The sequence below is a fragment of the Epibacterium ulvae genome, assembly GCF_900102795.1.
Lineage (GTDB): Bacteria > Pseudomonadota > Alphaproteobacteria > Rhodobacterales > Rhodobacteraceae > Epibacterium > Epibacterium ulvae.
The window spans coordinates 1-46,318 of sequence record NZ_FMWG01000019.1 but is presented as its reverse complement, the minus strand read 5'-3'; the positions used below and the strand labels follow the sequence as shown (position 1 = coordinate 46,318).

Here is a 46,318-nt window from a genome sequence, read left to right as displayed (position 1 = left end):
GGTCCAGGGTTTGAGCTTTCTTGCCAAAAAATCGTTGGCGACGGCCAACTCCCCAATCTTGGCGTGCAGGTCTTTCACCTGCTCCTCATCAACCTCCAGCGCTTTCCGGCCTCCGCGTTCGAAGACGCCAGACGCCACTTCCAGCAGCGCACGCTTCCATTGATAGATCATTGTCGGACGCACGCCGAACCGACTGGCCAACTCGCTGACCGTCTCCTCGCCTTTCAAGGCTTCTAGCGCGACCTTGGCCTTAAACTCTGGATAATGTTGCTTCCGTTTCGACATCTTCGATCTCCTTCGTCGTGAAGATCAGCAGACAACAAATCGTAACTTACGTCAGTGTCCGGTTTTCCCGGGGTAGCTCATCCACCTCGGTGGGCGGTTTCAGAGAGGTGAGTATTAACCAGTCTACCACCGGCCCCGCCTTAATTCATGTCGCAATGCAGAAAATGTCAGCTAAGAGCCCAAATTTCCAGTTTTCCGCGCGGTAGCGAAAAGCTGCTTTCGAGAACTGACAGGATTGCTCACAAGGTGATCGAGAGGAGCATCGCGCATTCCAATTCGCGCGACAGGAATTTAGGGCTGCTTGGCCAAGAAAGTAGAAACCAGTTTCAATCCGTCTTTCAATATCTCGGGATTGTTCGCATAGCCAATCCGAACGTAACCTTCCATGTTCAGGGCAGACCCGGGCGTAAACATGACGCCTGTTTCTTTCAACAAAGCCACACAGAAATCCCGTGATGACATCGGCAGGTCAAGTTTCAGCAAGGCTGTTGTCCCTGATTTTGGTTTAACCCAAGTTATCTTTGGTTCTTGTGCCACCCATGCGCCTAGGATCGCGAGATTGCCACGTGTGATTGTTTGACTGCGCGCCAACACCTTATCGCTGTTTTCCAGCGCAAGCGTCGCGAAGTAGTCGTTGATCATACCAACAGAAATGGTGTCGTAATCGCGGTGGATGGCAACCGCTTCGATAACGTCCTGAGGGGCTGCGATCCATCCAAGGCGCAGACCAGAAAGGGAGAACGCTTTGGATGTGCTTGCGGTGCTGATCCCCTTTTCATAGACATCTGCGATTGAAACCGTTGCCCCAAAACCAGTTTGATCTGTGCCGCGATAAACCTCGTCACAGAGCACCCAAGCGCCCACTTCGCGGGCGATAGCAGCGATGGCTTCCAGCATGTCGCGCCCCATCAACGCGCCGGTCGGGTTGTTGGGGTTGTTGATTGCGATCAGCCTCGTGTCTGGTGTGACAAGAGCCCGCAATTCCTCCAGATCGGGTAGAAATCTGTTCTCTTCGCGCAGCTGCAACGGGTGCACTTCCGCGCTAATGCTGGAGGGTATGGAGTAGTGTTGTTGATAGGTTGGAACAACAGCGACAACTCTATCACCCGCAGACACCAAGGTCTTGTGAATGAGCATATTGGCCCCAATTGTGCCATGGGTGACGATCACGTTTTCGGGCTCTTGCCGCTCATACAGGGCGCAAATCGCGCGACGCAGGCGCATTGATCCTTCGATTGTGCCATAAGTCATTTTCATCGGCAGCAGAGCAGACAAGTCGCCGTCGTTGCTACCGCTCAAGGCCAACAATTCTGCGATTGTAATGCTTTCAACACAGGTTTCCGCCAAGTTCCATTTGCACTTGGTTTCCCACTCGTTCATCCAAATTTCGACGCCAAACGGTTCGATATGCATGGTGTAAGTCCTAGTTTCAGGCGCAAGCAGCGCGGTAGATGGCATGGGCGATGGCAATGTCTTCCAGACCCAATCCCACCGAGCGGAAGAAGACCGGACTGCCGTCATCTGGCGTCGGGCACGTACCAATAGAAAGCTCCCCCAGATCGCCGCGCAGATCATCAGCTGACCACCCGTGATCCTGCGCGGCAAGAACCATCTCGCCGGCTGTTATCGGTGTTGTTGCCCGGTAATCGCAATAGACTTGCGCCGTGTTCAAAAACGCAGGTTCCACTTCGTGGGCACGGTGTACGTTGGTGCTGATTGATGTGACCAAGGCATTGGGTTTGAAGGCGGCATGATCCACAACAGGTGTCCCAGACGACGTGCACAGCATCACAACATCTGCGTCTTGCACTGCGGCATCTGCGCTCTCGGCGCAAACTGCATAGGGACAGATGGTTTGCCATTGCGCCCAGACGTCTGAGCCAGTTCTGAGATTTGGCGAATAGAGTTTCACCTGTTGCCACGGGCGTAGGTTTTGGACATGCCGCCAGTGTGCTGCAGCCACAGCACCGGACCCGATAATGACAATTTTTTCTGCGTTTTTTCCTGCCAAGAGGTCTACCGCCAATGCCGTGGTCGCGGCTGTGCGCTCGGCCGTCAAAACACCCGCATCACACAGGCACAGGGGCTGGCCGGTTTCTGAGGACATCAGCACCGTCCACGCAGTAATGAGGGGTTTGCCCTCGGTCACAAGGTAAGGCGATAGTTTCGCGCCAAACACGCCTGTATTTGTGTCAGCCCCCTGATAGGTGATGAAATCGCCTTTATTTTCGGGCAATAGCGTCAAAGTTTGCGGCGGTTGCACCGCTTGCGCGCCGCCAAGCCCGAAAAAAAGCTGGCGCATTTCGTGCAAAACATCGATCTGTGGCAAGCGCTTTGCGACGGCGGCGGCATCAAGGATGATCGGGGGCGTGTTCATTGAGGTAGACTCCATGCAGTTAACGCTCTCATAAGTGAGTACGAACACGCGAACCATCATCCCCAAGGATGATACAGAACCTTAACAGCTTTTTGGAGGCAGCCTTGGACTTTAGCGCAAAGAGCATCAAAGCGGTTAACCTGTCCCTGTCAAAGGTGATGGAGGGACAAGGCGGGGCGCTCGATTTGATCGAGGCTGCCCAACACATCGTGCCGTTCACGGCGGCTCTTTGCGTCGTCAATCGGGTTGACCAATCGCCTGTCTACCTATGCGATTCCTACCCTGATGGGGCGCCCAAGGATGCGGTGCAATGCTATATCAGAAGCACCTATGTGCTCAATCCATTCTACAATGCGTTTTTGGCGGGGCTGCCGCCAGGGCTGCACCGCATGATCGATCTGGCACCTGACAATTGGAAAAGGTTTGACGATCTTCCTGAAGCTGTCTTGGCGCAAAAAGAAGAGATCGGTTTTCGCACGCGCGGTTGGCCAGAGAACCTGCAAGAACTTATCTTAGCAGTCGACCTTCCCAATGGGATGATGGGAGAAGTGAGTTTGGCACGACCATCAGACCTTGGTGGGTTTGAACCCACAATAGTTGAGCGATTTCGGCCGTTTTATCCGTTGTTTGCTACGTCATTTCGACAGATGTGGGCAAATCACTCAAACAACACGGCGATCTTGATCGAACCACACGCGCCACTAGAAGATTTCGCGAAAGACATTCTATCCCCTCGTGAAGCCGAGACTGTCCAGCTTATTCTGAAAGGGCATTCAAGCTTGTCCATTAGCCTGGTGCTAGGCATCGCCGTGCCAACAGTCAAAACCCATAGAAAGAATGCCTATGCGAAACTCGGCATCAGCACCCAACAGCAGTTGCTCAACACATTTTTGCAATGGCACGGTCACGATCTCTAGTAAATAGCCGACATTGAAAGCAGGTGTGTAAACGACCGCCTTGTCCGTAAAGCGGTCCTGGGGCCAGTCAGCACGTAAGGTAGGCTGTGCGGGACTTTTCAGACTTTCGCCGCACATGCACCAATGTCTGGTCTCGCGCTTTCGCCTTCTTGAAGACCGCGCTTCCTAAGCCAACGTATCACCAGTGCCGCCGATCATACAGCGCAACATCTCAGAGAATTTCTCCAACTCTTCATCTTCCCATCTATCGCTGAAAAGATAACTTGCACGTTTGGAGAACGTCGCAAGGCTCTGAGACAGCTTCTCTCTCCCCATCGACGTCGCAACAACGAAGACAAGCCTCGCATCTCGGTCGTCGACCTCCCGGCCTACAAGGCCAATTTTCTCCATCGGGGCGGCCATGCGCGTGATCGTAGACGCGCTGACATGCATCCGCTTTGCCAAATCGACTCGTGACAGCCGGTTTGCCGTTGCCCGTTCAAGGTGGAGCAACAACAAAAATTCATTCACAGATATGCCATGAACGGCCGAAAACTCACCGGATAAGCCAGCTCGGAAGTCTTCTGCCACTTGGATCAAGCGAAGCGCATTTGTGGTACATAAATCAGTCATGCAAACTGTCTATTGCGAATCGCTTTCATATGCAAGTACTTTGCACGAAGTGTGATTCAACCTCATCAACGCAATGTGGTCCCAAAATGTTCTTTGAAAATATGTTCTCGCTCGCCGGAGTTATTGCCATGATTGGATGGCTGATGCTCCTGATCTCACCCCTGACGCCGATTTGGTCTGACAGGATCGCCGGGGTGTTGTTACCGGCTATTCTCTCACTGGGCTATTTGCTGCTCTTAATTATACCTGCCTCCGCGAGCGGCGGAGGCTTTGGAACTCTGGCAGAGGTGATTGTTCTCTTTTCCTATGAACAGGCTGCATTGACCGGATGGGTCCACTTCTTGGCCTTCGATCTCTTCATTGGCGCTTGGGTTTGTCGAAAAGCGAGGTCAGAAGGCATAAACTTCATGCTAGTCCTACCCTGTTTGCCAGTTATCTTTCTGTTTGGTCCGGCGGGTTTTATCGCATTCCAAGCGGTTCGAGCTGTTCGAAATTGGTCAAGATCAGAATGAACGTCGGAAAGCGGCCACTGATCAATTCCGCAGCATCGGCTAGTTTGGGCTCTTAGCTGACATTTTCTGCATTGCGACATGAATTGAGGCGGGGCCGGTGGTCCCGCCGCTTTTGTTTTAAGAGCCAGAGGTGTTTGGCTTGTCCAAATCCCGCTGGCCGTCAAGGCGAGGGCGCGGTCCCCCCCTCGGGCAATGCTATTAGACAGGGCCGTGTCCTCGGCTGCGCCAACCCTGTCGAATAGCATTGCCTCGCCCCCTCCCGCGTTCGCCACATGGCAGATCAGCAGGAACAGGCGGCTTCGCCGACTGAACCTGCTAATCAGCCCTGATTTTCCACAAAAGGAAGTCAGATCAAACGAAACCGCTTGCAGGAGCATGAAATAAGGAAATTGGGTCAGTTTATGACGCAAAGGTCAAAGTTGTCTGACATTCAACAATGGTGAAATGGCGGACCGAGGAGGATTCGAACCCCCGACCCCTTGATTCGTAGTCAAGTACTCTATCCAGCTGAGCTATCGGTCCATTTCTTACAATGATATATCACTGCATATATTTGACGTCCCAATCTCGTCAATTTAATCACTTGCTGAAGGCGATTAAGGGTAGTGGCGGACCGAGGAGGATTCGAACCCCCGACCCCTTGATTCGTAGTCAAGTACTCTATCCAGCTGAGCTATCGGTCCACTGTGGAGCCGGGGTGTAAGCCTTGTTTCACAAAGACGCAACCCCCTATTTACAATTAATTCCTGCGTCTCGCCTCTTTTTTGAAAACACCCATACGTACAAAGGGCGAAAACCATGAAGCTACTGTTTAAGCTTCAAGAATTCTTTTGCGTATCAACAATCTGATCTCCTTTGGGCAACGAAACTTCAAACGCCGTCCCATCCGCTCCTGTGCGCTTCAGGCGCACTTCACCCCCGTGCCCCTTTATTAACTCAGCGGCAATCGCAAGGCCAAGACCAGATCCCCCTTTACGGTTACTGCCTTGAAAGGGTGTAAACAAATTTTCCTGGGTTTTGGGCGGTAGGCCTGGTCCAGTGTCGCACACCTCTATCCACCAAGAGGTCGGCTGCTCCCCGGCACGGATCAGAACGTGCCCCTCTTTGCCAGTTGCCGCAATTGCTTGCCGTGCATTACGTACCAGGTTCATCACAACCCGATAGAGCTGTTCAGGATCCGCCCGAACTTCTAGCCCGGCTGGCACCTCGCTTAGAATCTGAACCGGATCATCCCCCGCTGCCAATTGCTCACTATCAACGACATCTTCCATGATCTGGCACAAAGGCACCTCAATAAGGGCTGGCGCGGGTTCTTCCGCGCGCCCGAAGGCCAAGGTCCCTTCACACAATGAAACCGCTCGTGTAATAGAATTCACCAGCTTAGGTGCGAGACGTCGAACAAGAGGATCTTCGCTCATCTCGATACGATCCGTGAACAGCTGTGCAGACGTTAGAATATTGCGTAAATCATGGCTCACCTTCGCAACCGCCCCGCCAAGCTGCGCCAATCTTTCACGTTGCTTTAAAGCGTGGGTCAGTTCCATCTGCAGCTTTTGCAATGCATCTTCTGCCTCTCTCAGCTCGATGACTGTTGCACTTGGTTTGATAATACCCCGTGCATCTTCTGGAGCGGCTGCATAGCGCTGCATGTAGCCAACCACCCCCTTGATTGGACGGACCAGTAGCATTCGGACCGCTGCAAACAGAAGAATTGCCGTAAACACTGAGATTACTGCAGACAGCACCAGAATACGCAATCCATAGTCCAGCATCGCCGCGCGCAGTGGCGCTGCTTCGATTGTGATCTCGATCAACAGTCCTGCATCCCGAACCGGTTCACCAATCACGCGAATGATGTCGTCATTTGTTTCCAGCAACCGCATCATCGCATCGCGGATCAACACCATTGCGCTGGCATCACGCAGGTCGAACGTTTTCGCGATCGGATCGGGAATAGGAGACGCCAGCATCAGTTGGCGCACTTCATCCCGGCGCAGAACCACATTGAAAACGCCTGCGTTTTGCAACAGTTCTGCTTCCAATTCGGTTTCAAGCATATCATCGGCAAGCAATGCCAATGATGCAATTTGTGCCCGCTCCAACCGGTCCTGCAGATACTGTTCACGGAAACGAGCAATAGAAGGTACGAAAATCAGGATCTCAGCCAACATCACAAAGATGGTGGTCAAAATCAGAAATCGTCCAGAAAGCGTATTGAGCATTCTGCTCCCTTCGTATTGCACCGCTCCACCGCCTCTTTCAGGTCAGGGCAACCAGCGTTGCACAAATCCAACCATACGTTTGACTGTCGCGCTTTCAAAAAGCCGCGGGGTAAAATAAGCTCCTGCCACCCGTTTGTTCAACTCACCAACTGACGGATATGGCGCGACCATTGCGGCAACCTGCCCCATTTTCAAATTGTTTGCCAGCACAAGTGACCACAATGAGATCAATTCCCCCGCCTGCGGGCCTGCAATTGTCGCCCCAACTGGACGGCCTTTGAACACCATCAACTTGATAAAGCCGTTTGTTTTACGCTCAGCAACGGCACGATCATTATGGTGCATATCAAAGCGTGCGACCTCTAGTCGCGCACCAAATTTTTCCCGCGCCTGAGCTTCGGTCAGGCCAACCTGCGCAAGTTCCGGGTCGGTATAGGTCGCCCATGGGATATGATTGGTCTTTGCCTTTGACGGCAAACCAAAAAGCGCAGACTTAATGATAACGCCAGCATGATACCCAGCGACATGGGTGAACTGCAGCCCGCCCGCGACGTCGCCAATCGCATAAACCTTACGGTTGGTCGTGATCAAACCATCATCAACCTTGATTCCTGCGCGCGTGGTCTCAATCCCCGCAGCATCAAGGTTTAGCCGATCGATATTTGGCTTACGACCCACCGCCATAAGCAGATGGCTCCCCTTAAAGACACGACCATCTGCGGTTTGAACTTCAATCGCACCAGCGTCTCCTCGGATTTCCGCAGCCTGCGCGCCCTCTACAATCTCTACCCCTTCGTTGCGCAAGCTCTCAAGGACCAGTGCGGCGGCCTCGGGGTCATCTTTGCCCAGCGCCCGCGCCCCTTCAATCACGGTCACTGCACAGCCAAGACGGATATGAGCTTGCGCCATTTCCAAGCCGATAGGACCACCCCCGATAATCAACAAGTGTTTTGGCTGCTCACGCAGCTCAAACAGTGTCTCGTTGGTTTCATAGGGCACACTATCCAAGCCTGGGATTGGCGGCACAAATGGCGAGGAACCCGTAGAAATCACGATCCGGCGCGCCGTAATCTTATAAGCACCGGCTTGCACCTCTGTAGCAGACAAGAATTCACCGTATTCGCGGATCACACGCACACCGAACCCTTCAAAGCGCTCTTGGCTGTCCATGGGTTCAATCGTTGCGATAATATCTTTTACATGATCTTTCGCGGCAGCGTAATCAATCTGTGGGACCTGGTCTGCAATACCAAATGCCGAAGCATGAGCCTGACCATAGGCCACTTTGGCACTTGCCAATAAGGCTTTGGAGGGAACACAACCGAAATTCAGACAATCTCCTCCCATTCTATGTCCTTCCAGGAGAATGACGTCTGCGCCCATCTGTGACGCCCCAGCTGCAACAGACAGGCCTCCTGAACCGGCTCCAATGACCAGCAGATCACATTTCAGATTTTCCATGGGTTTTATTCCTCGTCTGATGTCTGCTTGCTCGCAGGACGCAGGGTTTTCACAAGAATAGGCATAGCCGCTAAAACACAAAGGCCAAGGATCGGACCAATTACATGAGGTTCCCACAGCAGGCTCAGATCTGGATCATCGCCACGATCAAAGACTTCTCCCAATCCGACTCCAATCCAAGTAAACACAATAGCACCCGGAACAATACCAATTGCAGTCGTCCACAGGTAATTGCGCAATTTCACACCGACCAGCGCAGGTAACAAATTCGCGACGAAAAATGGAACGGCTGGCACAAGGCGTAAAAGCAACAGCACCTCAATTTCATTTTGGCGCAATGCGTTCTTTAACATCTGCACACGGCCGCCAGCATTCTCGATTTTTGAATTTAAGAAATTCCCTAATCCCCAGCGTGCCGCGAGAAAGATAGCCGTGGCGCCCATAGTCGCAGACATAACGTTTAAAACAGTCCCGCCAAGCAAGCCAAAGAGAAATCCCCCCGTTAGGGAAGCCACAGCAGCACCTGGTAGGGAAAAAGCGACGATAGCGACGTAAATCAGTACAAAAATCGCCCCCACCGTCGCAAAATTTGCGTCCCGGAAAGCCAACAACGCCTCGCGATTTTCACGTAATGTCTCGAAAGACAGATAGTCTTTCAATGTTACGGCACCTACAACGGCCACCGCCGCGACAGCTATTAGTGGAAGGTGGCGGGCATAGCCTGCCTTAACGGCTTTGTTTGGAGTCTCTGTCATATCACTCATAAGATGTCTCAGCGTTGCGGATATTGATAGGGGTCTGATGTTGCTAAGAGCTAAATGGGGCGTTCGGGAGTCATTCTGATGCAATTTCACAGCGGGTTGATCAACAAACGCGCTTTCGTGAGTATTTCTGCAAGAAATCCTATCGTTTGTTTCAATCCAACCGTCGAGCACAGACAGGCAACGTCTTTTTGGCGAAAATATTGCAGTTTTACCGGAAAACTGGTCTGCAGGGTTTGACTTGTGCCCGCGCGCCTTCTAAAGACCAGTCTTCAAGATAGCCCGCAGGCGATGTGATTCCGCATCCCCCGCACAAACAGTTGGAGACCGGAGCGATGAAACGCACCTATCAGCCTTCGAACCTGGTTCGCAAACGCCGCCACGGCTTCCGTGCGCGCATGGCCACCAAGGCAGGCCGCAAAATCCTGAACGCACGTCGTGCACGTGGCCGTAAGTCGCTCAGCGCTTAATTCAGGTGACTACGCTACAGTAAATCTGTAGTTTGTTGAGATTTTTGACCGCCGAAGGCTCCCTTTTTGATACAAAGTATCTTGGGATATACGCCTTCGGCGGTTTTTCTATTTAATCCGGTCAATCACGAGACTTTTCAGTATGAATGTCATCGCAAAACGCCGTGATTTCCTGCTTGCCGCCCGTGCGAAACGGCAAGGTAGCAAGGGTATGATGGTTCAAGGCCGCTATCGCAACGATACGGCCGCGCTCCGCGTCGGGTTCACCTGTTCAAAGAAAGTCGGCAATGCCGTAGCACGCAACCGTGCCAAACGCCGCCTGCGCGAAATTGCACGCCTGGTTCTGCCTGCGCATGGCCGTGAGGGCTGGGACTATGTTTTGATCGGACGTGCAGAGCACACGGCAGCACGCCCTTTCAGCGCTCTCCAGAACGATCTGATCTACGCACTGCGCAAGATCCACAACCAAAAACCTTAACCTTTGCAGCGCAAAGATCGGTCTTACCTACTCCTACATTTTAGCAAGCGGCCTGTTCTGTATATGCATTAGCAGCTTTGGAAAAGTGCGACTGCATCAAAGGCACATGTTCTACTCTACGTCGCGTTGAACGCTACCACCCGCTTGGCGGTCCTAGAATAGATAGCGTCCCCGGTTAATTGAAGTAGCCATTTTTCACCATTACTTGACTGCATTCAATTCGTGGATAATATTTATCCACGAATCAAGAGGTGCACAATGAAGCTTAGCGATGGTATCGAACAAGCATTACACTCCGTTACGCTCATGGCAGCCTTGCCCAAAGGTGCGCTCCTCCCCGCCTCTGCGCTTGCTGACTTTCATGGCGTTTCAAAAACCTATCTGCTGAAACATCTACAAGCACTGTCACGTGCAAAGATTGTGGAAACTCTTCCCGGCCCCAAAGGCGGGTATCGTCTCCAAAAACACCCAAGTGAAATATCTGTGCTGGACGTCATTTTAGCGATTGAAGGGCCCGAACCTGCATTTCGCTGCAAAGAAATCCGCCAGAACGGGCCAAATCCGCTCAACGCAAAATACTTCAAAATGCCTTGCCAGATAAATGCCGCCATGCTGCGCGCAGAACGGGCCTATCGTAATGAGCTGCGTCAGATCTCAATCATGGATCTCAATCAAAATGTGGACCAGGCGGATCATGACGGCGCCATTGCCAAACGAGGCTGCGCATTTTTCGGAGAACATATGCGTCAATCAAATTCTTAACTCAAACTCGCAGGTATCCCTATGACACCACGACTGGACTTTCACGCCGCAGCCCCCGAGGCTGTCAAAGCCATTTTTGCTGTGGAGACCTTTCTTGCGCAATCCACAGATGTCACCCCCCATGATCTACATCTGCTCAAACTGCGCGCCTCACAGATCAATGGTTGCGCCTATTGTGTTGACATGCACACAAAGGAAGCGCGCAAGGATCAAATACCAGAACAAAAGATTGCCTTGATCTGTGTATGGCGTGAATCCAGCCTGTTCTCTGCAAAAGAGCGGGCTCTGCTGGCCTGGACCGAAGCCATGACTCAAATCAGCCAAGGCTGCCCTTCGGATGAACGTTATGAGGCAATGCGGGCGCATTATTCTGATGCAGCCCTCGTCAGTCTCAGCGTTGCAATTACCCAAATCAATGTCTGGAACCGACTCGCGGTCGGCTTTCGCACCCCACATCCAACCGACATCTAAAGCCTTCCTTGCGGATCATCCGCTTTGATCCAGGAATTGATCCAACGCGTTTGTTTGGGTCTTTTCCAATATGCGCAGAACTGGCATATGCAAATTATGCTTGATGATGACCTGACCGAGATCCACGCCCTCTTTGAAGGTGCCCCACAAACCACCGAGTTTAAGAAGCTGCGCAAACGTATCGTACGATACGCACGCGAAGCAATTGAACAATACGGTATGATCGAGCGTCGGGAAGACGGCTCGGTTCCAAAGTGGTTGGTTTGTTTGTCTGGAGGTAAAGACAGCTACACCCTGTTAGCAGTTCTTCATGAGCTCAAATGGCGCGGATTGTTGCCTGTAGACTTACTGGCTTGCAACCTGGATCAAGGGCAGCCCGGTTTTCCTGCAACAGTATTGCCTGAATTTCTGGAAAAGATGGGCGTCCCCCATCGTATTGAATATCAAGACACATATTCCATCGTCGTCGATAAAGTACCGCAAGGACGCACCTATTGTGCACTCTGCTCGCGCCTGCGCCGCGGCAATCTATATCGTATCGCACGTGAAGAGGGATGTTCTGCTGTCGTTCTGGGACATCATCGGGATGACATTCTGGAAACCTTTTTCATGAACCTCTTCCATGGAGGACGGCTTGCAACTATGCCCCCTAAGCTTGTCAACGAAGAGGGGGATCTCTTTGTTTTCCGGCCGCTAGCGCATGTGGCCGAAGTCGATTGTGAAAAATTTGCACGCGCTATGAATTACCCAATTATCCCATGTGACCTCTGTGGAAGTCAGGATGGGTTGCAACGTCAACAGGTGAAACAGATTCTTGATCAGTGGGAATCAAACAGCCCCGGACGCCGCCAAGTGATGTTTCGTGCGCTTATGAATGCCCGACCTTCACACCTTTTAGACCCCAAACTGTTCGATTTCATAGGTCTTTCGACTAAAACCGAAAAAGAAATCTCTGAAAATGACGAAATTCCTCTCCTACGTTAACCGCTGAGTCAGACCCATGAACGTAACTTAGGTCAGCACCAAATGACTTAGGTAAAAGGTCTGCACATGAAAATTGCAAGTTCAGGTCTGATGGGACGCACTCGAAAGGCGCTCGGCTCGATTTTTCTCGGGCCCCCAATGCTTGCCTTTCTCCCAGCGCTGACTCTTGCCACGTATTGGATGGGTGGTGAAATTGCGCTTGTGATTGCAGCGCTCGGATTGCCGTTGATTTTTGCCGCAAGTGGTCTTTTCGATAGCACAACAGGCGCACCACAGGACCATGTTACTGGCCTGCTGCTGCGGGATGGCTTTGAGATGGCAGTGCAGGATGCATTTAAGTCTGCACAGAAAAAAGGCCAGAACTCTGCTGTTTTTATCATCGAGATTGATCATTTCAAAGACCTCGAAGCAGAACACGGGCAACAAACCAGCGAAGATATACTCGCCACGCTGGGCAACCGTTTACGCACAGCCGCACGCAATCAAGACAGTATTGCACGTATAGCCGACAATAAGGTGGCTATATGCCTTGCACCGATGCAACATCTTGATCTTGAACTTTGCATTCAAATCGCAGGCCGCTATCAGACCGCTATCGAAGAAGCGCTACCCGTTGATGGGATGACCATTTACCTGACCTGTTCTATTGGGTTTTGTACATTCCGTCAGACACCAGACGACAGCTCTGAAGACTGGATTTCAGGGGCGTTTGCAGCATTGGAAGAAGCCAAACACAATGGGCCCTCAGGGATGCGTGCCTACTCTAATGAGTTGCTACATCGCACAAAGCGCCGCAGAAATCTGCATGGAGAGGTCGTTCAAGCACTTGAAACAGGTCAATTCCAAGCATGGTTCCAACCGCAAATCAATACAGACACAGGTATGGTATCAGGCTTTGAAGCACTTGTGCGCTGGTCGCACCCTGTACATGGCCTAATTCCTCCATCGACCTTTCTGCCTGCTTTGGAAGACGCAGGATTGATGGAACGTTTGAGCGAAGTAATGATGTATCAGTCACTCTCAGCCGTCAAAGCCTGGGACGCAGCAGGAGTACAAGTTCCCCAAGTGGGTGTGAACTTCGCAGCGGAAGAACTACGCAATCCGGGATTGGTTGAACGTATTAGATGGGATCTCGAACGGTTTGGACTGACGCCAGACAGGCTGGCCATCGAAGTTTTAGAAACCGTTGTGTGCGATAACCCTGATGACGTAATTGTACGTAACATCATCGCCTTGGGGCAAATGGGGTGCCAAATAGACCTTGATGATTTTGGTACAGGCCATGCTTCCATCGGAGCAGTACGCCGGTTCAATGTTGGCCGGATTAAAATTGACCGCTCCTTTGTAACCAAAGCAGATCGTGACCCAGAACAGCAAAAGATGATCTCCGCGATCCTAACAATGGCAGAACGGCTGGATCTGGACACACTCGGGGAAGGCGTCGAAACAGCTGGCGAACATGCTTTACTTGCGCAGCTCGGATGTGGCCATGTTCAGGGCTACGGAATTGGACGACCGATGCCCTTTGACCAGACACTTGACTGGATCATCGCACATCAAGCCAAGCTCAAAGAGCCTCCCGCGATCGGTGGCAGCACTTGAACTAATCCAGAGCAATCTTTCTCATAGATATGAGTAAAACCAAAGAAAAATCGTCTTTTTCGCACGTCAAAGCCCATTGAGGCTTTGACACTTCTCGATTCCTCTTGACCTTTGCACCATGCCCCTGTTGAACCACTTGCGTCATTGCATGCACGAGGTGGCAGTCCCAGATGGACGATCAAAACAAAAATCTACTACTCGCAACTGTGCTCAGCGGCTTGGTGCTGCTTGGCTGGTATATCTTAGTCCCGCCGCCAGAAGCACCTGCTGATGCTGCGCTCGTCGAGGGCAATCTATTGCCTCCGGTTGACGCACCAGTGGATGCGACTGCTGGCGCGCCAGCAGCAACAGCTGCCACAAACGAACCTATTTCGACAGCAACAGAAAGCGCACCTGATGCGCCAAGGCTGACCATCGAAACCCCACGTGTGTCAGGAAGTATTTCCCTGCGCGGTGGGCGAATTGATGATCTTGCGTTAAAAGACTATCGCGTCACAAATGATGCGGAATCGGATATTGTGACGCTGCTGGCTCCTGTTGGTCAATCGCAGGCTTACTACGCCTTGTACGGCTGGGCTCCCGGCTCGGGTCTCGCACTTGACGATGTACCAGGTGCGAACACCCTCTGGTCTGCACCAGAAGGCGCAACTTTGTCTCCTGAAACACCAGTGACGTTGAGCTGGGACAATGGCAAAGGGCTTACCTTTGAGCGCGAGCTTACGATTGATGACAACTACATGTTTTCAATCAGGCAATCTGTCACAAATAACGGTGACACCACTGTTTCGCTTGCCCCATATGGGACTTTGGCCCGACATGGCGAACCACAGGATCTCAAAAACTTCTTCATTCTCCATGAAGGTTTGATCCGTGAGAGCGATGGAGAACTGGCTGAGCTTGACTACGATGATATGCAGGATTTCGAAGTAAATCCGCGTGATGGGTCAAATTCAGAAACGATTTCAGTGGAAAACGCTGGCTGGATTGGCTTTACCGATCATTACTGGATGACCACGCTTGTTCCCGAACAAGGCAAAGCGTTCCGCGCCGTAGCGAAATACGATCCGCGTCGTGAAATCTATCAATCAGACATCGTAATGCCCACAATCACGCTGGCAACGGGAGAAAGCAGTACCGCCAATTCACAGTTGTTCGCTGGTGCAAAAGAATGGGCTGCAATCCGCGCTTATGAAAAAACTGGAATTGAAGGCTTTCTCGACAGTATCGATTGGGGATGGTTCGCATTTCTGACCAAGCCGATTTTTGCAGTTCTGCATTGGCTAAACCTCCAGATCGGCAATATGGGCTGGGCCATCATCGGCTTGACCGTACTGATCAAAATCCTTGTCTTCCCGCTGGCGTATAAATCTTATGCATCAATGGCAAAGATGAAAGAGATCCAGCCCAAGATGGAAGCGCTGAAAGAGCGTGTGGGGGATGATCGCCAGAAGATGCAACAAGAGATGATGGCGCTCTACAAAAAAGAGAAAGTCAATCCTGCTGCGGGCTGTCTGCCGATTCTGATCCAAATCCCGATCTTCTTCTCGCTATACAAAGTGATCTTTGTAACGCTCGAACTGCGCCATGCACCTTTCTTTGGTCCTTTCCAAGATCTGAGTGCGCCTGATCCGACCACGTTCATGAACCTCTTCGGCTTACTGCCTTTTGAGGGGCCAGAGCCAGGAAGCATCCTTGCGCTAGTCTTTATTGGGATTTTGCCGCTGCTGCTTGGTGTTTCCATGTGGGTTCAGCAAAAATTGAACCCAGCGCCAACAGACCCAACACAGCAAATGATCTTTGCGTGGATGCCATGGGTCTTTATGTTCATGCTTGGTGGTTTTGCGTCCGGGCTAGTGGTTTACTGGATCGCGAACAATACGATCACATTCACACAGCAGTACCTGATCATGCGCAGTCATGGTTATAAACCGGATGTATTTGGTAACATTAAATCCAGTTTCAAGAAAAAGCCAAAGGCTGACAGCTGATGAGCGTTCGTATCACCTCTATGTGGAGACACCCAATCAAGGCCCATGGTCGTGAAGAGGTGAACGAAACACAATTAATCCCTGGGCAATGTATGCCCGGGGATCGTGTTTGGGCCGTAGCCCATGAAAACACCAAGACAGATGGTGGCGAATGGGCGCGATGCCAAAACTTCACCCGTGGAGCCGGCCATCCACAATTGATGGCAATAACGGCCCAGACTGAGGGGGCGTATATAACGCTTTCACACCCCAAACGGCAGGATCTCAAATTTCGTCCTAATCAAGATCAAGCAGCGTTTTTGGAGTGGGTTCGGCCTTTAATGGAGCCTGAACGTGCACAACCTGTGAAAATTATTCATGCAAACGGTTTAGGATTGACCGATAGCAGCTGGCCTTCCATCACATTGTGCAATGCCGCAAGCCATCGCGCGATTGAAGAGCACGTGGGCCAAGACCTTTCGATCCATCGCTGGCGCGGCAACGTTTGGCTTGACGGTCTTGAACCTTGGGAAGAGTTTAACTGGATTGATCGGGAATTGCGTCTAGGAGACGCAATCCTGCGCATACGTCAACGGACTGAGCGTTGCATCGCAACAGAAGCCAATCCAGCCACAGGGCAGCGGGATGTCGAAACACTTAACGCATTAGACGCTTGGGGGCATCGCGATTTCAGTGTTAAAGCTGAAGTTGTCAAAGGCGGCTTGGTGCGCACAGAAGATACACTGGAACTTTTATGAACACGCTTCCCTTTCCGCTCGCAGATGAGCCAGATGAGATCAGTGCCGAAAAAGGGCGCAAGCTCTTTGCGGGTGAATCAACCTTTGTCAAAGGCGTTGTCGCAATGTCAGGCCTGCCTCCAGCAGACCGCTTGGAAGTATGCTTTGCAGGCAGATCGAACGTTGGCAAATCAAGCTTGATCAATGCCCTAACCGGAACCAAGGGGCTTGCACGCGCCTCAAACACTCCCGGGCGCACCCAAGAGATAAACTTTTTCACACAAGGCCCTGAACGCTATTTGGTCGACTTGCCAGGATACGGCTATGCAAATGCACCATTAGACGTTGTAGCCAAGTGGCAGCGCCTGCTGAAACAATATCTGTCAGGCCGCCAAAACCTACGCCGGGCCTTTGTATTGGTTGATAGCCGCCACGGTGTGAAACCCGTGGATGAAGAAATCATGGCGCTTCTGGACAGCGCTGCTGTCACGTTTCAATGCGTGCTGACCAAGGCGGACAAGGTAAAAGCAAAGGATCGCGAACACGTGCTGGAACAGGTGCGCACTGCCCTGAGCCGCCACCCTGCCGCCTACCCTGAGCTGGTCCTAACCTCATCTGAAAAGGGCGATGGTATCTCGACCCTGCGTTCGATTGTTGCTAACTTAACCTGATGCTGCATCGCCTGTCTTCTTTTCTGCTACTGATTGCCTTGGCTGTTGCCGGGATGATCCCTGCTGGCTGGATGCCGGAAACAGGAGAAGACGGCCGTATACTCTTGGTCCTGTGCACTGATGATGGTGTTGTAGAGCAATGGGTAGATCTGGGGGATGACGAGACATCAGATCCTCATAGTTCCGGGGATCCAATGGAAGATCGCAGCTGTCCCTTCGTTGCACTCAACGGGATGGCTGCACTTGATGGCGATGTGTCGCTGATCAATCCTGCAACGCTCCTTACGGCGCGCTGGGGCGATCAGCCTTTCACCCACGCCAGTGCAGGGTTTTATACCCGCTATGACGCGCGCGGCCCTCCTGCATATCACTCCTCCTAAATTTGGCAGGTTCCTTGCGTGTGGCATTCGCCCACCGCGTTCTTTTCATGACGAATACCCCAACTCGCTGGGCCGTTTGATCGGTTCAGCCCTCATGAATGCCGCGCTCACGGGATCTGCCCTTGTGCCTCGTTCTTAACGACGAGGCTGCGCATACCGCGTGTTATTTCTATGCATCTGGAGTGAAAAATGGCAAAGAGCCAAACCCAACCCACGGGTGAAACCCGTTCGATATCTGAAAAGTTTTACTTCGCCGCCTGGCGCTGGCATTTTTATGCGGGTCTTTTTGTTGTCCCCTTCTTTCTAATCCTCGCAGTCACCGGCATGATGATGATGTTCATCACCCAGTACCAAGGCCGCGATGGCGAAAAGATCCGAATTGATCAAGGTGAAACAGCCCTTCGTATTGACGCCCAAACCGAAGCAGTCCTCGCCGCGCAACCCGGTAAAATTGTAGAGTGGATCGCACCAAAAGCAGATGACCTTGCAACGGTGTTTCGTGTTCAAACCGAAACGGGCAACCGTCTTGTCGCGCTCAATCAATACACTGGAGAGGTGATCAAAACTTGGGATCGCCGCAAGGGTTGGTACGACTGGGCTGACAATGTGCACGGCTCGCTATTGATTGGCGATACGGGGGATCGCCTGATGGAAATCGCAGCTGGGCTTGGTCTCGTCCTTGTTTTGACTGGGCTCTACATTTGGTGGCCCCGCGGCAATGTTCTGGCCGCCTTTGTTCCAAACCTACGTGCGCGTGGACGAGCCTTGTGGAAGAACCTGCATGCAGTGGTTGGCTTCTGGATGTCGCTTATGCTCGTTATTTTCCTCATCTCAGGCCTCTCTTGGACGGGCATTTGGGGCGGTAAATTCGTGCAGGCCTGGTCAAGCTTTCCAGCAGAAAAATGGGACAATGTTCCACTCTCCGACACCACGCATGAGGCGCTCAATCACGGGCACACCAACGACGTACCATGGGCCTTGGAAAAAACACCGCTTCCTCTTTCTGGATCACAGGCAGGTTTAACCGCGATCCCCGAAGACACTGCCGTGAACTTGGAAAGTGTAATCATTCTAGGCAAATATCTGGGGATGGAAAATCGGTTCCGTGTGGCCTTCCCACGGGGTGAAACAGGTGTGTGGACAATCAATCGCGACAGCATGAGCCAAGACAGCGACGATCCTTTTGTTGATCGCACAGTCCACGTTGACCAATATACCGGTAAAATTCTGGCAGATGTCAAATATGACGACTATTCCGTCATGGGCAAACTTATGGCGGTAGGCACGCCATTCCATATGGGTCTGATGGGAACCTGGAGCTTTGTTCTGAATGTCGTATTCTGCCTGTCGGTGATTTTCGTGTCGATCTCGGGCGTTGTGATGTGGCTCAAACGTCGCCCGTCAAAAGCAGGTCGTTTGGCAGCGCCTCCAGTTCCAGCAGATTTGCCATTCTGGAAGGGCGCAGTCGTCATTGGACTTTTCTGCTCAATGGCCTTCCCACTGGTCGGCTTGACCCTGCTCGCGGTACTCACTTTTGATGTCTTGGTGCTGAACAACATTCCAGCGATGAAACGTGCATTTAGCTAACGCACAAGATTGCGGCCTGTTTCCCTACCCGGCCGCAATCCACCTCTCAATCACACATGTTGCGCACCGTTCACTTCGATTTCGGCTCCTGAAATATAAGAGCTGGCATCTGAACACAGAAAATAGATCGCCTGTGCCACTTCATCTGGTTGCCCCAGACGTTGCAGCGGTAGCTTCTCAACAATCTTATCAGTTCCGGGGCTCAGAATAGAGGTTTCAACCTCCCCCGGTGCAATCGCGTTGACGCGGACCCCAAGCGGGCCAAAATCATGGGCCATCTCACGTGTCAGCGCTGCCAATGCAGCCTTCGATGTCGCGTAAGCAGCACCTGCAAAGGGATGTACCCGACTGCCTGCAATCGATGTCACATTCACAACCGAACCTTTGGCGCTAGCCAGCTCTTCTTTCAGTCCACGCGCAAGCACGACAGACGCAAAGAAATTGACATGGAACACCCGTCCCCAGTCCATCAAATCTGTATTAAGCGTGCTGAGACGTTCGCCGTTAGGCCCTTTCGGAGAGATCCCTGCGTTGTTGACCAATGCGTCCAGCTTCCCGTTCAGCCGTTCCTGGATCTGGCCAACAGCATTGATGGTATCTGAAGGATCGCCCAAATCCAATTGTACATGGTCTTCGCCACCCCAGGGGCAGTCTTTTGGCAGCGCATTTCGTGAACACGTAATGATGCGCCAACCTTCCGCGTGAAACTTTCGCACGGTGGCATGACCAATTCCGCGACTCGCACCGGTCAGCAATAGAGTTTTCTGGGACATAACCGCTCCATCCAGCATGCTTTGATCGCACCCTAGCAGTGCTAGAACCCATCGCAATGGGAATACGCAGTCCCTGCCCCTTGGCACAGCTGCCAGAAGGCCCTAAACACATCGTTCAAAGGGATGATGCAGCAATGAAGAAACAGACAATGGATCGAGATTGGATTGCAACCGCTGAGACGCTTTCAAGCGCTCTGCCATATCTACAACGCTATGACGGTGCGATTGTCGTGATCAAGCTTGGCGGTCATGCAATGGGCAGCGACGAGGCGATGGACAACTTTGCACGCGACATCGTGCTGATGCGCCAAGTTGGCGTCAACCCTGTTATCGTGCATGGTGGTGGTCCGATGATCAATGCCATGCTGGATAAGCTTCAGATCAAAAGCAGCTTTGTAAACGGAAAACGCGTCACCGATCAGGCAACCATGGAAGTTGTGGAAATGGTGCTGTCTGGCGTCGTAAACAAGCGCATTGTTCAGGCCTTAAACCGCCAGGGTGGGATGGCGGTTGGCCTATCAGGCAAGGATGCAAACCTCATAATCTGCGAGTCTGCGAATGCAGAGCTGGGTTTTGTCGGATCACCCACAAACATGGATCCAGCCGTACTTCATAACCTCTTTGAAAAAGATATGATCCCGGTTATCGCGCCAATTGGTGCAGGGCGCGAAGGCGAGACCTTTAACATCAATGGCGACACAGCGGCAGGTGCAATCGCACAATCCCTGAACGCGGATCGTTTGCTGCTGCTTACGGATGTTGCAGGCGTCAAAGATGATACCGGTGAAGTTGTCACTGAGCTAAAAGCGGTAGATGTCGAAGCCATGACACAAAGCGGCACTATTGCAGGTGGCATGATCCCCAAAACTGAAACAGCGCTTGAAGCAGTTCGCAACGGTGTTCGTGCGTGTACCATTGTTGATGGTCGCGTGAAAAATGCAGTTCTCTTGGAACTTTTCACAGATCAAGGTGCAGGATCAATGATACGCGCTTAGTTCGAACGTATCTGCCCACACCCAAGCAGGTTCAAGAATTTGATTTTGGAAAATAACTAGAACCTGCTACGCTAAGCATACGGTCCTAAGGGATTTCTATGCAGATGCTCAGTGCTATATTTGGATTGGAAATACGCGTTGGTCTGGTTCCACAACCGGCTGCAACGCGTGTGATGTCGATTGCACATAGATTTCACACTCTGCAAAGCAAATCTGCACAGGCTTATGGAGCTACCTCAGAGCGGAAACCGATTGCACGTTCTGACATTTTCCAAACCCTCTCATGCTTATTAACTTTGCAGAGAAGGCTACTCTCCGCATATGGCCGCAACCATCCTAGTACCAAATTACGCCACTATAAGGTTAGCCATGATCAAGCTGATTTTAGAAAGACGTTAAAAAGTAGTCTCATAGAGAATTTTAACGAATTCAAAATACAACCTGTGATTGACAAATATTGCCTTGCAATGTCAGTCTGTAAAGGCGAGCAAAGCCATCACAAGGAAAACGGCGTTGGCGCAAGTCGTTAATCTCGGCGCTTCCAACGTTCATCGTGTACTTAAAATCCTTCGCAATCGGCCCACCAGATGAGATACTTTAAACCATGACATGCACGTTAATTCTAACCCGCCATGCCAAATCTTGCTGGAATTCAGATGCGCCCAGCGATCATTCCCGTCCTTTGAACGAACGTGGCCAGTTGGCTGCAAAGGCACTTGGGAACTGGATCAAAGAATATGACTATCATCCGACTCAAGTGATCTCATCCTCCTCCCAACGCACGCGCGAAACATATCAACTGATGCAGCTGGAGACCTCAAGCATCTATCTCGAACGCCTGTATCACGCTAGTGCAGAAGTAATGTTTCAAGTACTGAAAGAAGCTGAAACTCCGCGTACACTGATCTTAGGGCATAATCCGGGTATCGCGTCCTTTGCCCATCAAATCGTATCCTTTCCACCAGATCATTCTCGATTTGAAGACTATCCCACAGGTGCAACACTTGTTGCTGATTTCCCAATTGAGAGTTGGAGTGAGTTAACATGGGGTAGCGGGATCGTCAGAGATTTTGCAGTCCCTCGCGAACTATTGGGCGCCAGCCCAGATTTAGCTGCATAAAAAACCCAATACTCCAAAGAAAAAGGCCCCAAGATATCCTCTTGGAGCCTTTTTTGTTTTAGCTACAGAAACTTGGATCAGTGACCCAAGATCTGGCTCAGGAACTGCTGTGTCCGTTCTGACTTTGGATTGTTGAAGAACTCTTCGGGTTCGTTTTGTTCAACAATTTGGCCATCGGCCATAAAGATCACGCGGTTTGCAACCTGACGGGCAAAACCCATCTCATGCGTCACGCAAAGCATGGTCATGCCCTCTTCCGCGAGCTCGATCATGGTGTCCAACACCTCTTTGATCATCTCAGGATCCAGCGCCGAGGTGGGTTCATCAAACAGCATGATACGGGGTTTCATGCACAGAGAGCGTGCAATCGCCACACGTTGCTGCTGCCCGCCTGAAAGCTGACCGGGGTATTTATGCGCTTGGTCTGGAATTTTCACCTTTTCCAGGAAATGCATCGCGGTCTCAATGGCTTCTTTCTTAGGTGTTTTGCGAACCCAGATCGGAGCCAGTGTGCAGTTCTCCAGAATCGTCAGATGCGGGAACAGGTTAAAGTGCTGAAAGCACATGCCAACTTCCGAACGGATCTTGTCGATATTTTTCAGATCCGACGTCAATTCAGTGCCATCCACAATGATCTGGCCCTGCTGGTGCTCTTCCAGACGGTTGATGCAGCGGATCATGGTGGATTTACCAGAACCCGAAGGTCCGGCAATCACGATACGCTCACCGCGATTCACGGTCAGGTTGATGTCGCGCAGAACGTGGAACTGTCCATACCACTTGTTCATGTTGGTGATTTGGATCGCCACTTCATCAGAAACCTGAAGTTTTGAGCGGTCGATATTACGGTCAGAGATAAGATCAGACATAATTGTGATCTCCTAGCGTTTATGGCCAGTCTGAAGCTTGCGCTCCAGGTACATGGAATAGCGGGACATGGAAAAGCAGACGACGAAGAACAGTACAGCAATAAATGCAAAGAGTTCCCAGTAAATACCATTCCAGTTTGCATCCGCACGAATTGCAGTCGAGAAGCCGATCACATCAAGCAGACCAATAATCGACACCAGAGTGGTATCTTTAAAGATACCGATAAAGGTCGATACGATGCCCGGGATCGAGATCTTCAGCGCTTGCGGCATGATGATCAGACGTTGTGCCTGCCAATAGTTCAATCCAAGAGAGTCTGCTCCCTCATATTGGCCTTTTGGCAATGCAGCCAGACCACCCCGGATCACCTCGGCCATATAAGCCGCTGAGAAGAGGGTCATCATGATCATAACGCGCAGAATAATGTCAAAGTTCGTACCAGGTGGCAGGAAGACATTCAGCAGCAATGAAGCAACGAACAGCAAGGTGATCAGTGGCACGCCACGGATGAATTCGATAAAGCCCACACAGATCGCCTTAACAATCATCAGATCCGACTGACGCCCAAGCGCAAGCAGAATGCCAATTGGCAACGAAACACCAATCGCCACAATTCCAAGCAGCAAGGCCAGCATAAAGCCACCAAACTCACGAGACTGAACGGTTTCAATACCGATTGGGATCACACTGGAAAGCCCTGCAACAACCGGAGCAGAAATGGCCATCCACCACAACAACGCCGCAATCACAGATGCGATGATCGCAATCAGTGATCCAGTCATCGCAGTCAGATGACGCGTTCCAAAGAAGACAATGGCAAAACCAACTGCCGCTGAGATTGGGTTCCATATGCTACCGCCCCACATCAGCCAGGGCATGATGAATGGGTAGGCAAGCGTCAGATAGATCATCTGGCGCGGCGACTTTTCTGAGAACAGAACAGGCGCCAAAGCAGCCAAAGTCAAAACAAGCGCCAGATTCACCCGCCAGTACAAATGGCTTGGATAAAACCCGTAGAGCATCTGCAGCCAACGATCATTGATTACGGCCCAGCAGGCGTGTCCGTGCGTGCTGCCCCATGTCGCGATCATGATTTCACGGCATTCGCTCAGTGATTCTGCATTCCAGACGGACTGGAACGTCCAAGGGATCAAAGCTGACAAGATATAGGCAACAAAGCCCAACGCAACCAGCGTCAATACCGAGTTTAAGGCACTGGAAAAGAGATTCGCACGTGCCCAACCAATCACCCCAACGGTAGAGGCAGGCGGTTCACGCTGTTCCAGCATTTCTGTGCGGACATAAGATGTATCGCTCATATTTACCGCTCCACCAATTTAACGCGGTTGTTGTACCAGTTCATCGCTAGTGAGATGCTCAGGGAAATAACCAAGTAAGCAGCCATCAAGAGAACCACGCATTCCAGCTCTCGTCCGGTCTGGTTCATAGTGATACCGCCAAGTGTACCGGTGATATCCATATAACCGACAGCGATCGCAAGAGATGAGTTCTTTGTCAGGTTGAGATAATTTGAAATCATCGGCGGGATGATGACACGCAATGCCTGCGGCAGAACGACTAGGCTCATGATGCGGCTGGATCGCATACCCAGTGCACCTGCAGCTTCGGTTTGGCCATGGCTTACAGCCAGGATACCTGCACGCACGATCTCTGCGATAAAGGCCGCAGTATACAGCGACAAAGCCAACCACAGAGCAATCAACGAATTGCGCATATGGGTTCCACCTTTAAAGTTGAAACCTTTCAATTCAGGATAACCAAGGTGGAAACCAAGAACAGCCAAGACGATCACAAATGGCACAAGGACAACAGCAAGGCGCTGCCACCAGACAACAGGACGATCACCAGTTTCTTCTTGAATGCGATCTGCGCGTTGTCGGATCTTTGAACTGACAAAGAAACCCGCGATCAGAACAACCAGAATAGCGATAAGGTCCAAAGACACATCAAAGCGCATGCTGCTCTCTCCAAAGAGAGAGAGATTGCCGAGTGAGTTTGAGAACAGAGCTTCCGGAATATAAATACCGCGGTTGGTGATCGCGACAGAATCAAACAGGCTCATGGTTGCTTCGGGATTTTCACCCCGGAACGCACGTGGGCTCGGTAAACTCTCGATTAAGACAGCCATTGCAAGAACGATCCACAAAAGAACCGGAACATTGCGGAACATTTCCACATAGACCGTCATAACCTTTGCGACGATCCAGTTCTTAGAGAGACGCAGCACACCAACAAGAACGCCGACGACAGTCGCCGTAATACAGCCCATAACTGCGACCAATAGCGTATTCAGAAGGCCAATAAAGGCTGCACGCAAATGCGTATCCTGACTATCGTAATCCAGCAGGCGTTGGTTGATATCATAACTCGCTGTTTCGGTAAAATACGACAGCGAAATGGTTTTACCCAGCGTATTCAGGTTGGCCAGAGTGTTGTTGATAAGCCAAGCGGCACCCAGCATCAATGCGATTAAGGCAACAGCCTGAATCGTCGCCGAGCGATACCGAGTGTCGTATATCAGCATAGACAGCCGAAACGACTCCTTCGGAGGGTCGGTAAGTGTAGACATTAGAGAGATCCCGTCTTTCGATCATATATTATTTGTTTATTCGCGTAGATCGCGTGATCGAATGTTTGTTCAGTAGAACAAGTTGAGGCGTGGACAGATGCCCACGCCCCATTTCATAGTGATATTAGCGTACTGGCGGAGAGTACTGCAGACCACCTTCGGTCCACAGCGCGTTCAGACCGCGCGCTAGACCAATTGCAGACTGACCACCAAGGTTACGCTCAAAGCTCTCGCCGTAGTTACCAACTGCTGAGAGGATACGAGCTGCCCACTGCGGGTCCAGCCCCAGCATTTCGCCCATGTTGCCTTCATGACCCAGCAGACGGTTGATTTCAGGGTTATCAGTCGCAGAAGCTGACATAGTACCAACATTGGCCGAAGTAATACCCAGCTCTTCTGCCGCAACCATTGTGTTGTAAGACCAGCGAACAACATCTGCCCACTCATCATCACCGTGACGTACGGTTGGGCCCAGAGGCTCTTTTGAAATAATGTCGCTCAGGATCACGTGATCCGCAGGCGTTTCAAAAGTAGCGCGTGTAGATGCCAGCTGTGATGCGTCGGTTGTGAAAACATCACATGCACCCGCAAGATACTGCTGCTGTGCTTCAGCAACGGTTTCAATTGGCACGGGCTCGTAGCTGATGTTGTTGGTACGGAAGAAGTCCGCCAGATTCAGCTCGGTTGTGGTACCTGTTTGGATACAAACAGTTGCGCCATCCAGCTCTTTTGCAGATGAAACACCCAGCTCTTTAGGAACCATAAAGCCTTGACCATCGTAGTAGTTCACACCAACGAAGGTGAACTTAAGGTCCGCGTCACGCGACAGGGTCCAAGTGGTAACACGCGACAGCATGTCAATTTCACCAGCAGACAGCGCGGTGAAGCGTGTTTTTGGTGTGGTTGGAACGAATTCTACCGCTGTGGAATCGCCCAGGACAGCCGCAGCTACAGCACGACATACGTCAACGTCGAAGCCTTCCCAAACGCCCTCTGCGTTAGGCGCCGAGAAGCCGACCACACCAGTTGTAACACCGCAGTTCAGCGTGCCGCGAGACTTAACATCGTCCAGCGTGCCAGCGGATGCTACACCTGCCGCGAGACCAGCAAAAGCCATCGCGCCCAAGAATACGGATTTATTCATGTTTACCTCTTCCTGATTTTCCGCCCAGTTTGGCGGTTTGATCCCTGGCATTTGCTGCCAGAAACTTTTTGAATTTTCAGTTTCCTGATATTCTCATCAAGTTTGTGATCATTCATCAACAAACGTCAAGTGCATGATCAGCATTTTCGATGGCCCTTTCGACAAAAGACCGATGGTTTGACGAAAAGTTATGCAGCTGCAGGGCAGATTTACGTGTGATTCAGGCACATCCATCAATCAGAACATGCATCAAAAAAGCATTTAGCATGAAGAAAATCCGCTTTTTTCAATGCAACGGTTTCAGCAGCTTCTTCATCCACACCCCACTGTTCTTCCTGCCAGTTTTCATCAATTCGCGACATAGACCAGACGTCATCTACAGGCTGCCAATCAAGGGCAGCTGCAAAGCCAAGAACAAGCGAGCCGGACAATGAAACCAGATCGTGAAACGCTGCCAGTTCAAAATTATTGAAAGCATGAGTGCGTTTACTCAATATATTCAACGCCTCTGGATCCTGAGGAACATGCAAAACGCCAGCTCTTGGCTCCAATCGGGCTCCCAGTACATCCGCAGCCCAATGTAATGCGGGATCCCAAGCCGCCGCCTGGCGTTCTACCAGCTCAGCCGGGGAATCAGCCCGATAGCATAGCAAATCCGAATCGCCATATCCCGCCAACATATCAGCGACTTCGGTGTGCTGAATTGCGACTTTGTCGATCGCAGCATTTGCAGACCGCGTGTTGGGCATCAAGTTTGGATTTACGACCTCCTCTTGTGCCTCCCACTCCGCGGCGATCAGTTCAGCCATACGTTGACTGGGCACTTGCAGTGAGGCTTTAGCCGGAGTTTTCACCCGGCGACCGTCAAGCAGGATCGAGAACCCGTCCGCCTCTCCTTCAACGGATACTGTAGTCCAAAATCGCTTTTGCTTCCACTCAGCCATATTAATCAGTCCTTCCAGATGCTACGAAGCAACGGGGCAAGTTCGGTAAATTCATGGATCACATGATCCGCACGCAATTGCTCTAGAGGGTGATATCCCCAGCTAACCGCAATCGTCGTCACCCCAGCCGCACGGCCCATGTCCATGTCATAAGATGTATCACCAATCATCACACAGTGTTCGGCACGCACGCCAGTTTCAGCAAGAGCCGTTTGAACCATTGACGGATGCGGTTTAGACGGATGATGATCAGCAACCTGTCGTGTCACGAAACAGGAAAGGTTATGCGCGTCGATCAGCGTATCAAGCCCACGCTGAGATTTACCGGTTGCAACACCCAGCAGATATTCAGGAACCGTGTGGAGAACTTCAAGCATCTCACGCGCACCTTCAAAGAGGGGTGAATGCGCCGCGCCCTCTATCTGACGTGTTGTCATGTATGATTTTTTGTAACCTTCCACCAACGCGGCAATCACATTGTCGCCTTGCGTTGGGGCAAGCCGCTGGCATGCGATCGGCAACGAAAGACCAACAATGGAGAGGATGTCGCTCCGTGACGGAACCGCAAGCCCTTGCCCCCGGAACGCATCCGTCATGGCACCAACGATTGCTGCTTGGCTGTCAACTAGGGTGCCATCCACATCAAACAGAACCAACCTTAGATCTGTGTCCATCAGCGCAGGCTTTCAAAGGGATCTTCCGCGGCCAGGTCTTCGCTCCAGCCAAAAGTTTCCCAACTTTCGACCATATGGGGCGGTAGGTCCGCCGTAATCGACAGTTCTTTCTTTGTGGTTGGGTGCTCAAAGGCCATCCGACGACAATGCAGATGCAATTTCTTAGAAATCACACCACCGATTTGTGCGCCCCACCCATCGCCAAGGTTTTCTTGGCTTGAACCGCCGTATTTACCATCGCCCGCAATAGGGTGGCCAATTTCAGACATGTGCAAGCGCAGCTGATGTGTACGTCCAGTGATCGGCTCCATCGCAACCCAAGCGGCGCGGCTCGCCACCCGGTAAAGTGTCGCATATTGCGTATGTGAACGTTTCGCACCTTTGGTCTGGTCAACATCATCTGAATGAAGAGCGATCATCTTTTCGCCTTCGCCATGTTTACCATGGCCGCCCGCTTTGACCATTCCACATTTCACTTCGCCAAGGTAAGGCGTTGGCACACCCGCAACCAGCGCCCAGTAAATTTTGCGCGTCGCATGATGTCGGAACGCAGCCGTCAAGGCCTGCGCAGCCAAACGCGTCCGCGCCATGACCAAAACACCGGAGGTATCTTTATCAAGCCGGTGCACAAGACGCGGCTTTTCATCAAGGTCAAACTTTAGCGCCTCAGCCAGACCATCAACGTGTTTCGTGGTGCCGCTGCCTCCCTGCACGGCAAGGCCTGCGGGTTTGTTCAGCACGATCACCGCATCATCTTTATAGATGACACAGCCTCGGATCATCTCTGCGTCTGCCTTTGAAATACGAACCTCGCGGGGTTCTGCCGGTTTCAAATCCTGTGCAGACAACGGTGGCACGCGAACCACTTGCCCGGCCTCAACCCGTGTCGAGGCCTTTGCACGGCTGCCATCAACGCGCAATTCACCTTTTCGGCACATCTTTTCAATACGTCCCTGATTCACATGGGGAAACAGGCGCCGCAGCCAGCGATCAACACGCTGGCCATCATCATCCTGTGCAACCGTAATCATTTGAACACCGCTCATGAAAGCACTCCTCTGGCAATCATCATGCCCAAAATCAATCCGGCCACAGATAGGCCCACCGACAGTCCTACATAAAGGCCTGCCTGTACAAAAACTCCACGTTCTATCAGCGCCATTGTTTCCAATGAAAACGTCGAAAACGTTGTGAACCCGCCCAGTAGACCGGTGATCACAAAAGGGCTGCCCTGCATCAGGCTGCGCTGTTCCATGACAACAACACTGAACCCCATCAAAAAGGATCCAAATACATTGATGCCCAAGATCGCAACAGGGAATGACGTCGCGCCAATAAGGCGCAAAACACCAAGGCCTGCCAGATACCGGCAGGCCGCTCCTATTGCGCCGCCCAGTGCGACCTGTGTGACAGTCCAAAACATGCGCGTTCACTCGCCCACGGGCTATGCAATGTCAAGTTTTGCCTGCCTTGCACTAAATGCAAAGGCCCCGCACCTGCTATCGGTTTCGTTTCTCACGTAGCTTTTCAAAATACTCCAAACGCCGCTTTAGCTCCCGCTCAAACCCGCGTTCCACGGGTTTGTACAATTCTGGTCTGGGCACACCGTCGGGGAAATAGTTCTGACCTGAAAATCCATCCTCGGCGTTGTGATCATAGGCATAATCAGCGCCATATCCCTGCGCTGCCATCAGTTTTGTTGGAGCGTTCAGGATATGTTTGGGGGGTGGCGCACTGCCGGTTTGTTTCGCCAGGCGCTGTGCCGCCTTAAATGCCATGTAATGCGCATTGGTTTTAGGCGCGAGCGCCAGATAAACCACTGCCTGTGCCAGCGCCAATTCTCCTTCAGGACTGCCAAGACGTTCATAGGTATCCCAGCTTTGCAAACACACGGCCTGTGCCTGCGGATCCGCCAATGCAATATCCTCGACTGCCATCCGGGTCAGACGCCGCGCAAGATAGCGCGGATCTTCTCCGCCTTCTAACATCCGCGCAAACCAATAAAGTGCGGCATCCGGATCTGAGCCACGCACAGATTTATGTAGCGCTGAGATCAGATTATAATGCTCATCCCCCGATTTGTCGTATTTCGCCGCGCGGCGCATCAAACGTTTGGCCAGAGTTTCAGGATCAAGCAGAGCATCAACGCGCCAGGCTGCAACCTGCTCAATTAAATTGAGCAATGCCCGCCCGTCACCATCTGCCATTTCATGCAAAGCCAGCCGCGCTGCCGGATCCAAAGGTAAAGCGCGTTTTAGCTCCGCCTCTGCGCGCAGTGTCAGATCCTCAAGGTCTTGCGCGCCCAAGCGCTCCAAAACCAAGACCTGCGCACGGCTTAGCAAAGCTGCATTCAATTCGAACGAAGGATTTTCCGTTGTTGCACCAACAAGAAGGATGGTCCCATCTTCCATATGTGGAAGAAATCCATCTTGCTGGGCTTTGTTAAACCGATGGATCTCATCAACAAATAACAGAGTTCCCTGCCCATTTTGACGGCGGATTTTCGCAGCCTCAAAAACTTTTTTCAGATCAGGAACGCCAGTGAAAATCGCAGAGATCTGTACAAAATGCAGATCCGTTTCTTGTGCTAAAAGGCGCGCGATCGTGGTTTTCCCCACGCCCGGTGGCCCCCAAAACACCAGAGACGACAAAGATCCAGATGCCAGCATAACACCAAGCGGCGCATCGGCACCCAGCACCTGTGTCTGGCCGATGACGTCGGCAAGTGCCCGGGGCCTCAGCCGGTCTGCCAACGGACGCGGTGGTTCAGCTTTTGGCTGCGACGCAATATCGTCTGGCGGTGGTTTGTCAAAAAGATCTGCCATCGCGCTACAGACGGAAGCGCAAAGACACGCGTTGGCCCCTGCGCAAAAGATCAAGCTGCAGCCAACGTGTCTTTTCAGATAGGATATCTTTTGCATCCTGCGTTGTTTCAATCAACACACCGTTGACCCCCAGCAGAACATCTCCGACCTGCACGCCACCGCGACCAGCGTATCGTCCTGCATCTAAGATAACCACGCCCTGCGTGTTCAAAGAAAGTCCCATCCGCGCAATAAGCGCTGGATTGACCTGTGCAATCTGCAGCCCCGGTAACAGGCTCCCCCGTCCCAAACGCATGGGGTTTGCTTGTGGCGCATCAGGGGCGACAGCCATTGCAACGGAAATCTGCTCTATTTTACCATCGCGAACGCGCGTGATCTGCGCCTCTTCGCCAAGGCCTGTAACCGTCATGCGAAACACCATCTCAGAGGGGGAATTGACGACTTTCCCATCGACCTGCGTGATCACATCCCCAATCACAAACCCCGCCTCCGCAAATGGGCTTTGGGGGTGGAGGTTTGAAATCATCATGCCTTCGACCAGATCAAGACCAAGCGAATTTGCAAGATCCGCATCCATTGGTTGCCCCGACATACCCGCCCAGGGGCGCTCGAAGTCTTCGGCACCACGCTGTGCTTGACGTACAAATTCGCGCACAAGATTAGCTGGGATGGCAAATCCGATCCCATTTGAACCGCCCGATCGGCTTAAAATACGTGTGTTAATCCCGATAAGGTCACCATTTACGTCAACCAACGCGCCACCGGAATTCCCCGGATTGATCGGTGCATCGGTCTGCACAAAATACCCAAGCCCATCTCCAGAAGCCGTCCCGGTACGCGCCAGACCTGAGACAATGCCAGAGCTTACAGTTTGCCCAACCCCAAAAGGATTGCCAATGGCCAATACCAGTTCTCCGACCTCGACCTGATCGCTATCGCGCAGATCCAGATACGGAAGATTATCTGCATCATCCAACTGCAAGATCGCAAGGTCGCTGGCCTGATCCGCCAGAACCACACGCGCATTAAACTCGCGACGATCATTCGTCACCACCCGGATTTCTGACGCCATACCAACAACATGGTAGTTAGACACAACAACACCATCGGCAGTCAATATCACACCGGAGCCGAGCGAATTTTCGACACGTGGGCGTGGCTGATTAAAACCACGAAATAGATCTTCAAAAAACGGATCGTCCATAAAAGGCGAGCGGCCGCGCGATTGTGTAACAATCTTTGCGTAGATGTTGACGACAGCTGGAGCTGCCTCTTTCACAAGAGGCGCAAAGCCAAGTGTAATCTCCGCGCTTGATTGCGGCACACGGGTTTCAGACCGCACAGATGTGCCAAGCACCAACAAACAAAGTGATAATAAGGTCAGACTTTGACGTATCATAAAGCCTCCAGCTCTGAATTACTCCAGATATGCGAAGCTCTGCCAAAGAATGCAAGAGAGGCCTTAAATTCGTACCAAGGCCTCTCACACATAAGACGATTAACCAGCAAGTCGCTGTTGCGCCACACGCCGCCGCGACACCGCCTCTGCAAGTTTGTGAAGTTCGGCAACCGTATCCTGCCAGCCGATGCATCCATCAGTAATAGACTGCCCATAGGTCAGTGGATCCTCACCCAGTTTTTGATTCCCAGCAACCAAATGGCTTTCAATCATCACACCGGTAATGCGCGTGTCACCCGCGGCCATCTGTCCCCCAACATCGGCAAGAACCTCAGGCTGTTTTTCTGGATCTTTGCCACTATTGGCGTGGCTCGCATCAATCATCACTTGACCACGAATACCGTCTTTCTCGGCTATGCGGCAGGCTGCATCAACAGAGTCCGCATCAAAATTTGTACCACCACCGCCGCGCAGGATAATATGGCAATCCGGATTTCCAGCAGTTCCAGCGATGGCAGCCCGGCCTGTTTTTGACAAGGCCATGAAGTGATGGGGGCGTGCTGCTGAACGCACTGCATCAATAGCGATCTGTACATTGCCACGAGTGCCATTTTTGAACCCCACCGGACAGGAAAGCCCCGATGCCATTTCACGATGAATCTGGCTCTCGGTGGTGCGTGCACCAATCGCAGCCCAGGCCACCAAATCCGAGATGTATTGCGGCACAGATGCATCCAAGAACTCTGTCCCGACGGGCAGGCCCAAGGCATTTATCTCTTCGCACAAACTACGTGCCAATTTCAGCCCGTCATTAATCTGGAAGCTTTCATCAAGGCCGGGATCGTTGATCAATCCTTTCCACCCACCAATAGTACGTGGCTTTTCAAAATAAACCCGCATTACGATTTCCAACTGATCACCCAGCTCTTGTTTTAACGGCAGCAAACGGCGAGCATAGTCCAAGGCCGCGCTCGGGTCGTGGATAGAACAAGGCCCGACAACGACAATTAGCCTGTCATCTTGTCCCTGCAAAATATTTTGAATAGCGGTTCGGCTGTGAACCACGGTCTCCAACGCGACGGAGCTGGCAGGCAGCTCCGCAATCAAAGTCTCAGGTGAGGCGAGTTCCTGCATTGCAGTAATCCGTAGATTTGCGGTTTTATGAGGCATGGGGTGTTTCCTATTTCAGCGGGGCCTTTGGCTGAGCGGATACAAAAAAACCGCCTGCAGCGTGCAAGGCGGTTTGGGTGTCTTGGTTTTCTGAATTCTGTTTTCAGAACGCGCAGACTTCTCCGACCGCCGTGTGGCGCGGATAATAAAAGTACCAGAAGGAGGCGAAGTTGCGGGTCATGTCGGAAAGGCTAGTGAAAAAGAAAAAGCCTGTCGAGGGAAAAATGGCGTCGACGTGCAAATGTAATTCCATCTCATATATATAGAAAAACCCTCGCCTTTCAAAAAGGCGAGGGCAACAATTCCCGATTGGGAAATCGCAAATTATTCAGCGTCTGCTGTCAGCTCTTCAGCTGCAACGCGTGCTTTGTCAGCAGCGCCTTTTGCGTCTACATCACGGTCGACAAATTCAATGATCGCCATTGGCGCCATGTCACCATAACGGAAGCCAGCTTTCAGGATGCGGACATAACCACCTTTACGCTCTGCGTAACGAGGGCCCAAAACATCAAACAGTTTTGCAACATACTGTTCCTGCTTCAGTTTTGCTGCGGCTTGGCGACGTGCGTGTAGATCGCCACGCTTTGCCAACGTGATCATTTTTTCAATGATCGGGCGCAGTTCTTTTGCTTTAGGCAAAGTCGTTTTAATTTGCTCGTGCTCAATCAGCGAGCCAGCCATGTTAGAAAACAGAGCCTTACGGTGCTCGTGCGTACGATTGAGACGGCGGTAACCACGTTTATGACGCATATGTTCAGTCCTTGTATCTTGCGTTTTTCTTTGTCTGGCGCCCCATGCGTGCGGGGTGCTCTCCTTGGGGCACATGCCCAGCTATAACCCCGGCCAACCCCGGGAATTTGCGAAGGGGGCAATAGCCCCCTTGCGAAACATTTTAGAAGCTATCTTCAAACTTCTTGGCCAGATCTTCGATGTTATCTGGCGGCCAATCTTCGACATCCATGCCAAGGTGCAGCCCCATACCAGACAGTACTTCTTTGATCTCATTCAAAGACTTACGGCCAAAGTTGGGCGTGCGCAGCATTTCTGCTTCGGTTTTCTGGATCAGATCGCCAATGTAAACGATATTGTCGTTCTTCAGGCAGTTTGCAGAACGTACGGACAGTTCCAGTTCATCCACTTTCTTCAGCAGAAGTGGGTTAAACTCAAGACCGTCATCTTCGTCCTGGCGACCGGCTGATTCTGGTTCGTCGAAGTTCACGAAGATCGACAGCTGATCCTGCAGAATACGTGCAGCAAAAGCTACCGCATCATCAGGCGTGATCGAACCATCGGTTTCAACTTTCATGGTCAGCTTATCATAGTCCAGAACCTGACCTTCACGAGTCGGTTGAACATCGTAAGACACGCGCTTGACTGGTGAATAGATCGCGTCGATTGGAATCAGACCAATAGGCGCATCCTCTGGCTTGTTTTTGTCTGCGGACACATAACCTTTGCCAGTGTTCACAGTGAGCTCCATGAACAGATCCGCACCGTCGTCCAAGTGACAAATCACGTGATCACGGTTCAGAACTTCGATACCTGCAGATTCTGCGATGTCACCCGCAGTCACGATTGCGGGGCCTTTTGCAGAAATAGAAAGACGCTTTGGGCCTTCTACTTCCATACGCAAAGAAACCTGCTTCAGGTTCAGGATGACGTCGGTGACATCTTCACGAACACCTGCAACAGAAGAGAACTCGTGCAGGACGTTGTCGATCTGTACACTTGAGATAGCTGCACCTTGCAGTGAGCTCATCAGCACGCGACGCAGCGCGTTGCCCAGTGTAAGACCGAAACCACGTTCCAGCGGTTCTGCGATAACGGTGGCCTGACGTGCGGGGTCATTACCTGGCTTGACTTCAAGCTGTGTTGGCTTGATCAGTTCTGCCCAGTTCTTATGGATCATGCAGTCCCTCCATTCCTGTCCGTCCCCCATGTCCCAAAGGGATTGGACGCCCGAGGTTTTATAAACGCGGACTGGGACCGTGCAGTTCGCAAGGTCCCAGCGTAATTTTTGTGCTTATACGCGGCGACGCTTTGGTGGGCGGCAGCCGTTGTGCGCGATTGGTGTCACGTCACGGATGGACGAGATGTTGAAACCAATTGCAGCCAAAGCGCGCAGAGCTGATTCACGACCAGAACCAGGGCCTTGAACTTCAACTTCCAGCGTCTTCACACCGTGATCCTGCGCTTTTTTGCCCGCATCTTCTGCAGCCATCTGAGCCGCGTAAGGCGTGGATTTACGTGAGCCTTTAAAGCCCATCGAACCCGCAGACGACCAAGAGATCGCGTTGCCCTGTACGTCAGAGATCAGGATTTTGGTGTTGTTGAACGAAGAGTTTACATGGGCAACGCCCGATGCGATATTCTTACGCTCTTTTTTCTTTGTACGAGTCTTATCACGTGCCATTGATCGAACCCTCCCTTACTTCTTCTTACCAGCGATGGCCTTTGCGGGGCCTTTGCGCGTGCGAGCGTTGGTGTGGGTACGCTGACCACGGACAGGCAGATTACGACGGTGGCGCAGGCCACGGTAGCTACCCAGATCCATCAGGCGTTTAATGTTCATGGTCACTTCACGACGCAGGTCACCTTCAACGGTGTAGTTTGCATCGATGTGCTCACGAATGGCGAGAACTTCAGCGTCAGACAGCTCGTTCACACGACGGGTTGCGTCGATGTTTACCGCTTCGCAGATCGCTTGAGCGGAAGTTGTACCGATACCGGTGATATATGTGAGGGCGATAGGAACCCGCTTAGCGCTGGGGATGTTTACGCCGGCAATACGTGCCACGTTGGACTTTCCTTTTTAAGTTGCGGTTCCGTAATCCCAGAACCTTTTTTCACAACATAAGCCCGGAAGCTTCCACTTACGGGCTTACTGTCATCCAGCTGGTCACTGAACCATTCCAGTTCCCAAATCAAGATGATTCTCTTATGAGCTGAAACCTTTAGGTGTTTGTATCAAAATGGTCAATACCTCTTGACAGGGTTTCATTTTGCACATTTCCAAAACAAAACCCGGCCTTCAAGACCGGGTTTCAAATATTCAAATCTAAGCGATTTTATTTATCGAGAATCGCCGCGATAGAACCTTCGACATCATCAATCGACGCCAGTCCATCAACCGCGCTTAAATTGCCTTTGGCATAGTAGTAGCCCAACAGAGGCGCGGTTTTCTTATAGTATTCCATCAGACGAATTTTGACGCTTTCCGCATTGTCATCGGCACGCACAGGCAAGCCCGCAGCACGGGCTTCTTCTGCGCGGTTCACAATACGGTCAACCAGAACCTCATCCTCGACCTGCAGTTCAATCACCTCGTCCAGTGACTGACCCATCTCTTCCAGAAGAGTCGCCAGCGCATCTGCCTGAGCCAAAGTGCGCGGGAACCCATCAAAGATGAAACCACCTTCTGCGCCTGCTGACATCTTTTCGTGGATCAACAGGATCACCACTTCGTCGGTGACCAGCTTTCCTTCGGCCATAATGGCGGCAACTTTTTTGCCCATCTCTGTGCCCGAGGCTTGCGCCTCACGCAACATATCTCCGGTGCTCAGCTGAATCATATTGCGGGATTCAACCAATTTTTTAGCCTGCGTACCTTTACCAGCGCCCGGAGGGCCTAAGAGAATAATGTTAGTCATCGACGCGACGGTCCCCGTTTCTTGCGTTTCTTGTTACGCCCGCTGAGTTGGCTCTTTTCAATCAAGCCTTCGTATTGATGCGCGAGCAAATGGCTCTGTACTTGCTGGATGGTGTCCATCGTCACGGACACAACAATCAACACTGACGTGCCGCCAAAATAGAACGGAATTGCGAACTGGCCACGCAAAATCTCCGGCAACAAGCAAACAGCCGCCAAATAGGCTGATCCCAACACCAAGATGCGGTTCACAACATATTCAAGATAAGCAGCCGTGTTTTTACCTGGACGAATTCCCGGAACAAAACCATTTTGGTTTTTCAAATTGTTCGCCACGTCATCAGGTTTGAATGCAACGTTGAACGTATAAAAGTACGCAAAGAAAACGATCATCGCGACGAAGAACAACAAGTATAGTGGTTGGCCGGGGCCAAAGTTCGCGAGCAACCATGACATCACAGGACCATTGGTGGCACCGGTTGAGAAGGTTGAGATCGTTGTTGGCAGTAGCAACAAGGACGAGGCAAAGATAGCTGGAATTACACCTGCTGGGTTTACCTTGACCGGTAGATGCGAAGACCCCCCATCATAAACCTTCATACCAACCTGGCGACGCGGGTACTGTATGTGGATTTTACGCAATGCGCGTTCCATGAAGACCACAAACATGATGATTCCGACAACCATCGCAATGACCATCAAAATCACAGCAGGGCTCAGCGCACCAGAACGACCCGATGCAAAGAACTGCGCCAGAGCAGCAGGGACTTCAGCGATAATACCAACAAAAATGATAAGCGAGATACCGTTCCCGATACCGCGATTGGTGATCTGTTCCCCCAACCACATCAGGAACATAGTACCACCAACCAGGGTTACCATACACGCCAAGCGGAAGTAGAGCCCCGGATCGGTCGCCAGTTCACCGCTCTCAAGCGAAACCGCAAGCCCGTAGGCCTGCGCTGTCGCCAGCACCACGGTACCATAACGGGTATATTGGTTGATCTTTTTACGGCCCTGCTCGCCCTCTTTCTTGAGTTGTTCGAGCGCGGGCACCATCGATGTCAGCAACTGAACGATAATCGAGGCGGAGATATAGGGCATAATGCCAAGAGCAAAGATACCCATCCGCCCTAATGCGCCACCGGTGAACATGGAGACCATGCCACCAATACCAGCACCCGCTGATTCCATAAATTCACGTAGCGCATTCGCATCGATCCCGGGCACTGGGATGAACGTTCCAAGACGATAAACGATCAATAATCCAATGGTGAACAGGATGCGGTTGCGCAGATCCGTGGCTTTGCCAAGTGCGGCCCAGCTGGTGTTCGCCGCCATTTGTTCTGCTGCTGATACCATAAAAAAGGTCTCTTCTTGCGAAAACGCCGCCCTGAACCATTTCCCGGCTCGGACGGCGTTAAGGAAAACTCTGAACACTATGTAAGCGGCTTTTTCGCCGCTCACAAGGTCACAACCGATTTACTCGGCTGCTGCTTCCGCAGCTGCCACGGTCAGAGCGCCGCCGGCCTGTGCAACAACGTCTACCGCTGCTTTAGATGCGCCGGTCACTGCGATGGTTGCTTTGGCAGTGAATTCACCTTTTGCCAGAACGCGGATACCGTCCAGCTTGCGGCGAACCAGACCGGATGCCACCAGGCTATCTTCGGTGATGGTCGCTGCATCCAGTTTGCCTGCGTCGATGAACTTCTGGATCAAGCCCAGGTTTACAACCGCGTAGGACTTACGGTTCGGCTTGTTAAAGCCACGCTTTGGCAAACGTTGGTACAATGGCATCTGGCCGCCCTCGTAACCATTGATGGCTACACCCGAGCGAGACTTTTGACCTTTGATACCACGGCCACCCATTTTACCTTTACCGGAACCGGGGCCACGGCCAACGCGTGTGCGTTTCTTAGTTGCGCCTTCGTTATCGCGCAGTTCATGAAGTTTCATGTCGCTTCTCCTCTTGCCGGAATTGACCCTCGAAGCGAATGGATCAAACACGGCTTTTGTTTCGTGATTCTCTGGCAGACGAACTGCCACCGGGTGCGTATAGACGGAACGCTTCAACGGATCAAGGAAAGAGAACCAATCAATCGAAACGCCCGTATTCATCAGGATAGCGTCAAATTGACGGGTCTGACAGGATCGCAGAAGCAACCGCCTGAGAGTGGCTCTGAGCATCCCCCCTTACCCACAGTCCCGTACCTATATGAATCGTCTCAAATTCGATCACAAATTTTCGACGTTTGATCGCAAAAGAAAACGCCTCCGGGGAAGGAACCGGAGGCGTTACACTCAGCTCATCGGGAGGGGATAATGAGCTTGAATTATAATTCTTGTGACTTAAGCGCCGTAAACATGCTTACGCGCAATCTCTTTCACATCATAACGTGAGATGCCGATGTCGTTCAGCTCGCGCTCTGACAAAGCCATCATTTCTGAAACGGTTGCAGAATATTCTTTGTAGAGTGCAAGGCGGGCTTTAAAGCCTTCAACCAAAGCATGGAGGCGAGCGAAGGGGCCAAAAGTAGCGGCAGTGGTGTTTACATATGCCATGTCTGTCATCCTATACATTTGAGTACCGGACCTATTCCGGTACAGCGCGTCAGGCTCCCTAACTGACAAGACAAGATATAAAGCGATGCGATGGCGCTAACAATTGACGGTTCGGACGATCTGTTATGCAGTTGCAGCATAGATGAAAAATTAACTCAATTCACAAGGGCAACAGCTTTAATCAGCCCCATAGAATACTTGCTTACTTATTGGGCAAATAAAGAAAAATAACAAAAAACGCCCCTAAGATGATCTTAGGGGCGTTCTCAGAATCATTTTAAAAGAGGGCTTAGTCGCGCTCTTCGATGATTTCGACCATGTGCGGGATCTTATTGATCATGCCACGTACCGAAGGAGTATCCTCCAGCTCACGGGTCTTGTGCATTTTGTTCAAACCCAGACCGATCAAAGTTGCGCGTTGATCGGCTGGACGACGGATCGGAGAACCGATCTGTTTTACAACAATGGTTTTCGCCATGACTTCGTCTCCTTATGCTTCAGCTTCAGCAGGTGCTTCGTCCCGCTTGGGCAGAATGTCAGCAACTTTTTTGCCACGACGCTGAGCAACCGAACGTGGGCTGGACTCTTTGGTCAGGCCGTTCAGAGTTGCGCGGATCATGTTGTAAGGGTTTTGCGAACCGATTGATTTCGAAACAACGTCTTTTACGCCGAGCATTTCGAAAACAGCACGCATTGGACCACCTGCAATGATACCGGTACCTTCAGGTGCGGTGCGCATTACAACTTTACCTGCGCCGTGACGACCTTCGACGTCATGGTGCAATGTGCGGCCTTCTTTCAGAGGTACACGGACCATCTGACGCTTGGCTTGTTCAGTTGCTTTACGGATCGCCTCAGGTACTTCTTTGGCTTTACCTTTACCAAAGCCAACGCGGCCCTTTTGGTCGCCAACAACAACCAGAGCTGCAAAACCAAAGCGCTTACCGCCTTTTACAGTTTTGGAAACGCGGTTGATTGCGACCAAACGATCTGCAAATTCCGGTGTCTCTTCTTCGCGACGGCCACGGCCGCGGCGGTTTTCACGTTCTGCCATCTTGGCATTCCTTATATATGGGCGCGTTTGGCGCCATTAATCCAATCCTAGTGGAGCAAGCGGCGAAAGCCCCCTGCCCCCCGGATCATCGGGACAGCCCGAAGGCTGCCCGCAAGACTTAGATCTTCAGGCCGCCTTCACGCGCAGCGTCGGCCAGAGCCTTCACTTTGCCGTGGAACAGGAAGCCACCACGATCGAAGTAAGCTTCGCTCACGCCAGCCGCTTTCGCGCGCTCTGCGATCACTGCACCTACTTTGGTCGCTGCTTCGACATTGTTCTTGCCGAAGAAACCCAAATCTTTTTCCAAAGTCGAAGCCGCCGCGAGGGTCACGCCACGTGTGTCGTCGATCACCTGAACAGAAATGTTCTTGTTTGAGCGGTGAACTGACAGGCGAACGCGACCTGCGTTGACCTTGCGAAGTTTGTTCCGGACGCGCAGACGGCGCTTCAGAAACAGAGTTCTTTTGCTGTTTGCCATTTTGCTGGTCCTTACTTCTTCTTGCCTTCCTTGCGGAAGATAAACTCGTCTTTGTACTTGATACCTTTGCCTTTGTAGGGCTCTGGCGCACGCCATTTGCGGATGTTTGCCGCAACTTGGCCAACGAGTTGTTGGTCAATGCCTTCAACGATGATGACAGTCTGCTTCGGCGCGGTGATGGTGATACCCTCAGGCGCAGTGAAGTCGACGTCGTGGCTGTAGCCCAGGTTCAGCTTCAGAGTGTTACCCTGCATCTGTGCCCGGTAACCAACACCGTTGATTTCCAGCTCTTTTTTGAAGCCTTCGGTCACACCAGTTACGAGATTCGCAACCATGGTGCGGGCCATGCCCCATTGCTGACGCGCACGCTTAGACATACCGCGTGGGTCAATTTTAACGACATTGTCTTCAACCGAGATTGCGACATCGTCAGTTGCAGTGAAAGTACGAGCACCCTTCGGGCCCTTCACTTCAACGGTCTGACCTGACACAGAGGCAGTAACACCACTGGGCAGCTCAACTGGTTTTTTACCAATACGAGACATCGAAAGACCTCCTTAGAAGACGGTGCAAAGCACTTCGCCACCAACATTGGCTGCGCGCGCTTTTGCGTCCGACATCACACCACGAGGGGTGGAGACAATCGACACACCCAGGCCCTGACGGACTTGTGGGATGTCATTGACGGACATGTACACGCGACGACCGGGCTTAGAGACCCGCTTCACTTCACGAATTACAGGTTCGCCTTCGTAGTACTTCAGGCTGATTTCAATCGCCGGATGACCGCCAGTGCCGGTGGTCTTCTCGTAGCCGCGAATGTAACCTTCGTCCGCCAGCACGTCCAGAACCCACGCACGCAGTTTTGATGCGGGTGTGGAAACGGTGGATTTGCCACGCAGTTGTGCGTTGCGGATGCGGGTCAGCATATCACCGATAGGATCGTTCATATCGCTCTCTCCTTACCAGCTGGATTTGACCATGCCGGGGATCTGACCAGCAGAACCCAGCTCGCGCAGCGCAATACGGCTGATCTTCAGCTTACGATAGTAAGCGTGAGGACGGCCGGTCAGCTGGCAACGGTTGTGAAGACGGGTCGCCGAGGAGTTCCGCGGCAGTTTCGCCAGTTTCAGACGCGCTTTGAAACGCTCTTCCATTGGGCGAGATTCGTCGTTTGCGATTTCTTTCAGCTCGGCACGTTTCGCAGCATATTTTGCCACCAGACGCTCGCGCTTCTTCTCGCGTTCGATCATGCTTTTCTTAGCCATGTCTCTATCCTTCCCGCGCTTTAGCTGTTGAAGGGCATGTTGAAAGCTTTCAACAGTGCCTTGGCTTCAGCGTCGGTGTTCGCTGTGGTAGCGATCACGATGTCCATACCCCAGGGTTCATCAACTTTATCAAAGTCGATTTCTGGGAATACGATGTGCTCTTTCAGGCCGGTGGCGTAGTTGCCGCGACCATCAAAAGAAGTGCCGGATACGCCGCGGAAGTCGCGGATACGAGGCATAGCAACGGTGATCAGACGATCCAGGAATTCATACATACGCTCGCCACGCAGGGTCACCTTGGCACCCATCGGCATGCCTTCACGTACACGGAAGCCAGCGATAGAGTTTTTTGCCACGGTGGTCAGAGCCTTTTGGCCCGCGATTGCGGTCAGGTCTGCCTGTGCGGATTTGGCTTTTTTGCTGTCTTTAACAGCAGCGCGGCCACAACCGATGTTCAGAACGATTTTATCCAGCTTAGGGATCTGCATGTCGTTCTTGTAGCCGAATTCCTCTTTCAGAGACGCACGAATGCTGTCCTGATACTGGGTCTTCAGGCGGGGGGTGTAAGTTGCGTCAGACATCAAACGGTCTCCCCTGTGGTTTTTGCAAAGCGCACTTTCTTGCCGTCTTCCTCGCGGAAGCCAACACGCGTTGCTTTACCGTTGCTGTCCAGCAGAGCCAGATTTGACAACTGGATCGGCAGAGCTTTAGGCAGGCGGCCGCCTTGCTCGGTCTGGGACTGACGTGTGTGGCGAATGGCAACATTCACACCATCAACAACAGCTTTGCCAGCTTTAGGGTCAACAGACGTGATTGTGCCTTCTTTGCCCTTGTCCTTACCGGCCAGAACGATGACCTTGTCGCCTTTACGGAGTTTTGCAGCCATTGTTACAGAACCTCCGGTGCCAGCGAAATGATCTTCATGAAGTTCTTGGCGCGCAGCTCACGAACAACTGGGCCAAAGATACGTGTACCTACGGGCTCATTGTTGTTGTTCAGAATAACAGCTGCGTTGCGATCAAAACGGATCGCGGTGCCGTCTTCACGACGTACTTCTTTTGCGGTGCGCACGACAACGGCCTTACGGACGTCACCTTTCTTAACGCGACCACGTGGAATGGCTTCCTTAACCGAGACAACAATAATGTCGCCTACGGATGCGTATTTACGCTTGGAACCACCCAGAACCTTGATGCACTGAACTCGGCGTGCGCCGGAGTTGTCAGCTACATCCAGATTTGTTTGCATCTGGATCATGTGGTTTCTCCCGACCTATGGGGCGCCGATGCGTGGCGTTGCCCCCAGGGTTTCGACTAACTGTGAAGTTAAGTCGCCAGGAATCTCAGAGTGAGATTCTTAGGCTTCCAGAACTTCCCAGCGTTTCGTTTTCGATTTCGGCGCGCATTCGATGATGCGTACAGTGTCGCCGACCTTGAAAGCGTTCTGTTCATCGTGAGCCCGGTATTTCTTGGACTTACGGATGGTTTTCTTCAGAACCGGATGTGTGAAACGACGTTCAACAGACACGGTTACAGTTTGTGCGTTTGCGTCGCTGGTCACAACGCCAGACAGGATACGTTTGGGCATCTTGTTCTACCTTATTCAGCTGCTGCAGCAGCAGCTTTTTGGTTCAGGATTGTGTTGACGCGAGCCGCATTGCGACGTGCGGCACGAATACCGGACGTGTTTTCCAGCTGACCAGTGGCTTGCTGAAAACGCAGGTTGAAGCTCTCTTTTTTATAAGAAGCAAGCAGATCGCGGAGTTCATCCACGGTCTTATCGCGCAGATCATTGGCGTTCATCGCCTTTGTTCCTTGTCCTAAGCACCAGAAGGCCCCTTATGACGGGTAACCCTATAACCTGGTGGGTTATGTAAACCCGTACGAAAGCACGGAAAATTCACCACCCTTATGAGATTCGCACAGCAAACCTAATGAGCGATGGGTTCCTATAGGGGAGAAAAGGAGGAAGGGCAAGGTAAAGTTCACATGTAACCAGCTGTCGCCTGCCCTGCCTCTATTGCAACACTCAATAATGTATCAGCGTCGCTATCCTTAAGTCATCAGAATGTACTGAACGGGAAAGCAACCGTGATCGCATTAATTTAAGCGACCGACACAACCATAACACGATCACGTATAAACTCGAAACGGTTCATAATGGCCTCGAAAGACTAAACACCTTACCGTCAAAAAAGCCAAACATGTGCGCAAGAAGGCGAAAACTACCATAACTATGAGATCAAGCCTACTTACGATCAGTGCTCTTTATGGAAAACTCATGTGTGTCGGATTTTGGCGACATGAAGCCTGAGCTCATCAGCCTTTGTATCAATCACCCTACTCCTCAATTCTTCTTCAGACAGAATAAAAAGTCCTAGGGTAAGATATGCTGGTATTGACCTACCACGCAGTCGAGGAACATCAGCCTCGCACTAAGCTCGAGTCAGTATTTCTTCGTCCAGATTCCGCGGCACCCGGCGGCGGATAAAACCCAATAAGAAAGGTGAAGAAGCGGATCGTTACTTTGGATTGCTACGATGCGCTATAGTATGGCGGCATGATGAGACGATGATCCTCAGAAAGCAGATCACGACCAAATTAGACATACCGCTGAGACCGCTTGCCGAAAAACCTTCAATTCATGGCTGCTGAACCTTTATCGTGACAGCAGCGCAGGGATGTTGGGCACAACAAAGTAGTGTTTCCATTGGCCATTCCAGGCCTTGTGTTCACTGGACGTGTACTGTGTGTCGTGTCGCACGATCCGGGAGTTTTTGCTCAGTGATTTCGTCGAACAAATTTTTGTCGATCATTTAAAGCAGCGCTTTTTCGTCGTCAAATAGAGGATCTGACTGGTGTTTAAGTCGTAACCCCACTCGAACTGAGAACCGCAGACCTTCTGATTGCAAATTTATTGATTGAATGCCCGCTTCCTCGGATCGTCAAAGAAAGTGGCGCGCGAGCAGAAAACTTCCGGTTTCCGCCCATGCTCAGAGACGTCCAGTCCGGCTGGTATTGCGAGGCTACTTTAGACTGACAGTTTGTGGAGCGTATTCAGCTTCCTATCCTTCATTTCTGGCAAAAGGTCTTCATTCGCTTTTTCACGTGACATATGTTTTGGCCTGATACAGGGATAGAGGCCTTCTGCAAAGAATACAACAACCGCCTGAATGCGCTGCACCGCGAACAAAACGCCGCGCGGAACAGTTTCATCACAGAACAGGGCAAGCTCACACGCGAGAAAGAAAAGATCGTGCAATCGATCTGCGACGGTGGTGAGCTAGCAGAGATGCTGAAAGACCGTGCAGTCTTCGCTCAGACCGTCTCAAAGAGTTGGGACATCTTCTGAGCAATCAGCCTGAGGAACAGGTGATCTTCCACCCCAATATGAGCGCCTACTACAAGCAGGAAGTCTCAAACGTCATGGCAACGCTCAACAGTTCTGAGCGACGTACTGAGGCATCACAACACCTTAGAGCAATGATCGATAAAGTTGTCCTGACGCCCAATGAAGCCGGGGACGAGCTGACCATTGATTTAATTGG

At 51.7% G+C, this 46,318-nt stretch carries 55 protein-coding genes, 2 tRNA genes and 2 pseudogenes; 19 read left to right on the top strand and 40 right to left on the bottom strand.

What is annotated here, in order from left to right; genetic code table 11:
• The 3 genes from BLP79_RS20090 to BLP79_RS18740 all read right to left on the bottom strand — a co-directional run.
• Positions 1 to 285 (bottom strand): transposase (locus BLP79_RS20090; protein ID WP_139163241.1); only part of this gene is annotated, 285 nt, incomplete at its 3' end.
• 291 nt (positions 286 to 576) lie between these two features.
• The gene (locus tag BLP79_RS18745) at positions 577 to 1,698 is read right to left on the bottom strand and encodes an aminotransferase (protein WP_090221218.1); all 1,122 of its coding nucleotides are present in this window, start codon (positions 1,696 to 1,698) and stop codon (positions 577 to 579) included.
• Between the two features lie 16 nt (positions 1,699 to 1,714).
• Entirely contained in the window at positions 1,715 to 2,662 is a 948-nt protein-coding gene (locus BLP79_RS18740; protein ID WP_090221217.1) for an ornithine cyclodeaminase family protein, read from the bottom strand.
• A 104-nt stretch (positions 2,663 to 2,766) separates the two neighbouring features.
• Here BLP79_RS18740 and BLP79_RS18735 point away from each other — a divergent pair, with 104 nt between their 5' ends.
• On the top strand, positions 2,767 to 3,579 hold the full coding sequence (locus BLP79_RS18735; RefSeq protein ID WP_232716640.1) for a helix-turn-helix transcriptional regulator: 813 nt from the start codon (positions 2,767 to 2,769) through the stop codon (positions 3,577 to 3,579).
• 165 nt (positions 3,580 to 3,744) lie between these two features.
• Here the strand turns inward: BLP79_RS18735 and BLP79_RS18730 are convergent, their stop codons facing one another.
• Positions 3,745 to 4,191, bottom strand: coding sequence for a MarR family winged helix-turn-helix transcriptional regulator (locus tag BLP79_RS18730; RefSeq protein WP_211477638.1), 447 nt, complete (start codon positions 4,189 to 4,191; stop codon positions 3,745 to 3,747).
• Between the two features lie 86 nt (positions 4,192 to 4,277).
• Between BLP79_RS18730 and BLP79_RS18725 the strand changes: the two genes are divergently transcribed.
• On the top strand, positions 4,278 to 4,703 hold the full coding sequence (locus BLP79_RS18725; RefSeq protein ID WP_090221215.1) for an ABA4-like family protein: 426 nt from the start codon (positions 4,278 to 4,280) through the stop codon (positions 4,701 to 4,703).
• Positions 4,704 to 5,148: 445 nt separating this feature from the next.
• Here the strand turns inward: BLP79_RS18725 and BLP79_RS18720 are convergent.
• From BLP79_RS18720 to BLP79_RS18700, 5 genes are all read right to left on the bottom strand, one after another.
• Positions 5,149 to 5,225: transfer RNA gene (locus tag BLP79_RS18720), tRNA-Arg, on the bottom strand.
• An 84-nt stretch (positions 5,226 to 5,309) separates the two neighbouring features.
• Positions 5,310 to 5,386 (bottom strand) — tRNA-Arg (locus BLP79_RS18715).
• A 135-nt stretch (positions 5,387 to 5,521) separates the two neighbouring features.
• Positions 5,522 to 6,925 (bottom strand): sensor histidine kinase, encoded by a 1,404-nt coding sequence (locus tag BLP79_RS18710; RefSeq protein WP_090221214.1) that lies wholly within the window; start codon positions 6,923 to 6,925, stop codon positions 5,522 to 5,524.
• A gap of 42 nt (positions 6,926 to 6,967) precedes the next feature.
• Positions 6,968 to 8,386: a dihydrolipoyl dehydrogenase family protein gene (locus BLP79_RS18705; protein ID WP_090221213.1), complete on the bottom strand. Its 1,419-nt coding sequence runs from the start codon at positions 8,384 to 8,386 to the stop codon at positions 6,968 to 6,970.
• A gap of 5 nt (positions 8,387 to 8,391) precedes the next feature.
• Positions 8,392 to 9,150: a TVP38/TMEM64 family protein gene (locus tag BLP79_RS18700; RefSeq protein WP_090221212.1), complete on the bottom strand. Its 759-nt coding sequence runs from the start codon at positions 9,148 to 9,150 to the stop codon at positions 8,392 to 8,394.
• A 332-nt stretch (positions 9,151 to 9,482) separates the two neighbouring features.
• On the opposite strand from BLP79_RS18700, the gene rpmH reads away from it, so the two are divergent.
• From rpmH to BLP79_RS18640, 12 genes and pseudogenes are all read left to right on the top strand, one after another.
• A complete protein-coding gene (gene rpmH / locus BLP79_RS18695) occupies positions 9,483 to 9,617 on the top strand; it encodes a 50S ribosomal protein L34 (RefSeq protein WP_005980833.1) in 135 nt (44 codons plus the stop codon).
• Between the two features lie 142 nt (positions 9,618 to 9,759).
• Positions 9,760 to 10,095: a ribonuclease P protein component gene (gene rnpA, locus BLP79_RS18690; RefSeq protein WP_090221211.1), complete on the top strand. Its 336-nt coding sequence runs from the start codon at positions 9,760 to 9,762 to the stop codon at positions 10,093 to 10,095.
• A gap of 62 nt (positions 10,096 to 10,157) precedes the next feature.
• Positions 10,158 to 10,274 (top strand): annotated as a pseudogene (locus BLP79_RS18685) (membrane protein insertion efficiency factor YidD); the annotation flags it as partial.
• 79 nt (positions 10,275 to 10,353) lie between these two features.
• Positions 10,354 to 10,857, top strand: a complete 504-nt coding sequence (locus tag BLP79_RS18680; RefSeq protein ID WP_090221209.1) for an RrF2 family transcriptional regulator — start codon at positions 10,354 to 10,356, stop codon at positions 10,855 to 10,857.
• 21 nt (positions 10,858 to 10,878) lie between these two features.
• Entirely contained in the window at positions 10,879 to 11,328 is a 450-nt protein-coding gene (locus BLP79_RS18675) for a carboxymuconolactone decarboxylase family protein (protein WP_090221208.1), read from the top strand.
• 96 nt (positions 11,329 to 11,424) lie between these two features.
• Positions 11,425 to 12,312, top strand: coding sequence for a tRNA 2-thiocytidine(32) synthetase TtcA (ttcA, locus tag BLP79_RS18670; RefSeq protein ID WP_090221222.1), 888 nt, complete (start codon positions 11,425 to 11,427; stop codon positions 12,310 to 12,312).
• A gap of 66 nt (positions 12,313 to 12,378) precedes the next feature.
• The gene (locus tag BLP79_RS18665; RefSeq protein ID WP_232716638.1) at positions 12,379 to 13,914 is read left to right on the top strand and encodes a putative bifunctional diguanylate cyclase/phosphodiesterase; all 1,536 of its coding nucleotides are present in this window, start codon (positions 12,379 to 12,381) and stop codon (positions 13,912 to 13,914) included.
• Between the two features lie 170 nt (positions 13,915 to 14,084).
• Positions 14,085 to 15,902, top strand: coding sequence for a membrane protein insertase YidC (gene yidC / locus BLP79_RS18660; protein WP_090221207.1), 1,818 nt, complete (start codon positions 14,085 to 14,087; stop codon positions 15,900 to 15,902).
• Positions 15,902 to 16,639, top strand: a complete 738-nt coding sequence (locus BLP79_RS18655; RefSeq protein WP_090221206.1) for an MOSC domain-containing protein — start codon at positions 15,902 to 15,904, stop codon at positions 16,637 to 16,639. The genes yidC and BLP79_RS18655 overlap by 1 nt, the downstream gene beginning before the upstream one ends.
• Positions 16,636 to 17,289, top strand: a complete 654-nt coding sequence (yihA, locus tag BLP79_RS18650) for a ribosome biogenesis GTP-binding protein YihA/YsxC (RefSeq protein WP_090221205.1) — start codon at positions 16,636 to 16,638, stop codon at positions 17,287 to 17,289. Before BLP79_RS18655 ends, yihA begins: the two co-directional genes overlap by 4 nt.
• Positions 17,289 to 17,669 carry a DUF2946 domain-containing protein gene (locus tag BLP79_RS18645; protein WP_090221204.1) on the top strand — a complete coding sequence of 127 codons (381 nt, stop codon included), beginning with the start codon at positions 17,289 to 17,291 and terminating at the stop codon, positions 17,667 to 17,669. Before yihA ends, BLP79_RS18645 begins: the two co-directional genes overlap by 1 nt.
• A gap of 189 nt (positions 17,670 to 17,858) precedes the next feature.
• The gene (locus tag BLP79_RS18640; protein ID WP_090221203.1) at positions 17,859 to 19,256 is read left to right on the top strand and encodes a PepSY-associated TM helix domain-containing protein; all 1,398 of its coding nucleotides are present in this window, start codon (positions 17,859 to 17,861) and stop codon (positions 19,254 to 19,256) included.
• Positions 19,257 to 19,306: 50 nt separating this feature from the next.
• On the opposite strand, the gene BLP79_RS18635 is transcribed toward BLP79_RS18640, so the two are convergent.
• Complete coding sequence (locus tag BLP79_RS18635; RefSeq protein ID WP_090221220.1) at positions 19,307 to 20,029, bottom strand: SDR family NAD(P)-dependent oxidoreductase; 723 nt, start codon at positions 20,027 to 20,029, stop codon at positions 19,307 to 19,309.
• A 134-nt stretch (positions 20,030 to 20,163) separates the two neighbouring features.
• Between BLP79_RS18635 and argB the strand changes: the two genes are divergently transcribed.
• From argB to BLP79_RS18620, 3 genes are all read left to right on the top strand, one after another.
• Entirely contained in the window at positions 20,164 to 21,024 is an 861-nt protein-coding gene (gene argB, locus BLP79_RS18630; RefSeq protein ID WP_090221202.1) for an acetylglutamate kinase, read from the top strand.
• A gap of 98 nt (positions 21,025 to 21,122) precedes the next feature.
• Positions 21,123 to 21,554, top strand: coding sequence for a hypothetical protein (locus BLP79_RS18625; RefSeq protein ID WP_090221201.1), 432 nt, complete (start codon positions 21,123 to 21,125; stop codon positions 21,552 to 21,554).
• A gap of 74 nt (positions 21,555 to 21,628) precedes the next feature.
• Positions 21,629 to 22,144 (top strand): SixA phosphatase family protein, encoded by a 516-nt coding sequence (locus BLP79_RS18620; RefSeq protein ID WP_090221200.1) that lies wholly within the window; start codon positions 21,629 to 21,631, stop codon positions 22,142 to 22,144.
• Positions 22,145 to 22,221: 77 nt separating this feature from the next.
• Here BLP79_RS18620 and BLP79_RS18615 read toward each other — a convergent pair whose 3' ends face one another.
• From BLP79_RS18615 to rpmC, 30 genes are all read right to left on the bottom strand, one after another.
• On the bottom strand, positions 22,222 to 23,013 hold the full coding sequence (locus BLP79_RS18615; protein WP_090221199.1) for an amino acid ABC transporter ATP-binding protein: 792 nt from the start codon (positions 23,011 to 23,013) through the stop codon (positions 22,222 to 22,224).
• A 12-nt stretch (positions 23,014 to 23,025) separates the two neighbouring features.
• A complete protein-coding gene (locus BLP79_RS18610) occupies positions 23,026 to 24,333 on the bottom strand; it encodes an amino acid ABC transporter permease (protein WP_090221198.1) in 1,308 nt (435 codons plus the stop codon).
• 2 nt (positions 24,334 to 24,335) lie between these two features.
• Positions 24,336 to 25,604: an amino acid ABC transporter permease gene (locus tag BLP79_RS18605; RefSeq protein WP_090221197.1), complete on the bottom strand. Its 1,269-nt coding sequence runs from the start codon at positions 25,602 to 25,604 to the stop codon at positions 24,336 to 24,338.
• A gap of 124 nt (positions 25,605 to 25,728) precedes the next feature.
• A complete protein-coding gene (locus BLP79_RS18600; protein ID WP_090221219.1) occupies positions 25,729 to 26,748 on the bottom strand; it encodes an amino acid ABC transporter substrate-binding protein in 1,020 nt (339 codons plus the stop codon).
• 233 nt (positions 26,749 to 26,981) lie between these two features.
• The gene (locus BLP79_RS18595) at positions 26,982 to 27,692 is read right to left on the bottom strand and encodes an ATP12 family chaperone protein (protein WP_090221196.1); all 711 of its coding nucleotides are present in this window, start codon (positions 27,690 to 27,692) and stop codon (positions 26,982 to 26,984) included.
• Positions 27,693 to 27,697: 5 nt separating this feature from the next.
• Positions 27,698 to 28,366 (bottom strand): HAD-IA family hydrolase, encoded by a 669-nt coding sequence (locus BLP79_RS18590; protein ID WP_090221195.1) that lies wholly within the window; start codon positions 28,364 to 28,366, stop codon positions 27,698 to 27,700.
• On the bottom strand, positions 28,366 to 29,412 hold the full coding sequence (locus BLP79_RS18585; RefSeq protein ID WP_090221194.1) for an RluA family pseudouridine synthase: 1,047 nt from the start codon (positions 29,410 to 29,412) through the stop codon (positions 28,366 to 28,368). Before BLP79_RS18585 ends, BLP79_RS18590 begins: the two co-directional genes overlap by 1 nt.
• Positions 29,409 to 29,789, bottom strand: a complete 381-nt coding sequence (locus BLP79_RS18580) for a fluoride efflux transporter FluC (RefSeq protein WP_090221193.1) — start codon at positions 29,787 to 29,789, stop codon at positions 29,409 to 29,411. Before BLP79_RS18580 ends, BLP79_RS18585 begins: the two co-directional genes overlap by 4 nt.
• A 76-nt stretch (positions 29,790 to 29,865) precedes the next feature.
• On the bottom strand, positions 29,866 to 31,191 hold the full coding sequence (locus BLP79_RS18575; RefSeq protein WP_090221192.1) for a replication-associated recombination protein A: 1,326 nt from the start codon (positions 31,189 to 31,191) through the stop codon (positions 29,866 to 29,868).
• A gap of 4 nt (positions 31,192 to 31,195) precedes the next feature.
• Positions 31,196 to 32,590 (bottom strand): trypsin-like peptidase domain-containing protein, encoded by a 1,395-nt coding sequence (locus BLP79_RS18570; RefSeq protein WP_090221191.1) that lies wholly within the window; start codon positions 32,588 to 32,590, stop codon positions 31,196 to 31,198.
• A 99-nt stretch (positions 32,591 to 32,689) separates the two neighbouring features.
• Positions 32,690 to 33,760 (bottom strand): 3-deoxy-7-phosphoheptulonate synthase, encoded by a 1,071-nt coding sequence (locus BLP79_RS18565; RefSeq protein WP_090221190.1) that lies wholly within the window; start codon positions 33,758 to 33,760, stop codon positions 32,690 to 32,692.
• A 324-nt stretch (positions 33,761 to 34,084) separates the two neighbouring features.
• Positions 34,085 to 34,510, bottom strand: coding sequence for a 50S ribosomal protein L17 (gene rplQ, locus BLP79_RS18560; RefSeq protein WP_090221189.1), 426 nt, complete (start codon positions 34,508 to 34,510; stop codon positions 34,085 to 34,087).
• A 142-nt stretch (positions 34,511 to 34,652) separates the two neighbouring features.
• Entirely contained in the window at positions 34,653 to 35,669 is a 1,017-nt protein-coding gene (locus BLP79_RS18555; protein ID WP_090221188.1) for a DNA-directed RNA polymerase subunit alpha, read from the bottom strand.
• A gap of 114 nt (positions 35,670 to 35,783) precedes the next feature.
• Positions 35,784 to 36,173 (bottom strand): 30S ribosomal protein S11, encoded by a 390-nt coding sequence (gene rpsK / locus BLP79_RS18550; RefSeq protein WP_090221187.1) that lies wholly within the window; start codon positions 36,171 to 36,173, stop codon positions 35,784 to 35,786.
• A 15-nt stretch (positions 36,174 to 36,188) separates the two neighbouring features.
• Positions 36,189 to 36,557 carry a 30S ribosomal protein S13 gene (gene rpsM, locus BLP79_RS18545; protein WP_090221186.1) on the bottom strand — a complete coding sequence of 123 codons (369 nt, stop codon included), beginning with the start codon at positions 36,555 to 36,557 and terminating at the stop codon, positions 36,189 to 36,191.
• 271 nt (positions 36,558 to 36,828) lie between these two features.
• Positions 36,829 to 37,410: an adenylate kinase gene (locus tag BLP79_RS18540; protein ID WP_090221185.1), complete on the bottom strand. Its 582-nt coding sequence runs from the start codon at positions 37,408 to 37,410 to the stop codon at positions 36,829 to 36,831.
• Entirely contained in the window at positions 37,407 to 38,771 is a 1,365-nt protein-coding gene (gene secY / locus BLP79_RS18535; protein WP_090221184.1) for a preprotein translocase subunit SecY, read from the bottom strand. Before secY ends, BLP79_RS18540 begins: the two co-directional genes overlap by 4 nt.
• A gap of 120 nt (positions 38,772 to 38,891) precedes the next feature.
• Entirely contained in the window at positions 38,892 to 39,365 is a 474-nt protein-coding gene (rplO, locus tag BLP79_RS18530) for a 50S ribosomal protein L15 (protein ID WP_090221183.1), read from the bottom strand.
• Positions 39,366 to 39,758: 393 nt separating this feature from the next.
• The gene (locus tag BLP79_RS18525) at positions 39,759 to 39,971 is read right to left on the bottom strand and encodes a DUF1127 domain-containing protein (RefSeq protein ID WP_090221182.1); all 213 of its coding nucleotides are present in this window, start codon (positions 39,969 to 39,971) and stop codon (positions 39,759 to 39,761) included.
• A gap of 289 nt (positions 39,972 to 40,260) precedes the next feature.
• A complete protein-coding gene (gene rpmD / locus BLP79_RS18520; RefSeq protein ID WP_090221181.1) occupies positions 40,261 to 40,449 on the bottom strand; it encodes a 50S ribosomal protein L30 in 189 nt (62 codons plus the stop codon).
• A gap of 12 nt (positions 40,450 to 40,461) precedes the next feature.
• Entirely contained in the window at positions 40,462 to 41,025 is a 564-nt protein-coding gene (rpsE, locus tag BLP79_RS18515; RefSeq protein ID WP_090221180.1) for a 30S ribosomal protein S5, read from the bottom strand.
• Positions 41,026 to 41,143: 118 nt separating this feature from the next.
• Positions 41,144 to 41,503, bottom strand: coding sequence for a 50S ribosomal protein L18 (gene rplR / locus BLP79_RS18510; RefSeq protein WP_090221179.1), 360 nt, complete (start codon positions 41,501 to 41,503; stop codon positions 41,144 to 41,146).
• An 11-nt stretch (positions 41,504 to 41,514) separates the two neighbouring features.
• Positions 41,515 to 42,048 carry a 50S ribosomal protein L6 gene (gene rplF, locus BLP79_RS18505; RefSeq protein WP_090221178.1) on the bottom strand — a complete coding sequence of 178 codons (534 nt, stop codon included), beginning with the start codon at positions 42,046 to 42,048 and terminating at the stop codon, positions 41,515 to 41,517.
• Positions 42,049 to 42,060: 12 nt separating this feature from the next.
• Positions 42,061 to 42,453, bottom strand: a complete 393-nt coding sequence (gene rpsH, locus BLP79_RS18500; RefSeq protein WP_090221177.1) for a 30S ribosomal protein S8 — start codon at positions 42,451 to 42,453, stop codon at positions 42,061 to 42,063.
• 12 nt (positions 42,454 to 42,465) lie between these two features.
• Positions 42,466 to 42,771: a 30S ribosomal protein S14 gene (gene rpsN, locus BLP79_RS18495; RefSeq protein ID WP_090221176.1), complete on the bottom strand. Its 306-nt coding sequence runs from the start codon at positions 42,769 to 42,771 to the stop codon at positions 42,466 to 42,468.
• 20 nt (positions 42,772 to 42,791) lie between these two features.
• Positions 42,792 to 43,355 carry a 50S ribosomal protein L5 gene (rplE, locus tag BLP79_RS18490; protein ID WP_090221175.1) on the bottom strand — a complete coding sequence of 188 codons (564 nt, stop codon included), beginning with the start codon at positions 43,353 to 43,355 and terminating at the stop codon, positions 42,792 to 42,794.
• The gene (gene rplX / locus BLP79_RS18485; protein WP_090221174.1) at positions 43,352 to 43,657 is read right to left on the bottom strand and encodes a 50S ribosomal protein L24; all 306 of its coding nucleotides are present in this window, start codon (positions 43,655 to 43,657) and stop codon (positions 43,352 to 43,354) included. The genes rplE and rplX overlap by 4 nt, the downstream gene beginning before the upstream one ends.
• A 2-nt stretch (positions 43,658 to 43,659) precedes the next feature.
• Positions 43,660 to 44,028, bottom strand: a complete 369-nt coding sequence (gene rplN, locus BLP79_RS18480) for a 50S ribosomal protein L14 (protein ID WP_005621870.1) — start codon at positions 44,026 to 44,028, stop codon at positions 43,660 to 43,662.
• A 99-nt stretch (positions 44,029 to 44,127) separates the two neighbouring features.
• Complete coding sequence (gene rpsQ, locus BLP79_RS18475) at positions 44,128 to 44,358, bottom strand: 30S ribosomal protein S17 (RefSeq protein WP_076628854.1); 231 nt, start codon at positions 44,356 to 44,358, stop codon at positions 44,128 to 44,130.
• Between the two features lie 11 nt (positions 44,359 to 44,369).
• Positions 44,370 to 44,573: a 50S ribosomal protein L29 gene (gene rpmC, locus BLP79_RS18470; RefSeq protein WP_090221173.1), complete on the bottom strand. Its 204-nt coding sequence runs from the start codon at positions 44,571 to 44,573 to the stop codon at positions 44,370 to 44,372.
• Positions 44,574 to 45,885: 1,312 nt separating this feature from the next.
• Between rpmC and BLP79_RS18465 the strand changes: the two genes are divergently transcribed.
• Positions 45,886 to 46,122, top strand: coding sequence for a hypothetical protein (locus tag BLP79_RS18465; RefSeq protein WP_090221172.1), 237 nt, complete (start codon positions 45,886 to 45,888; stop codon positions 46,120 to 46,122).
• A pseudogene (locus tag BLP79_RS19570) lies at positions 46,107 to 46,318 on the top strand (recombinase family protein); the annotation flags it as partial. The gene BLP79_RS18465 and the pseudogene BLP79_RS19570, both read left to right, overlap by 16 nt.

What these genes read in the sequence shown, in the direction of transcription:
- BLP79_RS18745 (WP_090221218.1), bottom strand. Translation starts at nt 1,698, where the DNA reads ATGCATATCGAACCGTTTGGCGTCGAAATTTGGATGAACGAGTGGGAA.
- BLP79_RS18740 (WP_090221217.1), bottom strand. Translation starts at nt 2,662, where the DNA reads ATGAACACGCCCCCGATCATCCTTGATGCCGCCGCCGTCGCAAAGCGC.
- BLP79_RS18730 (WP_211477638.1), bottom strand. Translation starts at nt 4,191, where the DNA reads ATGACTGATTTATGTACCACAAATGCGCTTCGCTTGATCCAAGTGGCA.
- BLP79_RS18725 (WP_090221215.1), top strand. Translation starts at nt 4,278, where the DNA reads ATGTTCTTTGAAAATATGTTCTCGCTCGCCGGAGTTATTGCCATGATT.
- BLP79_RS18710 (WP_090221214.1), bottom strand. Translation starts at nt 6,925, where the DNA reads ATGCTCAATACGCTTTCTGGACGATTTCTGATTTTGACCACCATCTTT.
- BLP79_RS18705 (WP_090221213.1), bottom strand. Translation starts at nt 8,386, where the DNA reads ATGGAAAATCTGAAATGTGATCTGCTGGTCATTGGAGCCGGTTCAGGA.
- BLP79_RS18700 (WP_090221212.1), bottom strand. Translation starts at nt 9,150, where the DNA reads ATGAGTGATATGACAGAGACTCCAAACAAAGCCGTTAAGGCAGGCTAT.
- rpmH (WP_005980833.1), top strand. Translation starts at nt 9,483, where the DNA reads ATGAAACGCACCTATCAGCCTTCGAACCTGGTTCGCAAACGCCGCCAC.
- rnpA (WP_090221211.1), top strand. Translation starts at nt 9,760, where the DNA reads ATGAATGTCATCGCAAAACGCCGTGATTTCCTGCTTGCCGCCCGTGCG.
- BLP79_RS18680 (WP_090221209.1), top strand. Translation starts at nt 10,354, where the DNA reads ATGAAGCTTAGCGATGGTATCGAACAAGCATTACACTCCGTTACGCTC.
- BLP79_RS18675 (WP_090221208.1), top strand. Translation starts at nt 10,879, where the DNA reads ATGACACCACGACTGGACTTTCACGCCGCAGCCCCCGAGGCTGTCAAA.
- ttcA (WP_090221222.1), top strand. Translation starts at nt 11,425, where the DNA reads ATGCTTGATGATGACCTGACCGAGATCCACGCCCTCTTTGAAGGTGCC.
- BLP79_RS18665 (WP_232716638.1), top strand. Translation starts at nt 12,379, where the DNA reads ATGAAAATTGCAAGTTCAGGTCTGATGGGACGCACTCGAAAGGCGCTC.
- yidC (WP_090221207.1), top strand. Translation starts at nt 14,085, where the DNA reads ATGGACGATCAAAACAAAAATCTACTACTCGCAACTGTGCTCAGCGGC.
- BLP79_RS18655 (WP_090221206.1), top strand. Translation starts at nt 15,902, where the DNA reads ATGAGCGTTCGTATCACCTCTATGTGGAGACACCCAATCAAGGCCCAT.
- yihA (WP_090221205.1), top strand. Translation starts at nt 16,636, where the DNA reads ATGAACACGCTTCCCTTTCCGCTCGCAGATGAGCCAGATGAGATCAGT.
- BLP79_RS18645 (WP_090221204.1), top strand. Translation starts at nt 17,289, where the DNA reads ATGCTGCATCGCCTGTCTTCTTTTCTGCTACTGATTGCCTTGGCTGTT.
- BLP79_RS18640 (WP_090221203.1), top strand. Translation starts at nt 17,859, where the DNA reads ATGGCAAAGAGCCAAACCCAACCCACGGGTGAAACCCGTTCGATATCT.
- BLP79_RS18635 (WP_090221220.1), bottom strand. Translation starts at nt 20,029, where the DNA reads ATGTCCCAGAAAACTCTATTGCTGACCGGTGCGAGTCGCGGAATTGGT.
- argB (WP_090221202.1), top strand. Translation starts at nt 20,164, where the DNA reads ATGAAGAAACAGACAATGGATCGAGATTGGATTGCAACCGCTGAGACG.
- BLP79_RS18625 (WP_090221201.1), top strand. Translation starts at nt 21,123, where the DNA reads ATGCAGATGCTCAGTGCTATATTTGGATTGGAAATACGCGTTGGTCTG.
- BLP79_RS18620 (WP_090221200.1), top strand. Translation starts at nt 21,629, where the DNA reads ATGACATGCACGTTAATTCTAACCCGCCATGCCAAATCTTGCTGGAAT.
- BLP79_RS18615 (WP_090221199.1), bottom strand. Translation starts at nt 23,013, where the DNA reads ATGTCTGATCTTATCTCTGACCGTAATATCGACCGCTCAAAACTTCAG.
- BLP79_RS18610 (WP_090221198.1), bottom strand. Translation starts at nt 24,333, where the DNA reads ATGAGCGATACATCTTATGTCCGCACAGAAATGCTGGAACAGCGTGAA.
- BLP79_RS18605 (WP_090221197.1), bottom strand. Translation starts at nt 25,604, where the DNA reads ATGTCTACACTTACCGACCCTCCGAAGGAGTCGTTTCGGCTGTCTATG.
- BLP79_RS18600 (WP_090221219.1), bottom strand. Translation starts at nt 26,748, where the DNA reads ATGAATAAATCCGTATTCTTGGGCGCGATGGCTTTTGCTGGTCTCGCG.
- BLP79_RS18595 (WP_090221196.1), bottom strand. Translation starts at nt 27,692, where the DNA reads ATGGCTGAGTGGAAGCAAAAGCGATTTTGGACTACAGTATCCGTTGAA.
- BLP79_RS18590 (WP_090221195.1), bottom strand. Translation starts at nt 28,366, where the DNA reads ATGGACACAGATCTAAGGTTGGTTCTGTTTGATGTGGATGGCACCCTA.
- BLP79_RS18585 (WP_090221194.1), bottom strand. Translation starts at nt 29,412, where the DNA reads ATGAGCGGTGTTCAAATGATTACGGTTGCACAGGATGATGATGGCCAG.
- BLP79_RS18580 (WP_090221193.1), bottom strand. Translation starts at nt 29,789, where the DNA reads ATGTTTTGGACTGTCACACAGGTCGCACTGGGCGGCGCAATAGGAGCG.
- BLP79_RS18575 (WP_090221192.1), bottom strand. Translation starts at nt 31,191, where the DNA reads ATGGCAGATCTTTTTGACAAACCACCGCCAGACGATATTGCGTCGCAG.
- BLP79_RS18570 (WP_090221191.1), bottom strand. Translation starts at nt 32,590, where the DNA reads ATGATACGTCAAAGTCTGACCTTATTATCACTTTGTTTGTTGGTGCTT.
- BLP79_RS18565 (WP_090221190.1), bottom strand. Translation starts at nt 33,760, where the DNA reads ATGCCTCATAAAACCGCAAATCTACGGATTACTGCAATGCAGGAACTC.
- rplQ (WP_090221189.1), bottom strand. Translation starts at nt 34,510, where the DNA reads ATGCGTCATAAACGTGGTTACCGCCGTCTCAATCGTACGCACGAGCAC.
- BLP79_RS18555 (WP_090221188.1), bottom strand. Translation starts at nt 35,669, where the DNA reads ATGATCCATAAGAACTGGGCAGAACTGATCAAGCCAACACAGCTTGAA.
- rpsK (WP_090221187.1), bottom strand. Translation starts at nt 36,173, where the DNA reads ATGGCACGTGATAAGACTCGTACAAAGAAAAAAGAGCGTAAGAATATC.
- BLP79_RS18540 (WP_090221185.1), bottom strand. Translation starts at nt 37,410, where the DNA reads ATGACTAACATTATTCTCTTAGGCCCTCCGGGCGCTGGTAAAGGTACG.
- secY (WP_090221184.1), bottom strand. Translation starts at nt 38,771, where the DNA reads ATGGTATCAGCAGCAGAACAAATGGCGGCGAACACCAGCTGGGCCGCA.
- rplO (WP_090221183.1), bottom strand. Translation starts at nt 39,365, where the DNA reads ATGAAACTTCATGAACTGCGCGATAACGAAGGCGCAACTAAGAAACGC.
- BLP79_RS18525 (WP_090221182.1), bottom strand. Translation starts at nt 39,971, where the DNA reads ATGGCATATGTAAACACCACTGCCGCTACTTTTGGCCCCTTCGCTCGC.
- rpmD (WP_090221181.1), bottom strand. Translation starts at nt 40,449, where the DNA reads ATGGCGAAAACCATTGTTGTAAAACAGATCGGTTCTCCGATCCGTCGT.
- rpsE (WP_090221180.1), bottom strand. Translation starts at nt 41,025, where the DNA reads ATGGCAGAACGTGAAAACCGCCGCGGCCGTGGCCGTCGCGAAGAAGAG.
- rplR (WP_090221179.1), bottom strand. Translation starts at nt 41,503, where the DNA reads ATGGCAAACAGCAAAAGAACTCTGTTTCTGAAGCGCCGTCTGCGCGTC.
- rplF (WP_090221178.1), bottom strand. Translation starts at nt 42,048, where the DNA reads ATGTCTCGTATTGGTAAAAAACCAGTTGAGCTGCCCAGTGGTGTTACT.
- rpsH (WP_090221177.1), bottom strand. Translation starts at nt 42,453, where the DNA reads ATGAACGATCCTATCGGTGATATGCTGACCCGCATCCGCAACGCACAA.
- rpsN (WP_090221176.1), bottom strand. Translation starts at nt 42,771, where the DNA reads ATGGCTAAGAAAAGCATGATCGAACGCGAGAAGAAGCGCGAGCGTCTG.
- rplX (WP_090221174.1), bottom strand. Translation starts at nt 43,657, where the DNA reads ATGGCTGCAAAACTCCGTAAAGGCGACAAGGTCATCGTTCTGGCCGGT.
- rplN (WP_005621870.1), bottom strand. Translation starts at nt 44,028, where the DNA reads ATGATCCAGATGCAAACAAATCTGGATGTAGCTGACAACTCCGGCGCA.
- rpsQ (WP_076628854.1), bottom strand. Translation starts at nt 44,358, where the DNA reads ATGCCCAAACGTATCCTGTCTGGCGTTGTGACCAGCGACGCAAACGCA.
- rpmC (WP_090221173.1), bottom strand. Translation starts at nt 44,573, where the DNA reads ATGAACGCCAATGATCTGCGCGATAAGACCGTGGATGAACTCCGCGAT.
- BLP79_RS18465 (WP_090221172.1), top strand. Translation starts at nt 45,886, where the DNA reads ATGTTTTGGCCTGATACAGGGATAGAGGCCTTCTGCAAAGAATACAAC.